General features: G+C 69.0%; 37 protein-coding genes, 1 tRNA gene and 2 rRNA genes. 24 read left to right on the forward strand and 16 right to left on the reverse strand.

Features of this window, described 5'->3' with window-relative positions:
- A partial coding sequence (locus DSY14_RS09585) for a hypothetical protein (RefSeq protein WP_211716146.1) occupies positions 1-724 on the forward strand: 724 nt, incomplete at its 5' end.
- 55 nt (positions 725-779) lie between these two features.
- Positions 780-1,481 (forward strand): hypothetical protein, encoded by a 702-nt coding sequence (locus DSY14_RS09590; protein WP_211716147.1) that lies wholly within the window; start codon positions 780-782, stop codon positions 1,479-1,481.
- A gap of 85 nt (positions 1,482-1,566) precedes the next feature.
- On the opposite strand, the gene DSY14_RS09595 is transcribed toward DSY14_RS09590, so the two are convergent.
- Positions 1,567-1,716: a hypothetical protein gene (locus tag DSY14_RS09595; RefSeq protein ID WP_249187608.1), complete on the reverse strand. Its 150-nt coding sequence runs from the start codon at positions 1,714-1,716 to the stop codon at positions 1,567-1,569.
- Here DSY14_RS09595 and DSY14_RS09600 point away from each other — a divergent pair.
- Positions 1,708-1,893, forward strand: a complete 186-nt coding sequence (locus DSY14_RS09600) for a hypothetical protein (protein WP_211716148.1) — start codon at positions 1,708-1,710, stop codon at positions 1,891-1,893. The two genes, DSY14_RS09595 and DSY14_RS09600, sit on opposite strands and share 9 nt — an antisense overlap.
- 7 nt (positions 1,894-1,900) lie before the next feature.
- On the opposite strand, the gene DSY14_RS09605 is transcribed toward DSY14_RS09600, so the two are convergent.
- The 4 genes from DSY14_RS09605 to DSY14_RS09620 all read right to left on the reverse strand — a co-directional run bounded on the left by DSY14_RS09605 (position 1,901) and on the right by DSY14_RS09620 (position 4,056).
- Complete coding sequence (locus DSY14_RS09605; protein ID WP_211716149.1) at positions 1,901-2,077, reverse strand: hypothetical protein; 177 nt, start codon at positions 2,075-2,077, stop codon at positions 1,901-1,903.
- A 171-nt stretch (positions 2,078-2,248) separates the two neighbouring features.
- Complete coding sequence (locus DSY14_RS09610; RefSeq protein ID WP_211716150.1) at positions 2,249-2,470, reverse strand: hypothetical protein; 222 nt, start codon at positions 2,468-2,470, stop codon at positions 2,249-2,251.
- Positions 2,471-2,988: 518 nt separating this feature from the next.
- Positions 2,989-3,062: transfer RNA gene (locus tag DSY14_RS09615), tRNA-Pro, on the reverse strand.
- A gap of 73 nt (positions 3,063-3,135) precedes the next feature.
- Positions 3,136-4,056 carry a metallophosphoesterase gene (locus DSY14_RS09620; protein ID WP_211716151.1) on the reverse strand — a complete coding sequence of 307 codons (921 nt, stop codon included), beginning with the start codon at positions 4,054-4,056 and terminating at the stop codon, positions 3,136-3,138.
- A gap of 98 nt (positions 4,057-4,154) precedes the next feature.
- On the opposite strand from DSY14_RS09620, the gene DSY14_RS09625 reads away from it, so the two are divergent.
- Positions 4,155-4,607, forward strand: coding sequence for a GatB/YqeY domain-containing protein (locus DSY14_RS09625; protein ID WP_211716152.1), 453 nt, complete (start codon positions 4,155-4,157; stop codon positions 4,605-4,607).
- 128 nt (positions 4,608-4,735) lie between these two features.
- Here the strand turns inward: DSY14_RS09625 and DSY14_RS09630 are convergent, their stop codons facing one another.
- On the reverse strand, positions 4,736-7,132 hold the full coding sequence (locus tag DSY14_RS09630; protein ID WP_211716174.1) for a penicillin-binding protein: 2,397 nt from the start codon (positions 7,130-7,132) through the stop codon (positions 4,736-4,738).
- A 439-nt stretch (positions 7,133-7,571) separates the two neighbouring features.
- Here DSY14_RS09630 and DSY14_RS09635 point away from each other — a divergent pair, with 439 nt between their 5' ends.
- Positions 7,572-7,883 carry a WhiB family transcriptional regulator gene (locus tag DSY14_RS09635; protein WP_211716153.1) on the forward strand — a complete coding sequence of 104 codons (312 nt, stop codon included), beginning with the start codon at positions 7,572-7,574 and terminating at the stop codon, positions 7,881-7,883.
- A gap of 40 nt (positions 7,884-7,923) precedes the next feature.
- Here the strand turns inward: DSY14_RS09635 and DSY14_RS09640 are convergent, their stop codons facing one another.
- Both DSY14_RS09640 and DSY14_RS09645 read right to left on the reverse strand, forming a co-directional pair.
- Entirely contained in the window at positions 7,924-9,240 is a 1,317-nt protein-coding gene (locus DSY14_RS09640) for an ArsA family ATPase (RefSeq protein WP_211716175.1), read from the reverse strand.
- 71 nt (positions 9,241-9,311) lie between these two features.
- A complete protein-coding gene (locus tag DSY14_RS09645; RefSeq protein WP_211716154.1) occupies positions 9,312-10,349 on the reverse strand; it encodes an ArsA-related P-loop ATPase in 1,038 nt (345 codons plus the stop codon).
- Positions 10,350-10,495: 146 nt separating this feature from the next.
- Between DSY14_RS09645 and DSY14_RS09650 the strand changes: the two genes are divergently transcribed.
- From DSY14_RS09650 to DSY14_RS09665, 4 genes are all read left to right on the forward strand, one after another.
- Positions 10,496-10,669, forward strand: coding sequence for a DUF4177 domain-containing protein (locus tag DSY14_RS09650; RefSeq protein WP_017606899.1), 174 nt, complete (start codon positions 10,496-10,498; stop codon positions 10,667-10,669).
- A complete protein-coding gene (locus DSY14_RS09655; protein ID WP_211716155.1) occupies positions 10,670-11,131 on the forward strand; it encodes a RidA family protein in 462 nt (153 codons plus the stop codon).
- Between the two features lie 76 nt (positions 11,132-11,207).
- The gene (locus DSY14_RS09660) at positions 11,208-12,047 is read left to right on the forward strand and encodes an NUDIX hydrolase (RefSeq protein ID WP_211716156.1); all 840 of its coding nucleotides are present in this window, start codon (positions 11,208-11,210) and stop codon (positions 12,045-12,047) included.
- Positions 12,048-12,193: 146 nt separating this feature from the next.
- The gene (locus DSY14_RS09665; RefSeq protein ID WP_211716157.1) at positions 12,194-13,000 is read left to right on the forward strand and encodes an MBL fold metallo-hydrolase; all 807 of its coding nucleotides are present in this window, start codon (positions 12,194-12,196) and stop codon (positions 12,998-13,000) included.
- 583 nt (positions 13,001-13,583) lie between these two features.
- Here DSY14_RS09665 and DSY14_RS09670 read toward each other — a convergent pair.
- Positions 13,584-14,258, reverse strand: a complete 675-nt coding sequence (locus tag DSY14_RS09670) for a Crp/Fnr family transcriptional regulator (protein ID WP_211716176.1) — start codon at positions 14,256-14,258, stop codon at positions 13,584-13,586.
- Between the two features lie 287 nt (positions 14,259-14,545).
- Between DSY14_RS09670 and nth the strand changes: the two genes are divergently transcribed.
- The 3 genes from nth to DSY14_RS09685 all read left to right on the forward strand — a co-directional run bounded on the left by nth (position 14,546) and on the right by DSY14_RS09685 (position 17,654).
- The gene (gene nth, locus DSY14_RS09675) at positions 14,546-15,289 is read left to right on the forward strand and encodes an endonuclease III (protein ID WP_211716158.1); all 744 of its coding nucleotides are present in this window, start codon (positions 14,546-14,548) and stop codon (positions 15,287-15,289) included.
- 506 nt (positions 15,290-15,795) lie between these two features.
- Positions 15,796-16,449, forward strand: a complete 654-nt coding sequence (locus DSY14_RS09680; RefSeq protein ID WP_211716159.1) for a CoA pyrophosphatase — start codon at positions 15,796-15,798, stop codon at positions 16,447-16,449.
- 26 nt (positions 16,450-16,475) lie between these two features.
- On the forward strand, positions 16,476-17,654 hold the full coding sequence (locus DSY14_RS09685; RefSeq protein ID WP_211716160.1) for a MarP family serine protease: 1,179 nt from the start codon (positions 16,476-16,478) through the stop codon (positions 17,652-17,654).
- Positions 17,655-17,819: 165 nt separating this feature from the next.
- Here DSY14_RS09685 and DSY14_RS09690 read toward each other — a convergent pair whose 3' ends face one another.
- Together DSY14_RS09690 and DSY14_RS09695 are read right to left on the reverse strand one after the other, a co-directional pair.
- On the reverse strand, positions 17,820-18,374 hold the full coding sequence (locus DSY14_RS09690; protein ID WP_211716161.1) for an ATP-binding protein: 555 nt from the start codon (positions 18,372-18,374) through the stop codon (positions 17,820-17,822).
- A gap of 13 nt (positions 18,375-18,387) precedes the next feature.
- The gene (locus DSY14_RS09695) at positions 18,388-18,735 is read right to left on the reverse strand and encodes an STAS domain-containing protein (protein WP_087102608.1); all 348 of its coding nucleotides are present in this window, start codon (positions 18,733-18,735) and stop codon (positions 18,388-18,390) included.
- A gap of 234 nt (positions 18,736-18,969) precedes the next feature.
- On the opposite strand from DSY14_RS09695, the gene DSY14_RS09700 reads away from it, so the two are divergent.
- From DSY14_RS09700 to DSY14_RS09715, 4 genes are all read left to right on the forward strand, one after another.
- Positions 18,970-21,282, forward strand: coding sequence for a DEAD/DEAH box helicase (locus DSY14_RS09700; protein ID WP_211716162.1), 2,313 nt, complete (start codon positions 18,970-18,972; stop codon positions 21,280-21,282).
- 302 nt (positions 21,283-21,584) lie between these two features.
- The gene (locus DSY14_RS09705; protein ID WP_211716163.1) at positions 21,585-21,773 is read left to right on the forward strand and encodes a DUF4244 domain-containing protein; all 189 of its coding nucleotides are present in this window, start codon (positions 21,585-21,587) and stop codon (positions 21,771-21,773) included.
- The gene (locus DSY14_RS09710; protein WP_211716164.1) at positions 21,751-22,107 is read left to right on the forward strand and encodes a TadE/TadG family type IV pilus assembly protein; all 357 of its coding nucleotides are present in this window, start codon (positions 21,751-21,753) and stop codon (positions 22,105-22,107) included. The genes DSY14_RS09705 and DSY14_RS09710 overlap by 23 nt, the downstream gene beginning before the upstream one ends.
- Positions 22,104-22,463 (forward strand): Rv3654c family TadE-like protein, encoded by a 360-nt coding sequence (locus DSY14_RS09715; RefSeq protein WP_211716165.1) that lies wholly within the window; start codon positions 22,104-22,106, stop codon positions 22,461-22,463. Before DSY14_RS09710 ends, DSY14_RS09715 begins: the two co-directional genes overlap by 4 nt.
- 1,004 nt (positions 22,464-23,467) lie before the next feature.
- Here the strand turns inward: DSY14_RS09715 and DSY14_RS09720 are convergent.
- The 5 genes from DSY14_RS09720 to DSY14_RS09740 all read right to left on the reverse strand — a co-directional run bounded on the left by DSY14_RS09720 (position 23,468) and on the right by DSY14_RS09740 (position 29,566).
- On the reverse strand, positions 23,468-24,169 hold the full coding sequence (locus DSY14_RS09720; protein ID WP_211716166.1) for a type II secretion system F family protein: 702 nt from the start codon (positions 24,167-24,169) through the stop codon (positions 23,468-23,470).
- Between the two features lie 49 nt (positions 24,170-24,218).
- Positions 24,219-24,893, reverse strand: coding sequence for a type II secretion system F family protein (locus tag DSY14_RS09725; protein ID WP_211716167.1), 675 nt, complete (start codon positions 24,891-24,893; stop codon positions 24,219-24,221).
- Positions 24,881-26,215: a TadA family conjugal transfer-associated ATPase gene (locus DSY14_RS09730; RefSeq protein ID WP_249187606.1), complete on the reverse strand. Its 1,335-nt coding sequence runs from the start codon at positions 26,213-26,215 to the stop codon at positions 24,881-24,883. The genes DSY14_RS09725 and DSY14_RS09730 overlap by 13 nt, the downstream gene beginning before the upstream one ends.
- Positions 26,212-27,633, reverse strand: coding sequence for a septum site-determining protein Ssd (ssd, locus tag DSY14_RS09735; protein ID WP_249187607.1), 1,422 nt, complete (start codon positions 27,631-27,633; stop codon positions 26,212-26,214). Before ssd ends, DSY14_RS09730 begins: the two co-directional genes overlap by 4 nt.
- Positions 27,634-28,753: 1,120 nt before the next feature.
- Entirely contained in the window at positions 28,754-29,566 is an 813-nt protein-coding gene (locus DSY14_RS09740; RefSeq protein ID WP_211716168.1) for an oxidoreductase, read from the reverse strand.
- 205 nt (positions 29,567-29,771) lie between these two features.
- Between DSY14_RS09740 and acs the strand changes: the two genes are divergently transcribed.
- The 8 genes from acs to DSY14_RS09780 all read left to right on the forward strand — a co-directional run bounded on the left by acs (position 29,772) and on the right by DSY14_RS09780 (position 42,935).
- The gene (gene acs, locus DSY14_RS09745; protein WP_211716169.1) at positions 29,772-31,733 is read left to right on the forward strand and encodes an acetate--CoA ligase; all 1,962 of its coding nucleotides are present in this window, start codon (positions 29,772-29,774) and stop codon (positions 31,731-31,733) included.
- 203 nt (positions 31,734-31,936) lie between these two features.
- Entirely contained in the window at positions 31,937-32,422 is a 486-nt protein-coding gene (locus tag DSY14_RS09750) for a phage holin family protein (protein ID WP_211716170.1), read from the forward strand.
- Between the two features lie 10 nt (positions 32,423-32,432).
- Complete coding sequence (locus DSY14_RS09755) at positions 32,433-33,341, forward strand: alpha/beta fold hydrolase (RefSeq protein ID WP_211716171.1); 909 nt, start codon at positions 32,433-32,435, stop codon at positions 33,339-33,341.
- A gap of 7 nt (positions 33,342-33,348) precedes the next feature.
- Positions 33,349-33,852, forward strand: a complete 504-nt coding sequence (locus DSY14_RS09760; RefSeq protein ID WP_211716172.1) for a DUF309 domain-containing protein — start codon at positions 33,349-33,351, stop codon at positions 33,850-33,852.
- A 541-nt stretch (positions 33,853-34,393) separates the two neighbouring features.
- Positions 34,394-36,823: a sodium-translocating pyrophosphatase gene (locus tag DSY14_RS09765; protein ID WP_211716179.1), complete on the forward strand. Its 2,430-nt coding sequence runs from the start codon at positions 34,394-34,396 to the stop codon at positions 36,821-36,823.
- A 234-nt stretch (positions 36,824-37,057) separates the two neighbouring features.
- Positions 37,058-37,531, forward strand: coding sequence for a histidine phosphatase family protein (locus DSY14_RS09770; protein WP_211716173.1), 474 nt, complete (start codon positions 37,058-37,060; stop codon positions 37,529-37,531).
- A gap of 422 nt (positions 37,532-37,953) precedes the next feature.
- A 16S ribosomal RNA gene (locus DSY14_RS09775) occupies positions 37,954-39,486 on the forward strand.
- A gap of 354 nt (positions 39,487-39,840) precedes the next feature.
- Positions 39,841-42,935 (forward strand): 23S ribosomal RNA (locus DSY14_RS09780).
- The 16S and 23S rRNA genes sit together here, the layout of an rRNA operon.
- Positions 42,936-42,992: the final 57 nt, after the last annotated feature.

Consider the following 42,992-nt stretch of genomic DNA (forward strand, 5'->3'; position numbering starts at 1 on the left):
GTCACCGCCCCCGCCTCCACCACCCCACGGTCCTCCGCCCTCCGGGTACCCGGCTCAGCCTCCCGCGCCCCGACGCGGGCCCCGGACGGCACTCACCGTCGCGATCACCGCGACCGCCACCCTGGCGGTCGCCGGGATCCTGACCTGGACCGTGTTCCAGGCCTTCGGGTCCTCCGCCGGTGTGACCCCGGCACGGGGGCTTCCCACGGACGATCCGTGCGCCTCCCTCGGGGAGAGCACCCTCGCCGAGATGGACGCCGAGGTCACCTCGTGGAACTCGGGCACCTACGCCGTGGGATGCACCTGGATGACGGGCCTGGCGGGTGGTGACGAGGTGTACCTGCACCTCACCCATTCCGTGGCGCAATCCGCGGCCGATGTCACCGTGATGGAGGAGTTCGGCGAGGAGGACGTGCCGCGCGACGCCGACGAACTCTACGAGGCCGCCGTCACGCGCGCCTCCGAGAGCCTCATCGAGGTGTCGGACGAGGGCTACGTCGACGCCGACCGGCGATCCCTCACCTACGGGGACGAGAGCACGATCGTCCTCCTCAACGTCGACTATGGGTACAGCGACGACCTGAACCAACGGGTGTCCCTCATCGTGCGCGAGGGCGACCTGGTGAGCGTGCTCTCCTACAACCTGAGTTCGATGAGCCCCGAACTCGACCTCGCCGAGGCCGAGGAACTGATCGCCACGGCGGCCGACGATGTCTTCGGCTGAGCGACCGTCCTTCTCCCCGAGGCCCGAGGATCACATCCAGAACAGGAGACCCGCCGTGTACAACGGCCCCCCGCAGCACCCCGCGCCCCCGGCCGGACCGGCGGCCTCCACGCCGCGTCGTTCGACCGGGCGGACGATCGCGATCACCGTCGCGGCGACGCTCGGCGCCTACGCGCTGGTGATCGGGGGTGTGAGCGCGGTCATGCTGGGAACCGGTGCCGACACCGCGAGCGCGGGTCCGGAGTTCGAGGGTCTGCCCACCCAGCCGTGCGCGGCTGCGGGCGGCTCCCGGCTCGGTTCCCTCTCGGCGCACATGCCACAGGCGAACCACACGGAGACCTACGCCACCTGCCAGTGGATCGCCGAGTACGGGGACGGGACCGACGGCACCCTCACCGTCCGCTTCCAGATCCCGACCGACACCGACAACGAACCCCTCCGCACCGAGGACGACGCACGGGAGCAGTACGAGACGGAGTCGGAGAGGTTGCGCAAGGGTGAGGACAGTGCCCACTGGCCCATGGAGATCCTCGACATCCGCGACCTCGACCTCGGCGACGAGTCGATCGTGTCCCATTTCCGCGAGGGCGCCGATGATCCGGCCGGCCGCGCCACGGTCCTGGTGCGCTCCGGTGCTCTCCTGGTCTCGGTCGAGGCGCGCGAGTCCTGGCACGAGCCCACGGGCGACCCCGATTTCACCGGAGACGAGGAGACCCTCATCGGCCTCGCCGAGGACGCGCTCAGCCTCGTGGAGTGATCAGCGGCCCGTCCCGCCCCGCCATCGCCCAACGCCGGTTCCGTCGGAACCGGCGTTGCGCCCTTTCGGGAGCTGGAGGCGCAGTTCAGAGCCGGTCCCGGCTCTGTCGGTCCCCGAGGGCCCGGAGCCGGTCGACGGTCAGCCAGGGGCGGGCCACGTGGATCATGCGGTGGCGGTTCGCGCACAGGAGCGCGAGGTCCTCCAAACGCGTCCGACTCTCCCCGACGTGGTGCAGAGGGACGACGTGATGTACCTCGACGTAGCCGCCCCCGCGGTCGTCGACGTCGGCCCGGAGACCTCATTCTCCCCGGTGCCGGCCGTGCTCGTCTCCGCGGACGTCATCGTGCAGACGCCGCGACGCTACGGCTCGGAGCACGTCTTCTCCAGATCCGAAAGTTCCTGCGCACGATAATTGCGCATCACCAGCCCGAAGAACACCACGGGAAGACGACGAACGGGACGCCCACGCCGAAGTACCAGGGCCGATCCGAGGCCATGAGAGCCCAGATCTTGCCCGCCGTGACCAGCGTCCCGAAGACGATGCCCGTGATCACGTCACGGCGCGAAAGCGTCGGTCGGTCGTTGTTCCTGTCCATGATCCCCATCCCTCAGTGCGGAAGGAGGTGAGCGAACGCCGACCACGACGGGTGGGACGACCCTGGCGGAGCGGCCCGCCCAGCCAGAGGCCCGGCAGATGGTCGCTGAGTTCCGTGGGTGCGGCCGGGACACGTTGTCTTGGCCACCGACATCGCCACCGTGGCCGAGGGCTACGGCTCTTCTGGGGCGGCGGGCACGTGCCGGCGTTGGCGGTAGAGAGCGTGTGCGAGCCAGAAGAGGTATCCCCCATTGGCGAGGAAGACCGCGCTGCTCACAATGATCGACATCAGGTGGTCCGCGTGAATCGCCGGCCTCAGGAAGATCAGCATCGAAACCATGAAACACACTGGCGCGATCAGGTGAACCCAGCGCACTGCTTTCCGGCTCTTCATCAGGACTCTTCCTGGCTGTTGTCGGTGGTGGTCTGACGACCCCATCCACGGGCAAGAGCAAGCGGGCTGGACTGCTCTCTCGAACCCGGGCCCGAGCAGGAGCCGAACAAGTCGCGGCCGACTACGGCGAGTGCACGAGGCCTGTCTCTCTACGGCGTACCGATATCGAGAGCGGCCAAACGCGGATGATCGAGTTCCCCTGCGGCTCCAGCCGCGCATCACGCCGGTCGGTCTGCGTAAACAGGAAACGGCTTCTGCGCAGAACTCAATGCGAAGAGGGCCGGCACCTGAACACCGAACCCGATCCCACGGTTCCCGGGCCGCCTGGGCGTGGTCGTTGGGCCAATGGATGTCGCACGGCTGCGGGCGCCGGATGATGAGGTACAGGTGACGCACGAAGGCTCGGCAGTGGCGTTCGGACCCCGGCCATGCGCGCTCGACACGCGTCGCGGCTGTGCCGGCCCCGGGCCGGGAAAACGAAGAACGGGTGCCCACCTGTGTGGACACCCGTTCCTTTGTCGGGGTGGCGGGATTTGAACCCACGACCTCTTCGTCCCGAACGAAGCGCGCTGCCAAGCTGCGCTACACCCCGAAGCAACGTCCCCAAGTCTAGCGGACTCGGGGAGTGCTCGCGACGCGGTTCACGCCACACTTCGACGCGTGGGTCAGGCCCCCGCGACCAGGTCCAGGAGAGAGGCCTCGGGGCGGCAGCAGAAGCGCACCGGGGCGTACGGGGACGTGCCCAGGCCACCGGAGACGTGCAGCCACGCCCGCCCGTAGTCGTTCAGTCCCCAGGCGCGCTTGCGGTCGATCCCGCAGTTGGTCACCAGGGTCCCGTAGTACGGCAGGCACAGCTGACCGCCGTGGGTGTGACCGGCCAGCAGGAGCTGATAGCCGTCGGCCTCGAACCGGTCCAGGTTGGCGGGCTCCGGCGAGTGCAGCACCCCCACGCGCAGGGCGGCGCCGGGGTCGGCCGGGCCGGCGATGGCGTCGTACCGGTCCAGCTTGATGTGCGAGTCGTGCACCCCCGCCAGGGCCACGTCCTGCACCCCGACCTTCAACGAACCCTTGTGGTTGTTCAGGTCCAACCACCCCGACGACGACATCGCCGCGCCCAGTTCGCGCCAGGGCAGGTCCGGCACCCGTCGCTTGTTGTAGTCGGTCTTGCTGGTCCGCCACAGGTACCGCGCCGGGTTCTTCAGCTGCGGCGAGAACAGGTCGTTGGAGCCGTACACGAAGGCACCCGGGCGGTCCAGGAGCGGCCCGAGCGCGTCGATGAAGGGTTCCACCGCCTCCGGGTGCGCCAGGGAGTCCCCGGTGTTGATCACCAGATCGGGCTCGTACCTCTCCAGCCCGCGGATCCAGTCGATGAGCATCTTCCGTCCGGGCGTCAGGTGCGCGTCGGACAGGTGCAGGACGCGCATCCGGGGGCTGCCGGGCGGCAACAGGGGGAGTTCGTACCGGCGCAACCGGAACCAGTTGCGTTCGATGACCGAGGCGTACCCCAGCCCGGCCACACCGACCGCGCCCGTGATCGCGGCCGCGCGCCCGATGCGGCGCAGGATTCGTCTGTCGTCGGCGCCCATCCGGCCCTCCTTCTTCGTTGGTCGATCGTCTCAGATCCTGAACCGCTCCGTGCGCAAACCGTTGGTCCGCGTGGGAGGGACGGCCATAGGATCAGGTCATGTCCGAACTCAAAGACCGCCTCAAGTCCGACCTCACCACCGCCATGAAGGCGCGTGACAAGGTGCGCACCGCCACCCTCCGCATGGTGCTCGCCGCCATCGCCACCGAGGAGTCCGCCGGTTCCGCCCAGCGTTCCCTGAGCGACGACGAGGTCACCACGCTCTTGATCCGGGAGACCAAGAAGCGGCGCGAGGCCGCCGAGGCCTTCGACACGGGCGGACGTACCGACGACGCCGCCAACGAGCGCGCCGAGAGCGAGGTCATCGCGGACTACCTGCCCCAGCCTTTCACCGATGAGGAGCTGTCCCGACTGGTCGCCGACGCGATCGCCGAGACGGGCGCCTCCGGGATGAAGGAGATGGGCAAGGTCATGAAGGTGGTCAACCCCCGGATCGCGGGTCGCGCCGAGGGTTCCCGCGTGGCCGCCGAGGTCAAGAGCCAGCTGGCCTAGCCGGACGGCACGGCCCAGAGCCGCCGGAAGCGGCGAAGGGGCGGGGTGATGCGATCACCCCGCCCCTTCCCTGCGGTCGCGCGCCCCCTGCGGGCCGCGCGACCCCTGCGGGCCGCGCGACCCCGCCGTCAGTTCCGGCCGTCGCGGCCGTTCAGCGGCCCCGCGGGCAGGACCGGGTGCCAGTCCACCCCGCCCGGACCACCGTCGGCGCTCTCGCGACCGGAGCCGTCACTGAGGAACACGTTCACCGTGGCCCCCTCGGGCAACCGGCTGCCGGGGTCCGGGTTGACCGCGGCCACCGAACCCTCGGACTCGGAGGACCGCAGTGCCGTACCGGACACGTTCACCGAGTAACCGGCGCCTTCCAGAGCCGACACCGCGTCCGCCTCCGACATACCGACCACGTTCGGCACACCGCCGTCGTCGCTGGCCGGGCTGGCCTCTTCGTCCCCGTCGTCGTCATTGCGCGGGGCACGCGGCTCGGAGGTGGAGCCGAAGCGGCCCGGCGCGGACGCCAGCTGCTCGGTGTCCACGCCCGCGTGGGCGCCGCGCATGGTCTCCTGCCAGATCGGTCCGGGGATCGTCGCCCCGTACACGACCGGGAAGTACCGGTCCCCGATGGTGACGTTGCGCAGCGGGTGCTGCTGCGGTCCGCGCGGGTCGCCGACGAACACGGCACTGGACATCTGCGGGGTGAACCCGGCGAACCAGGCCGCGGCCGAACCGTCCGTGGTACCGGTCTTGCCGGCGGCCGGTCGGCCGATGCTCAGGCTCGCGGCGGTGCCGCCGTTGAACGTCTGCGACAGCAGGTAGCTGGTGCCGTCCGCGACGTCCTCGTCGATCGCCCGGTCGCACTCGGGCTCGATGTCGATCGTGGTGCCGGACTGGCGGTCCTCGATCTGGGTGATCGCCTGCGGCTCGCAGTACATGCCGCCGGAGGCGAAGGTGGCGTAGGCGTTGGCCACCCGCAGCGGGGAGACCTCCTCGCTGCCCAGGGTGAAGCTGCTGTTGGCGAGCGAGTTGGCGTTCTCCGTGAACAGGGTGCCGTCGGCCCGCTTGAGCCCGAGCTTCTCGGCCATCTCCATCGTGTCGCACAGACCCGCGCGTGCCTGGAGCTGCGCGAAGTAGGTGTTGGAGGAGGCCTTGGTGCCGGAGATCATGTTGTGGTTGCCGGCGTTGCTGTCACCGGCGTTGCTGAGCGACCAGTTCTCCAGACGCCCACCGTTGCACGCGGTCTGACCGCTCACCGTGGTGGAGCTCGGTGAGTTGAACGAGGTGCTGAACGGCATGCCCTCGTCCAGGGCCGTGGCCAGGGTGATCGCCTTGAAGGTCGAACCCGCCTGGAAACCGCTGCTGCCGCCCCGGTCGGAGTCGGTGGTGAAGTTGATGGACGTCTCGCCGAGCCGGCTCTCGTCAGGACCGTAGTTACGGCTCTGCATCATGCCGAGGATGTGGCCGGTGCCCGGTTCGATGACGGCCTGGGCCGCCACCTTCCGCGAGTCGTTCTCCCGCGGCACCCACTTGTCCACGGCGTCCTGACCGGCCTCCTGCGTCTGCGGGTCCAGGGTCGTGTGGATCTCCAGACCGGCGGTGCGCAGCCAGCGGGCACGCTCGGTCTCGTTGGGCCCGAACCGCTCGTCCTGCTCGATCTCCTGCACCACGTAGTCACAGAAGAACGGTTGGTCGCTGGGCACACACCCGTTGGGCGGCGTGGCCAGGTCGAGGTCGAGCTCGTACTCCTTGGCCTCGGCGGCCTCCGCCTCGGTGATCGCGTCGGTGGCGACCATGCGGTCGAGGACGACGTTGCGTCGCTCCTCGGTCTGCTCGGGGAAGAAGCGCGGGTTGTACAGGTAGGGGTAGCGGACCAGACCGGCGATGGTGGCGGCCTGGTGCAGCTCCAGCTCGTCCGCGGACACCTGGAAGAAGTGCTGGGCGGCGGACTCGACACCGTAGGCGCCGTCACTGAAGTAGGCGATGTTGAGGTAGCCCTCGAGGATCTCGTCCTTGCTCATCCGCTGTTCCAGGGCCACGGCGTAGCGCAGCTCCCGGATCTTGCGGGAGATCGTCTCCTCGCGGGCGTGGTCCAGCTCGTCCTGGGAGGTGGCCGCCTCGATCTGTACGTTCTTGACGTACTGCTGGGTGATGGAGGAGGCGCCTTCGGTGTTGCCGCCCATCGTGCGGATGGCGGCGCGCAGCGTGCCCGACACGTCCAGGCCGCCGTGGTCGTAGAAGCGGGAGTCCTCTATCGCCAGGATCGCGTCGACCATGAGCGGTGAGATGTCGTCGATGTCGACGAGCTCACGGTTCTGGTCGAAGATCTCGGCGATCACGCCGCCTTCGCTGTCGTAGATCGTCGAGCGTTGAGGGGGCGGTGGGGTCTCCAGTTGACTGGGCATCTCGAGGAAGCCGTTGGCCACGTTCCTGGCGGTGATCCCCATACCACCGACCGCCGGAAGCGCCAACGCCGCCACGAGGAGGCCGGCGATCACGCCGACGACCATGAGTTGGCTGATTCTTTGAAGCAATGTCCCCTGACCCACCCCATCAGACTAAGTGACCGCGAACGCGTAAAAGCGGTGCGTTCGGTGACAGACGCCGCCTATTCACGCGGAATCGACCGTGCCGACGCACGAGTCGTGCCCCACGACCATCTTTCCACGGTTAACGCCGAACGGTCTCTCTGCGGTTCCGCCGACGGACACCTCACCGCTGGTCGCGGGAGTGTGGTCGGGCGGTCACGCAATGGCCCGCTCGGGCCATATCCATGAGACGGAAAGTGGGTCGACTGGGTTCTGTTGGTGAAGCGGTCCGAACCGTACTTTCGACTTGTGGGGGTGTGGTGACACCGCGCGTGTCCCCCACCCCGCCCGGTGACGGGAGGCCACCGTGCTCCCCTCCACTCAACCAGAGCACATCGACCACCCGTGACCGCGAGACCCATCACACGTCTGGGAAGTGGGCCACATGTGGACCGATCAATGGACGACGCAGGCTCTGTGCCGACGAATCGACCCTGACACGTTGTTCGTTCCGGGCGCGGCGCAGAACCGGGTCAAGGCCATCTGCCAGGGATGTCCCGTCCGCACCGAGTGCCTGGCCGACGCGCTCGACAACCGCGTCGAGTTCGGCGTCTGGGGCGGCATGACCGAACGCGAACGCCGATCACTGTTGCGCAAACATCCGGGGGTGACCGACTGGAGGACGCTCCTGGAGGACGCCCGCCGCGAGGGGGAGGCCGATCCGGCCCGCTACGCGCGGGACAAGCAGACCGCCTGAGTTCCGCCCCCGGGCGGGTCCCTCCTCCCGCCGACCACCCCTACCGTTCCTCGCCCGCCAACGCCGAGCCGATCTCGCGCAGACCCGCCAGGTCGTGCACGTCCTCCGCACGGGCGGCCACCTCCGTCACCCGGACCTTCGGGTGCGCGGACGACATCCGATCGCACAACAGACGTTCCCTCTCGCGCGTCCGCACACGTTCGGCGTGCAGGCGCAGAGCCGCCACGGCCAGGGGGTGCGAGTCCGCCAGGGACACGGCCGCCGCCGTCGCCCGCTCGGCGTCCAACTCCGCCCCCGGACCCGTCGGCAACGGATGCGTGCGGTTCACCACCAGTCCGGCGAGCGGCATCGAGTCCCGGTCCAACCGCTCCACGAAGAACGCGGCCTCCCGCATGGCGTCCGTGTCGGGCACCGCCACCACCACGAAAGCGGTGCCCGGAGCGCGCAGGAGCCGGTAGGTGCGTTCGGCCCGTTCCTGGAACCCGCCGAACACCGTGTCGAAGGCGGCGACGAAGGACCGCAGATCGTTCAGGAACTGTGTCCCCACGATCTTGCCGACCACGGAACCCACCACGTTCATGCCGGCTCCCAACAACCGGAACGCTCCGGAACCCGCAGGACTGAGGAAACGGATGAGCTTGCCGTCGAGGAAACGGCCGAGCCGCTTGGGCGCGTCCAGGAAGTCCAGGGCGGATCGGCTCGGCGGGGTGTCCACCACGATGAGGTCCCAGTCGCCGGACTCGCGCAACTGCCCCAGCTTCTCCATCGCCATGTACTCCTGCGTGCCCGAGAAGCTCGTGGAGAGGGTCTGGTAGAAGGGGTTGGCCAGGATCTGGCGGGCCCGTTCCGGGTCGGCGTGTCGCCGCACGACCTCGTCGAAGGTCCGCTTCATGTCGAGCATCATCGCGTGCAGGCTGCCCGCGCGGTCGTCGCCACCGTGGGCACCGTCACCGGGGACCCCGTCGGGATCGTCCGTGTCGCCGCCCGAGCCGCCGACCGTGGCCGCGTCCTCGCCGGGACCGACCCGCGCGTCCTCGCCGTCCGGGTCCTCGGCATCCCGGTCACCGGGACCCCGTCCCTCGACATCCGGACGCCCCGAGTCCGGGTCCCCGCCGTCCCCGCCGGCCAGGGCGGGCCGTGGCAGCGGGACCGGGCGCGGGGTGTTGTCCAACTCCACCAGCCCGAGGGACTGGGCCAGACGTCGCGCCGGATCCACGGTGATCACCACCGCGCGTCGGCCCCGTTCCGCGGCGCGCAGCCCCAGCGCGGCGGCCGTGGTGGTCTTGCCGACCCCACCTGCCCCACAGCACACGACGATCCGCGTCTTCGGGTCGTCCAGGAGCGCGTCCACGTCCATCCGTCGCGGTGCGGCGGTGTGCGTCCGGCGCGCCCCCGACGTGTCCGCTCGGTCCGTCCCCGCCTCGCCGTTCACCGACGCACCCCCTGTTCGGCCAGCCGGTCGGCCAGCACGGTCAACGCCGACCGGTCCATTCGGCCCTCTGCCCGGGGCAGCTCCACCAGGGGATTCCCCAGGTCCGCCAATCCCGTGCGCACCCGTTCCTCCAACCGGTGGCGCAACGCGTAGGCGCGCACCTCACCGGCGAGGTCGGCGGACAGGCGTTCCGGATCGGCCAGCCCCGCGGACTTCAGTCCGTCGGCGAGCGCCACCTCGTCCAGGTCTCCGGCGACCGCCTCCGCGACGTCGGCCTCGTCGAGCAGGGGCGGACCGACCATGTTCACCAGGACGGCGCCGGTCCGCAGCCCCAACGCCTCGATCTCGGCGATGCCGTCGCGGGTCTCCTGCGCGGGCATCTCTTCGAGCAGTGTCACGAAGTGCACGCGGGTCAGCTCGGAGCGGATGACCGACATGACCCGGTCCGCGTGCGAGCGGATCGGACCCGTCCGGGCCAGGCCCGCGACCTCGGAGTTGACGTTGAGGAACCGGCCGATACGGCCGGTGGGCGGTGCGTCCATGACCACCGCGTCGTAGTGGTGCGGGCCGTCCGTGGCGCGCGGCCCGCCTTCGCGGCGTCGGACCGCCTCGGTGGCCTTGCCGGTCAGCAGCACGTCCCGCAGTCCCGGGGCGATGGTGGTCGCGAAGTCCACGGCGCCCATTTTGGTGAGGGCCTGCCCGGCCCGCCGCATCCCGTAGAACAGCTCCAGGTACTCCAGCAGTGCCGCCTCGGCGTCGGCCGCCAACACCGACACCGACCCCCCGCCCGGGACGGACAGCATCCGACGTTCCTCGTACGGCAAGGGCCCGCTGCCGAGCAGAGACGCCACCCCCTGCCGGCCCTCCACCTCCAACAGCAGTACCCGTCCGCCGTCCGCCGCCAGGGCCAGCGCCAACGCTGTGGCCGCGGTCGTCTTCCCGGTGCCGCCCTTGCCCGTCACGATGTGCAGTCGGGCTCCGGCGAACGCTTCTCCTGGGCCGCCGCCACGCGGGCCGTGCTCACGCTCGTTCACCCCACGGAGTCTATGTGCGGCCCACCGACGTGGTCGGGTGCAGGGTGGGCCCTTCACCTGGCCTGCGGGGTGGGCACGGGTGAGTAAGGTGGCGGCGTTGAAGGGCGGTTCTTCGAGCCGCCGGTGATCGAGAGGGGTAGAGCCGGATGACCAAGTGGGAGTACCAGAGCGTCGCGTTGCTGTCGCACGCCACCAAGCAGATCCTCGACGGGTGGGGCGAGGACGGCTGGGAGCTCGTCAGCGTCGTCCCCGCGCCGCTTCCCGAGGGTGCCGACCCGCGTAACCAGCAGTACGTGGCCTACATGAAGCGGGCCAAGTAGATGGCCACCCCCGAGGAGCGCCTCGCCGAGCTGGGGCTCACCCTGCCCGAGGTGGTGCCCCCCGTCGCCACGTACCGCCCCGCCGTCCGCAGCGGTGACCACGTGTACGTCTCCGGTCAGCTGCCCTTCGTGGAGGGCAGGCTGCCGACCACGGGCAAGGTGGGCGCCGAGGTCGACGCGCAGACCGCCCAGGACCTGGCCGCCGTGTGCGCGCTCAACGCCATCGCCGCGGTGTACGCCGAGATCGGCGACCTGTCCAAGGTCGTGCGGATCGTCAAGGTCGGCGGGTTCGTCGCCTCCATCCCCGACTTCACCGGCCAGCCCGGGGTGATCAACGGTGCCAGCGAACTCCTCGGCAAGGTGTTCGGCGAGGCCGGGGTGCACGCCCGCGCCGCCGTGGGGGTGGCGGCCCTGCCGCTGGACGCCCCGGTCGAGGTTGACATGATCGTCGAGGTCCGCTGAGCGACCCGGGGACGTTTCCGGCTCCGGTACGAGCGTGGGCCGTGGCGCGGCTTTCGCGAACGACAGGAGTGCCCCGATGACCGAGAACGACGTCGTGGCCCAGGCCCGACCCGCCGCCACCGTGATGCTGTTGCGTCCGGTTGTGGACACCGCGGGCGCTCCGGAGGGGCGGCCCATGGAGGTCCTGCTCATGCGCAGGGTCCCCTCCATGGGCTTCGCCCCGGGCGCCTACGTCTTCCCCGGTGGGTTGGTCGACGAGCGCGACGCCGACGGTGACCTGCCCTGGACCGGCCCGAGCCCCCGCGACTGGGCGGGGATCCTCGGCGTCGACGTGCCGATGGCCCGCGCCCTGGTGTGCGCCGCGGTCCGGGAGACCTTCGAGGAGACCGGAGTGCTCCTGGCCGGTGAGCCGGGGCACGCCGGTGACACCGGCCTCACGCTGGACACCTCTGGCGAGGACTGGGAGCGGGATCGACTCGACCTCATCGACCATGCGTGTTCGTTCACCGAGGTCCTGTCCCGGCGGGGTCTGGTGCTGCGGTCGGAATGGTTGCGCGCCTGGTCGCGGTGGGTCACCCCCACGCGGCAGCCGCGCCGTTACGACACCTGGTTCTTCACCGCCGAACTGCCTCCCGGGCAGTCGCCCCGGGACGTCGGTGGCGAGGCCGACCACAGCCGGTGGGTCGACCCCGGAGTGGTCGCCCCCGAGTGGGAGGCGGGGCGGATGCCGATGCTCCCGCCCACCGTCATCGCTTGCGCGGAGCTGGCCGACCGTCGCACTCTCGAAGGTGTACGCGATGCCAGACGGGATATCGTTCCCATCGAACCGGACGTTCGAAAGATCGATGGTCGGCTCCGTGTCGTCGCCCCTGACGGCAGGGACTTCCCACTTCCCCACACCGACCCGACGCCCTGAGAACGACGTCGTGGGATCTTCGGATCATGACGAACACGGTGGGACCGTTCGACGGTACGGGTCGCCCCCAGGCGGATAGGTAACCCACCATGTCCCCTCGGCCATCCTTCAGATCAGTCCGGTTCCGGCGAGCGAAGCGAGGTGTGATGAGGATCGACGGTTCCGGGACGCTGCGCGCGGGATGCGTGCTGTGCCCCAACCCAGGCCCGATGACCTTGGAGGGGACCAACACCTGGATCCTGCGGGAACCGGGTGCGCGCGGGGTCGTGGTCGTCGACCCCGGCCCCCACGACGAGCGACACCTTGAGCGGGTGGCGCGCACCGTGCAGGAGCAGGGCGCACAGGTGCAGATGACACTGGTGACGCACCGGCACTTCGACCACACCGAGGGGTCCCGCTACTTCTCCGAGCTCACCGGAGCTCCGGTGCACGCGGTCGACCCGGAGATGCGGGTCGGCGGGGCCGGCCTGGAGGACGGTCAGGTGATCGACGCCGACGGTCTCCTGATCCGCGTCATCGCCACCCCCGGGCACACCGACGACTCGGTCTGCTTCCTGCTGGAGGCCGACAACGCGCTGCTCACCGGGGACACCATCCTGGGGCACGGCACCACGGTGATCGACGGAGACGACGGACTGGCCCCCTACATGGACTCGCTCTACCGTCTGCGCGCCCTGGTCGAGGAGTACCGGGTACGGACGCTCCTGCCGGGGCACGGTCCGATCCTCACCTCGCCGTCGGCGGCCCTGGACTCCTACATCGACCACCGGGAGTCACGCCTGGAGCAGATCCGCGGCGCGGTGGGGGCCGGCCTCACCACGGTGGAGGAGATCATCGATCGGGTCTACCCGGACATCGTCCTGAGCGTGCGCCCCGCCGCGGCCTCCTCGGTACGGGCACAGCTGCGGTACCTGGCGGTGCGGGGCGAACTTCCCCAGGGCATCGAGAGCTGAGTCGTGGTCGGGTCGGGGGCGTGCCCACGCCGCCCGGCCCGCCTTCGACCTCCGGCGTGTCCGACCGTCCACGGGAGGGACCGGCCGTCGGGCCGGTCGCCCGGAGCGCCGTGCCTTGTGCGGGGGCGCAGGGACCGCCCGCGACCTCCCTGCGCCGCGGGGGAGCCCCTGCGTTCCGCCGGGTGGGTGCCGCTCCACGGGTCCGTCCACAGCCCGAGCATCCGCCCTGGTGGCGCCTTCGCCGCTCGCGTAGCGTCGATCTCGGGGGGACCTCCCACCCCGGAGACCCCGTGCTGCCCGAAACCCGCCACACGGGTCTCACGCTCAACGGCCGCCTCCCCAATCCCACCCGGCCGAGCCCTCCGCACGGGCCTTCGTGTGTCCCCCGTGGCCTTGCACGGCCCCATCACGGCCGAGCCCTCGCCAGGACGGACCGAACAGCCCTCAGGGCCCCCGACCCCCGCACGCGGCGTCCGACGGCGTCCCACGGCGCTCCCACGGCGGCGCGAACACCTCCCACACAGCGCTGCGGCCGCCACCCCGGAGGGCGACGGCCGCACAGCATGCGCGTGATCTTGTTCGTCTAGCGGGCGCGGCGGCGCATCCGCTCGACGTCCAGCAGCACCACGGCCTTGGCCTCGATACGCAGCCAACCGCGCAGGGCGAACTCGGCGAGGGCCTTGTTGACCGTCTCACGGGAGGCGCCGACCAGCTGGGCGAGCTCCTCCTGGGTGAGGTCGTGGTGGACGTGCAGTCCGTCCTCGCCCTCCTTGCCGAACTTGTCGGCGAGTTCGAGCAGGGCCTTGGCGACGCGACCGGGCACGTCGGTGAAGACCAGGTCGGCCATCACGTCGTTGGTGCGGCGCAGCCGTGCGGCCAGCGACTTGAGCAGCTGCAGACCCACCTGCGGGCGGCTGGACAGGAACGGCCGCAGGTCGTCGTGGCCCAGACCCGCCAGCACGGAGTCGGTGACGGCCACGGCGCTCGCGGTGCGCGGGCGCGGGTCGAACAGGGACAGTTCACCGAACATCTCGCTGGGGCCGAGCACGCCCAGCAGATTCTCGCGGCCGTCGACGGCCGTGCGGGTCAGCTTCACCTTCCCGCTGAGGATGACGTACAGGCGGTCGCCCTCGTCACCCTCGTTGAACAGGGTCTGACCGCGGCCGAGACGCACCTCGTTCACCGAGGAGCGGAGCGCGGCCGTGTCCTCCTCGTCCAGCGCCTCGAACAGAGGAGCCTTCCGGAGCACCTCGTTGATCTCGTCCACACGTCCTCCTAAAACCTGACCGTCAACAGTGTGACGTATATCGCAACCGGGTGTGAAACCAGGTCGTTACCTCGGCTTGTCCGCCGGGAGACGACGCGCCCACAACAGCCGACGTCAGCCCATACGATCTTAGTCGCCGTCCGCCCGTACCAAGGCGATCCGCGCCGTACGACCGGGACATTGGTCGCATAATCCCTGCTATGGGCCGCATCGTCGGTGCGTCATCGGACCCGGTGATCCCGGGCCTACCCCCGCGGGAGGACGCCTACCCTGTGACGATGCCTCGTGACACCCCAGACGCGCCCGCGCAGGAGCCCACGCCCACCGGCGAGAGCCGGACGGCGCTGGTCCGCCGCGCCCGGAAGATGTACCGGGAGCTCTCCGAGCTCTATCCGGACGCCCACGCCGAACTGAACTTCACCACGCCGCTGGAGCTCCTGGTCGCGACGATCCTGTCGGCGCAGTGCACCGACAAGCGGGTCAACCAGGTCACTCCGGCGCTCTTCGCGCGCTACCCGGACGCCGAGGCCTACGCGTCGGCCGTGCGCGAGGAGTTGGAGGAGATGATCCGTCCGACGGGGTTCTTCCGCGCCAAGACCAACAGCCTGATCGGGCTCGGCCAGGCCTTGTGCGAACGACACGGAGGCGAGGTTCCTGGAAACCTCGCCGACCTGGTCAAACTACCCGGTGTGGGACGAAAAACCGCAAACGTACTGCTCGGTAACGCCTTCGATGTGCCGGGGATCACGGTCGATACCCATTTCGGGCGACTCGTCCGGCGGTTCGGGTGGACCACGGAAGAGGACCCGGTCAAGGTCGAGCACGCCGTCGGCGCGCTCTTCCCCCGCAAGGACTGGACGATGCTGTCCCACCGTGTGGTCTGGCACGGCCGTCGCGTCTGCCACGCGCGCCGGCCCGCCTGTGGAGCCTGTGCCGTGGCGCGATGGTGCCCGTCCTTCGGTGAGGGCCCCACGGACCCCGAGACCGCCGAGAAACTGCTCCGCATGCGCTCGTTCGCCTGAGCGCGACCGCTCTGTGCGGCCGTCGCGGCCCGCACCGTCCGGCCGACCGTCGGCCCCGGCCGGACGGATCGTCGCGGAACGCCCTCGTGCCGCAGGGGTCGTCGACGGCGGGCCTGAACGGGTCTCGTCCGACGAGGGCCGTCGATGGGGTCGCGCGCCCCGAGGCCCGATCGCCGAAGCCGCCGACGCCGTGACGGTGCCGGCCACGGGGCCGCCTCGCTGCGTTTGCGCGGCCCGGTGCAGGGGAAGTGGTCGGCGACGGTTTGTACTCTGATCACGTGAGTGTGCACACATCGGCTCCAGGGGAGGGCCCAGAGGCGGTTCGATCGTGTGCCCCGAGACCTCACGCACCGTGATGGGGTCCGGACGATCCCACCACCAGACGACCGGCCGGGACACCCGCGGGCGGCTACGGCCCCGGCGGATTCCCGCGACGCGCGAACCATGAGGCGTGCTCGCCCCGGCCACAGACGACGGCGCGACGACCCCCGGAACAGGTTCCACCCATGAACTCGACCCCGCTCTGGCTGTCCGCCCTCGCGGACGCCGCCCGGACCATGCCGGTGCCCGCACCGATGCGCCCGCCGGCACAGGGAGGTCGCGAGTCGGCCGTCCTCATCCTGTTCGGTGAGACCGACCGCGGACCCGACCTGCTGCTCATCCAGCGCAGGGACGGGCTCCGCCGGCACCCCGGCCAGCCCGCCTTCCCCGGGGGAAGGATCGAACCCACCGACCCCTCGCCCGAGGCCGCCGCCCTGCGCGAGGCGGAGGAGGAGACCGGGGCGGTCCCCGCGGGCATCGACATCGTGGGCCGACTGCCGGAGCTCTACCTGAGCTTCAGCGACTTCCGCGTCGCCCCCGTCCTCGGCTGGTGGCGCGAACCCTCCGAGGTGCGGGCCGCCGACACCGGCGAGGTGGCCGCGGTCTCCCGCGTGCCCATCGCCGACCTCGTCGACCCGGCCAACCGGGTCAAGGTGCGCTATGGCGACGGACCGATGTGGGGCCCGGGCTTCCGGGTCGACGACATGCTCGTGTGGGGCTTCACCGGAAAGATCATCGACAGCCTGCTCGCGCTCGGTGGATGGGAACTTCCGTGGCGTGAACGTGGTCTCACCGAGGAGTTCGAAGCCACCCCGCAGGGACTGCGCCCGGTCGGGTAACCGCTCACCTTTTTTGGAGGACAACCGTGCTCGACGCGGTTCTGGTCATCCTGTTGTTGCTGTTCGCCGTGACCGGCTACCGACAGGGGTTCATCGTCGGGGTGTTCAGCTTCGTCGGCTTCATCGGCGGAGGCGTCGTCGCGGCACTGACCGCCCCCGGGTACATCCAGCAGTGGATCGTCGATCCGGGACGTCAGGCCCTGCTCGCGATCGCGGTGGTGTTCCTGTCCGCGGCGCTCGGCCAGTTCATCGCCTCGTACCTGGGCACCCTGGTGCGCAACAAGGTCACCTGGGACTCGGCGCGCGTCGTGGACGCGCTCGGCGGTGCCGTCATCAGTGGTGTCTCCGTGCTGCTCGTGGCCTGGTTCATCGGGAGCACGGTCGCCAACTCGGCGCTGCCGTACGTCTCCCAGCAGGTCAAGGACTCGCGCATCCTCCAGTCGGTGGACGGGGTCATGCCCGACGCCGCGCACCAGGGGTTCTCCACCTTCCGCCGTGTGGTGGACCAGAGCGCGTTCCCCCAGGTCTTCAGTGGCCTGGGTACGGGTGAACTCGCCGAGGTCGAGCCCCCGGACCCGGACGTGCTCACCACCCCCGAACTCATCGAGTCGAGCCGCAGCGTGGTCAAGGTCCTGGGCACCGCCCCGTCCTGCCAGCGTCGGGTCGAGGGCACCGGGTTCGCCTACGGCGAGGACCGCATCATGACCAACGCGCACGTGGTCGCCGGTGTCACCGACGACCTGCGCGTGGTCACCAGGGACGGACACCAGTTGGCCGCCACCCTGGTGCTGTTCGACGCCCAGCAGGACCTGGCGGTGCTCCAGGTGTCCGACCTCGACCTCGACCCGCTGGCGTTCAACGTCGACGCCGAGCAGGGCGACGACGCGGTCGTGGCGGGCTTCCCGCGCAACAGCGGCTTCACGGCCGTGCCCGCGCGGATCCGGGCCAAGCAGACCGCGCAGGGATCGGACTTCTACCACTCCCAGCAGGTGAGCCGGGAGATCTACCAGGTCCGCGCGGTGGTGCGCCCCGGCAACTCCGGTGGTCCGCTGCTCGCGCCCGATGGAACGGTCTACGGGGTCGTGTTCGCGGCCGCCACCAACGAGGACGAGACCGGATACGTCCTCACCGCCGACGAGGTCGCCGAGAACGCCGAGGAGGGACTGACCGCCACCGACGAGGTCTCCTCCCAGACCTGCGACTGAGCCGGCCCCAGCGCGCCCTACAGCGCCGTTCCGGGCCCCTCCCGAGGCGCGCCGGCGGCGCGGGACGGGGACAGCACGAAAGGGGGCGCCCTCCCGGTGGCGAGGGCGCCCCCTCGTCGTGTCACATCGGCGGTCCGTACTCGGGGCCGGGGCCGCCGAACGTCGTCAGTTCGAGCTCGGTTCCTGGGGCTGGTCGGTGCTGAGCGGCCAGCTCATCCGCACGACCGTCCCCGTGTCCTGGGGATCGATGCTCACCTCGTCCGCGAGGCCGGTGATGACCGCCAGGCCGAGGCCGGGCGAGAAACCGGAGATCCCCCCTGGAGGGGTGTCGTCACCGTCGAGGAAGAGTCCGTCGAGCAACGGCTCGACGTGGTTGACGGTCTCCTCCGAGTCCTTGGAGGGGGCTCGATCGGAGACCACGACCTCGAACCGTCGTGTGGTGCTCCCGTTGGCCCGCAGGGCCGGATTCGAGGTGTCGTCATGGGGGTCCGATACCGGACCGGGTCCGCTACCGTCGATCAGCTGGAGCAGGATCGGCTGCGTCGGGCAGTGCAGCTTGTGGGCCGCCACCGCCCGGGAGCAGGCCTCACCGACCGCCAGCCTGATCTCGTCGATCGCGGAGGCGGCGATACCCGCCCGCCGCGCGACGGTCGCGGCCATGAGCCGAGCCGTACGCACGTGAGCGGGGAGCGCGCTGATCGTGAGCGTGATGGTCGCCATCGCTCGCTCTGGGCTACTTCGAGGAGCGCTTGTCGATGGCTTCCTGCACCGTGTCGTGGATGCCGAACACCTTGGTCAGACCCGTGATGCGGAAGATCTTCAGGATCCGCTCCTGGGTGCACACCAAGTCCAGCGTTCCGTCGTGAGCACGGACGCGCTTCAACCCGCCCACGAGCACACCGAGACCCGTCGAGTCCAGGAACTCCACCTTCTCCATGTTGACCACGAGGTAGAAGTTGCCCTTGTTCACCAGGTCGATCAGAAGCTCGCGGAGCCGGGGCGCGGTATAGACATCGATCTCACCCTCAACGACGACGATCTCGGTGTCGCCTTCGGTGTAATGATCAAGCTTCAAGTCCACAAGTCCTCCAGCGCCGAACCGCGAATTTTCGCGAATGGTCTCTGCCGGGCGTTACCCCACCAGCACGCATTCAACCACGAGTGTCGTGAGTGTCTGCCCGCCGTGAGGACGGGAAAACGGCGACCCCGCGCAACTGTTCCCTCGGATGTCACACTGAAACCGGGTTCCTCGGTGCCCGAGCCGCGTTCCGAGGGCCGTGTACTCGGTGAACGTGTCCAGTGAGGAGGGGTCTCCATGAGGAGATCGGAGCCCGAGCTCCCCGGTGTGTGGCGTGACGACACCCGGTACCCGCAGGTCACCCACATCGAGCACGTGACCCGGAACGCCGGAGTGAGCGGGGACTGGCCGAAGTGGACAGCCCCCCACCTGGTCGAACGGTTGACCGAACGCGGGATCACGGGCCCGTGGTCCCACCAGGCGGCCGCCGCCGACCTCGCACGTTCGGGCCACGATGTGATCATAGCCACGGGCACCGCCTCGGGAAAGTCGCTCGCCTTCCTTATGCCCGCAGTGGACGCGGTTGACGCGGGCGGAACGGTGCTCTACCTCTCCCCGACGAAAGCGCTCGCCCAAGATCAACTCAGGTGGATTACGGACCTGGGACTTTCGGGCATGCGGGCGGCCGTCTATGACGGCGACACCTCCCCGGAGGAACGCACCTGGGTGCGCGAGCACGCCAACTACGTCCTCACCAATCCGGACATGCTGCACCACGGAATGCTCCCCAGACACGGCGCGTGGGCGCGTTTCCTGCGCCGACTGCGCTACGTGGTGATCGACGAGGCGCACCGGTACCGCGGGGTGTTCGGGTCGCACGTCGCCCAGATCCTGCGGCGTCTGCGCCGGGTGTGCGACCGTTACCGGTCGGAGCCGGTGTTCGTGCTGGCCTCGGCCACCTCGGGGTCCCCCGCTGAGAGCGCCACCCGGCTGACCGGGGTGCCGGTGACCGCGGTCAGCGAGGACGGTTCGCCGCGCCCGGGTCTGTCCGTCGCCCTGGTGGAGCCGGAACTGACCGACCTGACCGGTGAACACGGAGCGCCGATCCGTCGCACCGCTCCGTCCCAGGCCGCCGAGATGCTGGTCGACCTGGTGCGGGACCGGATCCGCACCCTGGTGTTCGTGCGCTCGCGCCAGGGCGCGGAGGTGGTCGCGCTGACGGCCCAGCGCCTGCTCACCGAGCAGGGCGAACACGATCTGGCCGAACGGGTGGCCGCCTACCGGGGCGGCTACCTGGCCAGTGAGCGGCGGGACCTGGAGGAGGCGCTCCGTTCGGGGGAGCTGTTGGGCCTGGCCAGCACGAACGCCCTCGAACTGGGGGTGGACATCAGCGGCCTGGACGCCGTGCTGATCGCCGGCTGGCCGGGGACCCTGGCCTCCCTGTGGCAGCAGGCGGGCCGCGCGGGACGCCGCGGCAACGACGCGCTGGCCGTGTTCATCGCCCGAGACGATCCGCTGGACACCTACCTGGCCCACCACCCCGAGGCGATTTTCGGACGCTCGGTGGAGGCCACCGTCCTGGATCCGGAAAACCCGCACATCCTCGGTCCTCATCTGTGCGCGGCGGCGCAAGAGCTCCCGATCACCCGTGCCGACTTCGACCTGTTCGGAGCGAGCACCGAAGAACGATTGGCCGCCCTCGTGGACCGGGGTCTTGTGCGGAAACGCCCTCGGGGCTGGTTCTGGACCAGCAATGAAAGAGCCAGTGACCTCGCCGATATTCGTGGTGCCGGTGGGCCTCCGGTGCAGATCGTCGACACCGGCAGCGGGCAACTGCTCGGCGAGATCGATGAGGCCGCGGCCCACGGCACCGTCCACCCGGGCGCCGTCTACCTGCACCAGGGCGTCACCCACCTCGTCGACGACCTCGACCTCGACGAGGGGGTCGCCCTGGTGCACACGGCCGAGCCTCCCTACAGCACCTGGGCCCGCGACACCACGGACATCAGCGTCCGCTCGGTCCTACGGCAGGAGACGTGGCCCAACGGCGCCACCGTGCACTTCGGCGAGGTCGAGGTGGTCCGGCAGGTGGTGGGGTTCCTCAAACGCGACGTGCGCACCGGCTCCGTGCTCGGCGAGCAGTCCCTGGACATGCCCGAACGTACGCTGCAGACCCGCGCGGTGTGGTGGACCCTGACCGAGGAGGGCGAGAACCGGTTGCGCGCGGCGGACGTGGGCCTGCTCGGCGCCGCCCACGCGGCCGAACACGCCTCCATCGGCCTGCTGCCCCTGTTGGCGACCTGTGATCGCTGGGACATCGGTGGGGTTTCCACCTCCCTGCACCCCGACACCGGGCGCCTGACGGTGTTCGTCTACGACGGGTACGAGGGCGGTGCCGGGTTCGCCGAACGCGGCTACGCCGCCGCCCGCGAGTGGCTCGCGGCCACCCGGGCGGTCATCGCCGACTGCGAGTGCGACCAGGGATGTCCGTCCTGTATCCAGTCGCCCAAGTGCGGGACGGGCAATGAGCCGCTGAGCAAGTCCGGGGCGCTCCGGCTCCTGGACGAGGTCCTGGCGACGGGTTCCGAGGAACCCCACGCGAAGGACTGACCGGCGGGGCGGGGGCCCGTCCGTCCGACGGTGCGTCCGTGGCAGCCGGCGTTCCGAGGCCGGGGCGTGCCCGGATCTTCGAACAGGGGATCGGTGGATCCTCGCTGTGGGGGAGACGGACCCTCGGGACTCGGGGGCGGAAGTGGCCGGAGCGCAGGTGTGCCGGCGGGGTCGTGCCCGGGCCGCTGCGCCCGCGCGTGGAGTTGTCCACAGGCCCGCGAACGCCGCTTCCCTCGCCGCCCGCCAACGCCCAACCTGGAAGTGGGGCGGAACCCCGCCCGCCCCGTCACCAGGGAGGTCCCGTGTTCCCCTACCCGTGCCCGACCGTCCCCGCGACCCCGGACGACCGCGGCCTGACCACCGCCGAATACGCCATCTGCACTCTCGCCGTCGTGGCGTTCGCCGGGCTCCTCTACATCATCCTCACCGGCGACGCCGTCCAGTCCGCCCTGACCTCGACCATCGTCGATGCGCTCGGTTCCGACCGCTGACCGCGGCTCCACCACGATGGAGACGGCGATGGTGCTCCCCGCACTGCTGCTCGTACTCGGCATCGCCCTCGGGGCGATCGGCGCGGCCACGGCCCAACTCTCCTGCGCCGACGCCGCGCGGATCGGCGCCAGGGCGCTCGCACGAGGAGAGCCTCCCGAACGAGCCCGCGCGCTCGCCCTGGACGCCGCCCCGGCCGGTGCCCACATCGAACTGACCACCGACGACGCCATGGCCCGCGTCACCGTGCGGGCCAGGGTTCGGCTCGGGCCCGCCCTGACCCCACCCGTGGGGATCGACGGCGAGGCCGCAGTCCCCTGGGAACCGGGCCTGTGAGGTCCGGTGACGCGGGTTCCGGTACCGCGGGGAGTGTCTCCGTGTTCCTGGTGTTGATGTTCCTCACCTACGCCGGGTTGACCGGCGCGGCGCTCGTCCTGGAGCGGGAGCGCGCGGGAACCGCAGCCGACCTCGCCGCACTCGCCGCGGCGGACCGCGCCCACGAAGGTGAGGAACCGGCCTGCGTGGTCGCCGCCGAGACGGCCCGGGCCAACGGTGCCGAGCTGGACGGCTGCACCCTCGACGTGCACACCGTCTCCGTGACGGCCGCCCTTCCCTCGGCCCTCCTTCCCTTGACGTTTCGGGTCCGTGCCAGAGCCGGGCCCGTTCACGATCCCAACCAGGAGGTGGACTGACCGTCCACGCCCACACCCTCGTGCGGTGCGCCGGGGTGCGCTGCGTCCCCACGACACCCGTCGAGGGCTCGGTTCCCTGCCCTGCGTCTCGATCGGCGTCGACCGGGCGCGACCGCGGACACCTCTGGAGGGGCCGGGGCCGGGACCCACGTCCCATGAGCGCGGTCCGGCCCGGGGTGGCCTCGTCCTCACCGGTCGATTCCGCCCCGGGAGAGGCCGGACGACGTGCACCGGGGCGGGAGGGAGCCACCGGGTGGGCCGGTCCGGGCCAGGGCCGGTCGCGAGGGGACCCCGGCACAGGAACGGGTGCCGGGGCCCTCGTTCGTCGGAACGGGGGAGTGTCCACGTGGAGTCGGGATCAGTACGGTCGGCCCACCGCTGCGGGCGTGGGCGGGACGAGAGAGGAAACGTCCTGGTCACGACTTCGTCGCCCCCTGATGCGGCGGCCTTCGCCGTGTGATCATGAAGCGGGGCGCCCGGACGTGCCGGCACACGGTTCCGGGTGCCCCGCTCTGTGGTGCCGACCCGCTCCCCGAGACGTGGGGACGAACCGGTACAGGGGGTCGACCAGGTGCAGGGGCACGACCCGAGGCGCGGGTACGCGTCGTTCATCGGCGCAGGCAGGGTCGGGGCCCGAGCGCGACCCGGCCATGGTCACGACCGGCACCGTCTCCGAGCTGTGCGGGCGCCTCGACACACGTGTCCCGCGTCGCCCGGCGGCGGGATCGCGCGCCTCGTGGCACCTCTCCCGACCGCCGACGAGTACCCGTCCACACCGGAAGGTCGAACGCCACCCCGATACGCCGGGGTCTCGGCGACGCCGGTGTGTTGGGGGACTCCGCCCCGATCCCGACGGTGGAAGACCACCGCCCCAGCGACGCCCGGTGCCGGCACGCCGTTCGTGCCGGCCGCACCTCGGCCCCGGAGGCCGCGGACTCTGAAGGTCGCAGCCCCGGCAGGTCATGGCCACGTGGGGAGCCCGCGCCCGAGCTTCGCCCTCCTGACTAGGGGGCCAACGCCGACCCCAGCAACTCCGCGGCCATCGGCACCAGTCCGATGAGGACGAAGGCGGGGAGGAAACACAACCCCAGCGGAGCCACCACCAGTACCCCCAGACGTTCGACGCGCGCCGTGGCCCGGGCCCGCAGCGACCGGCGCAGATCCGACACGTGCCGGTCGAGCAGGTCGGCGACCGGAGCACCGGTGTCCGCGGCCCGCGCCAGGTCCCGACCGACCGCCACCAAGGGCTCGGGCAGGGCCGAGCGACGCCAGGCCGCGGTCGGTTCCGCGCCCAGCCGAAGCCGTTCGGCCACGGCGGCCAGTTCGGTCCCCAACGGGCCGCGTGCGGCGTCCGACACCGCCACCAGACAGGCCGGCGGAGTCGCCCCGGACCGGATCCCGGAGGCGATCAGGCCGATGAGGACCGGCAGGTCGCCGGTGATCGGGAGCCTGCCGGGTGCCGTGCGTGCCCGGGCCCCGCGCCACCACAGCCAGACCGCCCCGCCGAGCACGACGCCCCCGGCGACCGCCCCCAGGAGCGCCGTCACCGCGACCACCGCCACGGCCGAGGCCACCGAACGGGCCACGGGTCCCGCCGGTGCGATGCGCCTCGGCGTCGCCGGCCGCGGCGCGGGCCGCAGCCCGGACCCGAGCAGGACCCACACCGCGGTCGCCGCACACACCATCGTCATCGTCGCGAAGACCATCCTTCCCCTCCTCTCTGCGGCCACCGCGACCGTTCCGACCGCGGACCGTTCACTCGTGTTCCACGGCCCCCCGGACCAGGCGCAGGGTCCACCAGGCGCCGGCGACGTCCAACAGCAGGCCACCGCCCAGACACAGCAGGCCCAACGGCGTGGTGAGAAGGAACTGCCAGGGGGACCCGCCGAGCCCCGCCGACATCGCCAGCCCCACCAGGGGGAGCCCGCTGAGCATCAGCGCCGTGGTGCGGGGACCCGCCGTCCGTGCGGCGGCCTCCGCTCGCAGTTCCTCCTGCTCGGTGAGGTTGGCCGCGAGGTCGTCGACCACCGTGGCCATCCCGGCCCCGGTCTCCGACGCCACCTCCCAGCACACCGCGAGGTACGCCAGCGCCCACAGACCCTCCTGCCTCCGGGCCGTGGCCCGCAGTGACTCGGCGTCCGTGGGCTCTCCGACGTGTGGTCCGGCCTCGGCCGCGGCCACGCGGAGAGCGAGTTCGGGCGGCTGGCCGGCGCGCAGCTCGGCGGACATGACCCGGCAGAGCGTGATGACCGCCCGCCGACGTTCGGCGTCCTCCCGTCGGGCCGCCAAGGGTGACCGGAACCGTGGTGCCGACCAACGCCGCCGCGGCCGGGGCAGGAGCGCCGCCAACCGGTAGCGTCCGGTCCGTGGCGGCGACCACAGCAGTGCCGCCGTCAACGCGCACACCACCAGGAACGTCACCGTCGCCACCCCGGGCCCAACCGCTCGACCAACTCCGCAGCCCCCGGATGATCGATCCGCCGACCCTCGGCGGTGAACGTCACCGCGGGCCGGGCCCACACCAAACCGGAGGCCTCACGGTGCAGGGTCCGCACCTCGTCCAGCCGTCGTCCCCCGTGGTCCCGGACCAGGTGCAGGACGACCACACCGGTGGCGGCGAGTTGGCTGTGCACCGCGCCCCGGTCCATCCCCGCGGCGCACCCCATCGCCTCCACGCGCGCGGGGACCTCCCCGGCGCCGTTGGCGTGCAGCGTGCCGGCACCACCCTCGTGGCCCGTGTTGAGAGCGCCGAGCAGGGACACGATCTCCGGCCCACGAGCCTCACCGACCACGAGGCGGTCCGGGCGCATGCGCAGTCCCTGCCGGACCAGGGTCTCCAGGGTCACCTCGCCGCTGCCCTCGATGTTGGCCGGGCGGGTCTGCAACCGCACGACATGGGGATGGTCCGGACGCAGTTCCGGAGAGTCCTCCGCCAGCACGATGCGCTCGTTCGGTGGCACGAGCGACAGCAGAGACGACAACAGCGTGGTCTTGCCCGTACCGGTGCCACCGCTGACCAGGAAGGGCACACGACGGCCGATGAGAGCGCGCACCAGCTCGGCTCCGGACGGGGTGAGCGTGCCGCACTCGATCAGCCGGGGTAGGCCGAAGACACGGCTCGGTGGCATCCGCAGTGACACGCAGGCGCCCTCGACCGCGATCGGTGGCAGAACGGCGTGCAGGCGCGCTCCGTCGGGCAGCCGGGCGTCGACGTAGGGCGAGGCGGCGTCCAGCCGCCGACCGGCCCGGAACGCCAGCCTCTGGGCCAACCGGCGCACGTCGTCACCCGACCCGAAGCGCACGTGCTCGACCCGCCGCAGCCCCTCGCCGGTGTCCACCCACACCTGGTCGGGGCCGTTGACCAGGATGTCGGTGACGCCGGTGGTCATCAAGTCCTCCAGCGGACCCGCCCCGTGCAGGTCGGCGCCCAGCGTCCGGGTGAGGTCCAACATGTCGGTGCCGCCCAGGAGCGTGCCCTCGGCACGCAGGGCCGTCGCCACGGTGGCCGGGGTGATCGGGGAGCCGTCGGCCACGAACCGATCGCGGACACGCTCCAACAGGGCGCGGCGCTGCTCCGGCGAGACCGGCTCGGCCACCGACCCCTCCGGGGGCGGGCCCGTCCCGCGCGTCTCGCCCCGCGGCGGACCGGACCCGCGCGCCTCACCGTGCGCGGGACCCGTGGTGGGGGTCGAGTAGCCGTCGCCCTCGGCCGGAGAGGGGGAGCCCTGCCACAGCCGCTCGATCCGCCTCATCCCGCCTCCCGTGGAGTGGAGAACGCCCGCACCACCCGGTCCGCGTACCCGGCCATCGGGGATCGGGGGTGGCGAGCGGGTGCCTCCCCCGAGGACAGCGCCCTGGACAGGCCGGGTTCCGGCGGCAGCTCGGCGTCGAGCTCCACACCGAGGCTTCCCGTCACCACCGAGGGGGACAGGCCACCGCGAGATCCGCGCACCACCAGCCGGAGCCGGTCCGACTCACGCCGCAGGGCGCCGACCATGCGGGCGGCCGAGACCACCGCGTGCACGTCGGCCGGCACGACCAACAGCACCAGGTCGGAGTGGTTGAGGAAGACCCGGGTGGCGGGATCGAAGGACCGGGGCAGGTCGATCACCACCAGCTCGGAGCCGCGTCGGGCCGAGGTCAACACCGACCGGGCCGCGCCCACCGGCAGGGCGTCCCCCTGCCCGTCGGTCCCGCGCGTCCAGGTCAGCACGTCCACCAGGCCCACGCGGGGTAGCCCCTCCCGGAGCGCACGCCACGGCGTGCGGGAACGCTGGTTCACGAGGTCGTGCCAACCCGTGCGCGGGCTTCGGGGCGTGTGGTCACAACCCAGATAGACGTCGGGTCCGCACCCCAGGGGGTCGGCGTCGATGAGGGCGGTGGAACGTCCGGCGCGCTCGCCGGCCAGCGCAAGGGCTACTGCGAGCAGACTGGTCCCGGCTCCACCACGTCCGCCCATGATCGACACGGTGGGCGCGGGCCGACGCTCGCCGACCGAGGCGAACAGTTCGACGAGCAGCCCCTCGTCCCGGGGGAGCAGGTAGACCATCGGCTCGCGCGCACGGGCACGGCCCACGCCCGCCACGGAATCGGTGCGGACGATTCCCGTTCCGGTGTCCGTGGATCCGTCGACCGGTGGGCCGAGCCCGGCCGCGTCCGTGCCGACGGCCCGCGTGTCGACGGACCCCCTGACGGGGGCCATCGCATCCGGGCTCGCCGTGGCGGTTCGTGGGTCTTCGGTGTCCACGGACGTGGCGGAGCGGGGCCGACCGCCACGGAAACGGGGCTCGCGCGACCCACCGGTCGGTGACCCTCCGTCCCCGGACCGGCCCTCGACGAAGCGGGTGTCACGCGCCCGCCCCTCGTGGGATCGGCCGCCGCGCGATCCGTCCGCGCGCGCTCCGGCCTCGTGCGTTCGCCTGTCGGGGGAGCGATCGGCGATCACCAGCGGAGGATGCGCGGGAGGGCCCGCGTCACCGAAGACCTCGCGCAGGGTGTGCCGCAGATCCCCGCCGACCACCAACAGGGGTGTCCGGGGTCCGTCGTTGAGGGCCCGTTCGGGGTCCGAGGCGACGGTGACCTCGGTGACGGCCGCGGTGGCCAGCCGGAGGAGGTCGTCGAGGAGGGCGGGGTCGTCGGTGACGAGGAGGGGGCGCTGCGGAACGTCCATCGGACCTCCGGTGAGGGCGGGAACCTGCCCTCTCGACCTTGGTCGACGACGGATCGCGAAAGAAGGGGGATGCGCGGATCTGTGGATAACCCCGCGGACCGTCGAGGGACACTCGACCGGCCGCGCCGACTCACCCCGACGCCCGGAGAACCGCGCCGACCACTGCTGGTCGGGGCGCTTCCCCCTCGGTCGAACCCACGGAAGCCTCGGGAGGGATCGGGAGGGAAGAGTGCGGGTCGATCGACCCGGGTGGACAGGGCCGCCGCGGGCTCAGCCCGTACTCCTGCGGGATCCGCCGCGATGGCCGCGAACACGCCGGCGACCGCGGTGGCCTCACCCGACGGCGGGACACACGTACGGGGGCGTGGCGTGTGTCCCTGCCCGTCAGGCGAGGTGGAGCGGAGACGACGGGCCCGGCCCCAGAGGGGGATCTGGGGCGGCCCGGGTCCGGCCCTGGGGGGACGGGTCGGCTGTTCCGCTCTCCTGGGAGAGGTCGGCGGGAGTGGTCATCGAACCCCCGCGACCTCGGAGGTGGTCCGAGGAAGCACGGTGTCGCGAAGAACGGTCGTCCGAACCGGCTGAGCAACCGGTCCGTATTACGACGGTAACTCGAATAGGCCGCACCGTCTCGATTTTCACCGAGGACGCCGTACTTCGTCTGACTTCCGGGAGAGACGTTACCACGAGAGTTGCGTATGGGTTCGGGAATCCAACAGAAAAATTTCGGTCAAGCATCTATTCGACGTACGGACGACCGGCGTACAAAGAAAGCAGTTGGTGGCGCGCGAGTCACCCCGACCCAGGAGCGGGAACCCACGCCTCGCTGGGCCCCATAGGGCCTGTCCAGGCCTGGTGGAACGGGGTTCCACCAGGTCGGACCAGATATTAGTGACGCTTGCTAACCCGCGTCCCCAGGGCCGGAAACGGCGCCCCGGGTCAAGGCCCGAGGCGCCGTTCGACGTGCGCGTGCAGAGGCACGTAGCAAACCCGAAACATTGTCCAACGTTCAAGCGTGATCGAACCGGTATCGAATGGCTGGGCTACTTGCCGGTAAATGGCGGGTTTTAGCAACTTGGCGGCTTTCCCGCGCAACGTCCGTCCCGGATCTCGCCGAGGTCGGTCACCCTCGTTTGAGGGCCTCACAGGTCGCCAGTGAGTCCTGGGCGCCGGTGAACACCGCACGACAGCAGTACACGACCCAGGCGGCGACGCCTTCGGGGGTGCCCTCCATGTATCCGCGCAGCGCCGGACCGTACTCGTCCCTCAGCGTCCGGTGGCCGAGCTCGGACGCGACCAACGACTTCGGGTCCAGGCCGCGCTCGATCAGCGTCAGCCGCTCCGCGGCGCGCGCCACCAGGCCGTCTCCCCAGCCGAACGGGCGGATCGCCATCAGTTCCCCGTGCACCAGCGACGAGGTCACGAGCGCGGGGACCGTGGTGCGGGCCTCCAGCAGCCGGTACAACCCCTCCAAGCGAGCGGAGGCGACCACGGCGCTCGGCGCGGGTCCCAGCTCCAACGGGTCCTCGACCCGTTCGCCCTCCAGGCGGGGGCGGCCCAGCGCCTCCTCGGCGACCGCGTCGGCGGCGGCCAGCGTGTGCAGTCGCGCCAGCGTCTGCCGGGGGGCCTTCGGCCAGGTGTCCACCATGCCGCCCAACTCGGCGCCGACACGCAGGGCCCCCTTGATCCGGGTGTCGTAGACGTGCCCCTCGCGGATCTCGTCCATCGAGACCTCGGCACCCTCCAACGCGGCCGACGCGCACGCGCCGCGCAGGGAGGACTCCAGGGACACGTCGTTGCTGCGCCGACGCAGGATCCGGTGATCCCGCAGCCGGTCCACCAAGGTGCGGGTCTCATCGACCGCGTCGCTCACCCCCGGCAGCGCGGCGATCCGGGACAGTGGGTCGGGCAGGGAGGCAGAACTCGATTCGCTCACGTCGACCAACACTACGCGCCGGTAACTCCGGCCGCCCACAGACCCGGCCCGGCCTGCCGGGACCGTTCATCGCGGACCGGCGACCGCTCGTCGACCGTTCGTCGCGCACCCGGCCCTCACCGCCGCTGGACCACGGCCCGGCTGTTCACGAGTCCTGAACCCCATGATTAATTGGGTGTTAACCGCCAACGTAAGGAGAATCACAGTGGCCGACAGCACTCCCCCGAGCCAGGAGACACTGTCCAACCTTCTCCACGAGACACGTAGCTTTCCGCCGCCCGCGGACCTCGCAGCGAACGCCAACGTCAAGGCCGACGCCTACGACGCCGCGGACGCCGACCGGCTCGCGTTCTGGGAGGAGCAGGCCCGGAGGCTCGAGTGGGACCGGCCGTGGGACTCCGTCCTGGACTGGAACCCGCCCTACGCGCAGTGGTTCGTCGGTGGCAGGCTCAACGCCTCCGTCAACTGCGTGGACCGCCACGTCGAGGCGGGTCTGGGCGATCGCGCCGCGATCCAGTGGGAGGGCGAGCCCGGCGACAGCCGCACCCTCACCTACGGCGACCTCAAGGACCAGGTCTCCCAGGCGGCCAACGCCCTGACCGAACTCGGTGTGGGCAAGGGCGACCGCGTCGCCATCTACATGCCGATGATCCCGGAGACCGTCGTCGCCATGCTGGCCTGCGCCCGTATCGGCGCCGTGCACATGGTCGTCTTCGGCGGGTTCTCCGTGGACGCCCTGGGCCAGCGCCTCGACGACAGCCAGGCCAAGCTCGTCATCACCGCCGACGGCGGCTACCGGCGCGGCAAGCCCAGCGCCCTCAAGCCCGCCGTCGACGGCGCCGTCGCGGACCGTCCCGCGGTCGAGAACGTCCTCGTCGTCCGCCGTACCGGCCAGGACGTCGAATGGACCGAGCGTGACGTCTGGTGGCACGACATCGTCGGTGGCGCGAGCACCGAGCACACCCCCGAGGCGCACGACGCCGAGGACCCGCTGTACATCATGTACACCAGCGGGACCACGGCCAAGCCCAAGGGCATCCTGCACACCACCGGCGGTTACCTCACCCAGGCCTCCTACACGCACTGGGCGGTCTTCGACCTCAAGCCGGAGACCGACGTCTACTGGTGCGCCGCCGACATCGGCTGGGTCACCGGCCACTCCTACATCGTCTACGGGCCGCTCTCCAACGCGGCGACCGTCGTCATGTACGAGGGGACCCCGGACACCCCGCACAAGGGCCGGTTCTGGGAGATCATCGAGAAGTACAAGGTGACCATCGCCTACATGGCGCCCACGGCGATCCGCACCTTCATGAAGTGGGGCGACGAGATCCCCGCCGAGTACGACCTGTCCAGCCTGCGCGTCATCGGCTCGGTCGGTGAACCGATCAACCCCGAGGCCTACGTCTGGTACCGGGAGAACATCGGCGGTGGGAAGACCCCGGTCGTGGACACCTGGTGGCAGACCGAGACCGGCGCCATCATGGTCAGCCCCCTGCCCGGTGTCACGTCCGGCAAGCCCGGCGCGGCGATGCGCCCCGTGCCCGGCATCGTCGCCGACGTCGTGGACGAACAGGGCGAGTCCGTGCCCAACGGCGAGGGCGGCTTCATCGTCGTCCGTGAGCCGTGGCCCGCCATGCTCCGCGGTATCTGGGGCGACGACCAGCGCTACCGGGACACCTACTGGTCGCGTTTCGAGGGGCTGTACTTCCCCGGGGACGGTGCCAAGAAGGACGAGGACGGCGACCTGTGGCTGCTCGGCCGCGTGGACGACGTCATGCTCGTCTCGGGCCACAACATCTCCACCACCGAGGTGGAGTCCGCGCTCGTGTCCCACCCCAAGGTCGCCGAGGCAGCGGTGGTCGGCGCCACCGACAAGGTGACCGGTCAGGCCATCGTCGGCTTCGTCATCCTGCGGGGTGGCCTGGAGTCGGTCCCCGACGCGTTGGTCCAGGAACTGCGCGACCACGTGGGCGGGTCGCTCGGACCGATCGCCAAGCCCGCGCGCCTTCTCGCGGTGCCGGAACTGCCCAAGACCCGATCCGGCAAGATCATGCGGCGTCTGCTGCGCGACATCGCCGAGAACCGGGACATCGGGGACACCTCCACGCTGACCGACTCGTCGATCATGGACGTGATCGCCAAGCAGCTGCCCTCGGCCCGGTAGAACGATCCGACACGCGGTCGGACGACCGGCGGATCCACGACGCCCCATCCCCGTTCCCGGGGGTGGGGCGTCCGTGATCGCCCACCCGCGGGCGGAAGCGAAGCCCGTCGTTGTGCGTGCCGTGAGAGACATCAGTGGTACGGCATGTGCGAGGATGCGGAGGATCATCCACGTGTTCGGACCGAGGGAAAGGAACCCCCACGATGGTGGACAAGCCGGGTACCGGCCGACCTGGCGATGCCGGCGACCCCGAACGTTCCATCGGTGAACTGGTCACCGACGCCACCGACAACCTCTCCCACCTGGTCAAGCTGGAGATCAGGCTGGCCAAGCTCGAAGCCAAGGCGGACGCCGCCCGGATCGGCAAGAGCATCGGTGAGTTCGGCGCCGCGGGTGTCGTCCTGCACCTCGTCGCGATCCTCTTCTCCGTCACGGCCGGGTTCTTCCTCGCCGAGGTGTTCGGCTGGCAGTACTGGACCTCGTTCCTCACCGTCACCGGCTTCTACCTCCTCATCGCCCTGATCTTCGTGCTGGTCGCCGTCATCAACCTGCGCCGCCGCCAGGGCCTGGCCCGCACCGCGGTCACCACGTCACGCCTCCTGGGCATCCTGCGCGGCGAGATCCGTCCGCCCAAGGGCGTCGTCGACACTCCCGCCGGCAGCGAGTCCCCCGCCGCCACGAACAGTTAGTCGTCCGCGGGTGCTGGACGACGCGGTCGCCTACGTGGACGGCCCCTGGACACACCGCACGGTCGGCGCCGCCGGAGCCCGGTTCCACGTGGCCGAGCTCGGCGAGGGCCCGCTCGTTCTCCTCCTGCACGGCTTTCCGCAGTTCTGGTGGGCCTGGCGCGACCAGTTGGTCGACCTCGCCGCCGCCGGACACCGGGCCGTCGCGGTGGACCTCAGGGGTTACGGGGCCAGCGACAAGACACCCCGCGGCTACGACCTCGTGGGCTTGGCCCAGGACATGGCCGGTCTGGTCCGCGCCCTCGGCTCCGCCGACGCCATCGTGGTCGGACACGGAGTGGGCGGGTTGGTCGGCTGGACCATGACCGCATACCACCCCGGAGTCGTCCGCGCCCTGGCGGTACTCTCCGCACCCCATCCCCGCCGTGCCGCGCGCGCCCTGTTGACCCCCGGAGCGGGTGCCGGACACATGCTGCGCGCCCAGGTGCCGATCCTTCCCGAACACCGCCTGCTCGCGGACGGCTGCGTACGCGTCGGGGCGTTGCTCGACGCCTGGTCGGGCCCCGGTTGGCCGGACCGCGAGACCGAGGAACGCTACCGGCTCGCCTTCTCGATCCCGAAGGTCTCGCACTGTTCGCTGGAATCCCACCGCTGGATCTTCCGTTCCCTGTGGCGGCCGGACGGGATCCGCTACGCCCACCGCATGCGCCACCCGGTCCGGGTCCCCGTCCTCCAACTGCACGGTTCCCTGGACCCGGTCTGCCCGCCCGAGGTCGCCCGGACCTCCGGACGGTCGGTCGCGGGACCCTATCGGTGGGAGACGATCGAGGGCGCCGGACACTTCCCCCACGAGGAGCGGCCGCGTCGCGTGAGCGAGGCTCTCGTAGGGTGGGTGCGGGAGTCGGACGGTGAACGGTGGTGAGGCGACGATGACGACACGAACCGAGGGCGGACGGGATCGCAACGAGACCGGCCAGGCACAGAACCAGCGACCCCGCGACCGTTACGGGCGCCCGATGCCCCACGGAAGCCGTGGTGAGGTCGAGCGCGTCCCCGACGACGCCGAGTTCACGGTGGAGGAGGGCCTGACCGAGGCCCAACGGCTCCTGGACCAGGGGTACGCCTTCACCGCCCATGAGGTGCTCGAAGCCGTCTGGAAGGCGTCCCCGGAATCCGAGCGCGAGCTGTGGCGCGGTCTGGCGCAGACCGCGGTCGGGGTCACCCACGCCCAGCGCGGCAACCGCGTGGGCGCGGCCCGACTCCTGCGGCGGGGCGCCGGCCGGGTGGAGGTGTTCGGGCCGGAGGCCCCGCACGGTGTGGACGTGGCGGGGATCGCCGCGTTCGCGCGGGGGTTGGCCGACGACCTCGACTCCGGTCGCGCGACGTCCGGTGAGGGCATCGATCCCTCGGGCATGCGGCTCCGCACGGCCTAGTTCCGTCTCGACCGAAACCCCGTGCCCCCGTTGGGGGAGCGGGTTCGTTTGTGACTCCTGAGACTGCTGTGTCCCCTGTTTCTTAAGTGACGTGTTCCAAGTTCATGCTTCTATGCGCACTTAATCGTTTACATGGCGTTAACGTACCATGCAAAGTTATTTGAGTTAAAAAAGACCGCGAAATCCATTAATCCGTATTTTCAGATCACCATGGGGTCACATCTTCGAGCGCACTTGGGAAAATGGCGAACGGGGCCCTCTCATTTATTCTTCCGCGTGCGTACAATCCCCGGATCACCGCTCGCGGGGACGTCACGCGGGCGGCGTGCACCACACGGAAAGGTGGCACCGCTTCGACCCCGACGCGCGTACCTTCGCCCCAGCTCAACAGCATTGTGGGCGGTGAAACGCATCCGGCGGTGCGCGGCACCGGAGCCCCAAGGGCCGCTGTTCCGCACACCTTCGAGGACGGGGCCGAAAAGGATGCTCCCGTCTCAAGGAGGACGGATTGTCTGGGCTCAACCTGGCCACGGAAAGTGGCATGGCCCTCGCACTGGAAGGCAGGGACCTCACCCTCGTCATCCTCGTCATGGTGGTCGCGCTCCTCGCGCTCGCCGTCGCGGGGATGCTCGTACGTGAGGTGCTCGCCGCCGGTCAGGGCACCGAGCGAATGCGCAACATCGCGGCCGCGGTGCAGGACGGCGCCGGAGCGTACCTGAAACGACAGTTCCGCACTCTCGCGGTCTTCGTCGTCGTCATCCCGCTCCTACTGCTCCTACTGCACGCGGACACATGGGCCATCGCCATCGGCCGCTCCCTCTTCTTCGCTCTCGGCGCTCTGCTCTCCGCGGCCACCGGCTTCATCGGGATGTGGCTCGCGGTCCGCGGCAACGTCCGTGTGGCGGCCGCGGCCCGCGGAGGCGGAGAGAACGACGGTCGCGTCGCGATGCGCATCGCTTTCCGCACGGGCGGTGTCGCCGGCATGATCACGGTCGGCCTCGGCCTGCTCGGTGCCGCGCTCGTCGTCCTCATCTACCGGGAGAACGCGCCCATCGTCCTGGAGGGCTTCGGCTTCGGCGCGGCCCTCCTCGCGATGTTCATGCGTGTGGGCGGCGGCATCTTCACCAAGGCCGCCGACGTGGGCGCCGACCTCGTCGGCAAGGTCGAACAGGGTATCCCCGAGGACGACCCCCGCAACGCCGCCACCATCGCCGACAACGTCGGTGACAACGTGGGCGACTGCGCGGGCATGGCCGCCGACCTCTTCGAGTCCTACGCGGTGGTCCTCGTGGCCTCGCTCATCCTCGGTCGGGTCGCCTTCGGTACCGAGGGCCTGGTCTTCCCGTTGTTGGTCCCGATGATCGGCGTCATCACCGCCATCATCGGCATCTTCATCGTCGCCCCCCGGGCGAAGGACCGGAGCGCGATGACCGCGATCAACCGCGGTTTCTTCATCTCCGCGGCCATCTCCGCTCTCCTGGTCACCGCGACGGCCTTCTGGTACCTGCCCAGCAGCTTCGACCAGCTGCAGGGGGTCAGCGACTCCGTCCTCGACGAGATCGCCGCCGCCGGAACGAATCCGGACCCGAGGTTCATCGCGATCGCCGCGGTGCTCATCGGTCTGGTGCTCGCCGCCACCATCCAGCTCCTCACCGGCTACTTCACCGAGACCGACAAGCGTCCGGTCAAGGACATCGGACAGAGCTCCGAGACCGGTGCCGCCACCGTCATCCTGTCCGGCATCTCCGTCGGCCTGGAGTCCGCGGTCTACTCCGCCCTGCTCATCGCGGGCGCCGTCTACGCGGCGTTCCTGCTCGGCGGAGGCTCCATCACACTCAGCCTGTTCGCCGTCGCCCTGGCCGGGACCGGGCTGCTCACCACCGTCGGCATCATCGTCGCGATGGACACCTTCGGCCCCGTCTCCGACAACGCCCAGGGCATCGCCGAGATGTCCGGCGACGTCGAGGGCAAGGGCGCCGACATCCTCACGGGCCTCGACGCCGTCGGCAACACCACCAAGGCGATCACCAAGGGCATCGCGATCGCCACCGCGGTCCTCGCTGCCACGGCGCTGTTCGGCGCGTTCCGCACGTCGGTCCAGGAACGGCTCGGCGACGGTGAGATCTTCTCGCTGTCCCTGGACAACCCGGACGTCCTCGTCGGCGTGATCATCGGCGCGTCCGTCGTGTTCTTCTTCTCCGGGCTGGCCATCATGGCGGTCGGCCGGGCCGCCCAGCGGGTGGTCCTGGAGGTCCGCAACCAGTTCCGCACCCGTCCCGGCATCATGGACGGCAGCGAGCAGCCCGAGTACGCGCGGGTCGTCGACATCTGCACCAAGGACTCGCTGCGGGAGCTGGTCACCCCTGGTCTCCTCGCGGTCCTCACACCCATCGCCGTCGGGTTCGCCCTCGGATACGCGCCGCTCGGCGCCTTCCTCGGCGGTGCGATCGCGGCCGGTGTGCTCATGGCGGTGTTCCTGTCCAACGCCGGTGGTGCCTGGGACAACGCCAAGAAGCTCGTGGAGGACGGCCACCACGGCGGCAAGGGATCGGCCTCCCACGAGGCCACCGTCATCGGCGACACCGTCGGCGACCCCTTCAAGGACACCGCGGGCCCCGCCATCAACCCGCTGCTCAAGGTCATGAACCTGGTCGCGCTCATCGTCGCGCCCACGGTCGTGATGTACGCGGACAACGTCGTGCTGCGTGTGGGCGTGACCGTGGTCGCGGTCGGCCTGTTGGTCGGCGCGGTGCTCTGGTCGAAGAACCGGGGCTCCGGTACCGAGACCGACCTCGCCGAGATCGATGGCCGATCCACGCCCAAGGGCGCACCCGAGGCCGGCGGGGACACCGGCGTCACCGAGGGCGCAGGGTCCACGGCCGGCGACGAGACCGTCGACACCGGCGAGGGTGACGCCACAGAGGAAGGACGCAAGGAGGAGGCCCGGGCAGGGGACACCCGAAAGGGCTGACGATTCAGATCCCGAGTGAACAGGGGATCTCCCCTCGATAACTCATACGCGAGCGGCCGTCCGGGACCCCCGGGCGGCCGCTCCGCGTCCGCGCCTACCCTGGTGGAACGGACGTCGGTGCGAAGAACAGGGGAGTGGTGTCGGGGTGTCCGGTGCAAAGGGTCTGATCGTCATCCTGGGGGCCATGCTGGGCTTCATGGGGCTGATGGCCGTCGTCGCCACGGTGGTGTCGCCATGAATCGCACGCTTCTCCTCATGCGCCACGCGAAGGCCGAGGACGGGTTCGGGATGGCCGACGTCGATCGTCCACTGAGCGACAAGGGGCACCGGCAGGCCGAGCGGGTCGGTCGACTCCTGAGTGAGGAGGGGTACGCGCCGGACCACGTCATCTGTTCGTCGGCCGAACGCACGCGCCGGACCCTGGAAGGCGTGCTCACGGCGATGGACCTGAACCCGGGGGTGGACCACACCGAGGCGGCCTACCTGGCGGGTCCGGACAGCCTCCTGGATTTGATCACCTACGTGGACCCCGGAGTGAGGACCCTCCTGGTGGTCGGTCACAACCCGACCATCGCCCAGGTGGCGGCCTCCTTCGTCGGCGACCAGGCCCTGGCGGCCTTCAGCCCGGCCACGGTCGCGGCCGTCGACCTGGAGGTGGAGTGGCTCTACACGGCGCCAGGGATGGGCTCCGGACGCGTCCTCAACTGATGTGACGCGCGACACGTGGGTCTGTGGTTGCTTCACCCCACCTCGAGGGGTAATGTTCTCCGAGTCGCCTCCGAACGGTCCAAGACCGCCAGGGGGGCTAGATCCTCTCGATCGAAACGAGCACGGTATCTCCGTGAGCGTGATCAGATCTTCGAGTCAGACACTTTCTCTTCTTCAACCGAAATGGTTCGGGCACTCCCCGAGACATGTAGGATGACGAGAGTCGCTTCGAAAAAAGCCCCGCGGAAACGCGCAGGCCGTAACGGAGCACACGGGGTCCTTTACCCCGATCGGGAATACCGAAACCGCCAATTCGACGTGTAGGGTTCCTTTGATTGGTCACGAGAGTGATCGGTCAGGATTTCTTCTAGGTTTGCCCGCCCAGGCACGATCTTCGGGTCGCCGGGTCGGGCTGAGTGACCTTTATGGAGAGTTTGATCCTGGCTCAGGACGAACGCTGGCGGCGTGCTTAACACATGCAAGTCGAGCGGTAAGGCCCTTCGGGGTACACGAGCGGCGAACGGGTGAGTAACACGTGAGCAACCTGCCCCCGACTCCGGGATAAGCGGTGGAAACGCCGTCTAATACCGGATACGACCCTCCGCCTCATGGTGGTGGGTGGAAAGTTTTGTCGGTCGGGGATGGGCTCGCGGCCTATCAGCTTGTTGGTGGGGTAAAGGCCTACCAAGGCGATTACGGGTAGCCGGCCTGAGAGGGCGACCGGCCACACTGGGACTGAGACACGGCCCAGACTCCTGCGGGAGGCAGCAGTGGGGAATATTGCACAATGGGCGAAAGCCTGATGCAGCGACGCCGCGTGGGGGATGACGGCCTTCGGGTTGTAAACCTCTTTTACCACTCACGCAGGCTCCGGGTTCTCCCGGGGTTGACGGTAGGTGGGGAATAAGGACCGGCTAACTACGTGCCAGCAGCCGCGGTAATACGTAGGGTCCGAGCGTTGTCCGGAATTATTGGGCGTAAAGAGCTCGTAGGCGGCGTGTCGCGTCTGCTGTGAAAGACCGGGGCTTAACCCCGGTTCTGCAGTGGATACGGGCATGCTAGAGGTAGGTAGGGGAGACTGGAATTCCTGGTGTAGCGGTGAAATGCGCAGATATCAGGAGGAACACCGGTGGCGAAGGCGGGTCTCTGGGCCTTACCTGACGCTGAGGAGCGAAAGCATGGGGAGCGAACAGGATTAGATACCCTGGTAGTCCATGCCGTAAACGTTGGGCGCTAGGTGTGGGGACTTTCCACGGTTTCCGCGCCGTAGCTAACGCATTAAGCGCCCCGCCTGGGGAGTACGGCCGCAAGGCTAAAACTCAAAGGAATTGACGGGGGCCCGCACAAGCGGCGGAGCATGTTGCTTAATTCGACGCAACGCGAAGAACCTTACCAAGGTTTGACATCACCCGTGGACCTGTAGAGATACAGGGTCATTTAGTTGGTGGGTGACAGGTGGTGCATGGCTGTCGTCAGCTCGTGTCGTGAGATGTTGGGTTAAGTCCCGCAACGAGCGCAACCCTTGTTCCATGTTGCCAGCACGTAATGGTGGGGACTCATGGGAGACTGCCGGGGTCAACTCGGAGGAAGGTGGGGACGACGTCAAGTCATCATGCCCCTTATGTCTTGGGCTGCAAACATGCTACAATGGCCGGTACAATGGGCGTGCGATACCGTAAGGTGGAGCGAATCCCTTAAAGCCGGTCTCAGTTCGGATTGGGGTCTGCAACTCGACCCCATGAAGGTGGAGTCGCTAGTAATCGCGGATCAGCAACGCCGCGGTGAATACGTTCCCGGGCCTTGTACACACCGCCCGTCACGTCATGAAAGTCGGCAACACCCGAAACTTGTGGCCTAACCCTTCGGGGAGGGAATGAGTGAAGGTGGGGCTGGCGATTGGGACGAAGTCGTAACAAGGTAGCCGTACCGGAAGGTGCGGCTGGATCACCTCCTTTCTAAGGAGTCTTTCACAGGTCGGCTTTTCTTCTACTGCCGGCCGGACTCGAAAGTGGACCTTCGGCCCCGTTTCTCGGGGTGCGAGGGAGTGGCTTGAAGTGAATCGGACCTGGCCCCTGGCGACTAGAAGCGTCGGGGGGCGCGCTGTTGGGTGTCTGAGGAAGCAATCTCGGTCATCGACCTCTCCGTGAGTGGGGGGTGGGTGGTCTGGTTGGTTCCCATCGCCACCCCCGGGAACTCCCGTGGCCGTGGATCCTCGTGTTCGAGGGTGCGCGGTCGTGGTGTGAGGTAGTGGGGTTCGTGGTCGGTGTTTGATTTGTGAATAGTGTGCGCGAGCATCTAATTATCTGTAGTGGCCAAGTGATAGTGGCACACGGTGGATGCCTTGGCATCAGGCGCCGATGAAGGACGTGGGAGGCCACGATAGGCCGCGGGGAGCTGTCAACCGAGCTTTGATCCGCGGGTGTCCGAATGGGGAAACCTAGCCCGAGTTGTGTCGGGTTGCCGCCATCTGAATGTATAGGGTGGTCGGTGGTGACGCGGGGAAGTGAAACATCTCAGTACCCGTAGGAAGAGTAAACAACAGTGATTCTCCTAGTAGTGGTGAGCGAACGGGGAAGAGGCTAAACCGTGCGCGTGTGATAGACGGCAGTCGTTGCGTGTGCGGGGTTGTGGGGTGCATCTGTTCGGGTCTGCCGACCCGGAGCGCTGAGGGTTCTTCTAGCTGAATCCGTTGGGAAACGGTACCGGAGTGGGTGAGAGTCCCGTAGGTGAAGGAAGAGTCTAGGTGTTGATGTTCTCCCGAGTAGCGCGGAGCCCGAGAAATTCCGTGTGAATCTGGCAGGACCACCTGCTAAGCCAAAATACGTCCTGATGACCGATAGTGCACTAGTACCGTGAGGGAAAGGTGAAAAGTGCCCCGGTGAGGGGTCGTGAAATAGTACCTGAAACCGTGTGCTGTCAAGCCGTCAGAGCTGAAGCTTGTCTTTGGTGATGGCGTGCCTTTTGAAGAATGAGCCTGCGAGTCATGGTGTGTGGCGAGGTTAACCCGGGTGGGGTAGCCGTAGGGAAACCGAGTCTGAATAGGGCGTTGGAGTCGCATGCTGTGGACCCGAAGCGGAGTGATCTACCCATGTCCAGGGTGAAGCGGGGGTAAGACCTCGTGGAGGCCCGAACCCACCAGAGTTGAAAATCTGGGGGATGAGGTGTGGGTAGGGGTGAAAGGCCAATCAAACTCCGTGATAGCTGGTTCTCCCCGAAATGCATTTAGGTGCAGCGTCACGTGTTTCTTGCTGGAGGTAGAGCTACTGTTTGGCTGATGGGCCCGACAAGGTTACTGACGTCAGACAAACTCCGAATGCCGGTGAAGTGAAGCGTGGCAGTGAGACTGCGGGGGATAAGCTTCGTAGTCGAGAGGGAAACAGCCCAGATCATCAGCTAAGGCCCCTAAGCGTGTGCTAAGTGGGAAAGGTTGTGGAGTTGCCCAGACAACCAGGAGGTTGGCTTAGAAGCAGCCATCCTTTAAAGAGTGCGTAATAGCTCACTGGTCAAGTGGTTCTGCGCCGATAATGTAGCGGGGCTTAAGTACACCGCCGAAGCTGTGAAGCCTGAGATTTTGTCTCGGGTTGGTAGGGGAGCGTCGTGCATCCGGTGAAGCCTCCGAGTGATCGAGGGGTGGAGGGTGTGCGAGTGAGAATGCAGGCATGAGTAGCGAAAGCAACGTGAGAAACGTTGCCGCCGATTGACTAAGGGTTCCTGGGGCAGGTTAATCCGCCCAGGGTGAGTCTGGACCTAAGGCGAGGCCGACAGGCGTAGTCGATGGATAACGGGTTGATATTCCCGTACCCGTGCACGAGCGTCCAGTACCGAGGCTTTTGATGCTAACCACGCTGGTTCTTGGTGGTTCCTTCGGGATCCGCCTCTGGATCGGTCTGGGACCCGATTTTGTAGTAGGTAAGTGATGGGGTGACGCAGGAGGGTAGCTCTACCCGGCGGTGGTTGTCCGGGGGTAAGCGTGTAGGCCGGGGGGTAGGTAAATCCGCCTTCCGTTGAGGCTGAGACGTGATGCCGAGCCGTTTTTGGCGAAGTGAGTGATCCCATGCTGTCGAGAAAAGCCTCTAGCGAGTTCGTGTGTGGCCAGTACCCTAAACCGACGCAGGTGGTCAGGTAGAGAATACCGAGGCGTTCGGGTGAACCATGGTTAAGGAACTCGGCAAATTGTCCCCGTAACTTTGGGAGAAGGGGAGCCCTGTCCGGTGAAGGATCTTGCATCCGGAGCTGGGTGGGGTCGCAGATAGCGGGGGGAAGCGACTGTTTATTAAAAACACAGGTCCGTGCGAAGTCGTAAGACGCTGTATACGGACTGACGCCTGCCCGGTGCTGGAACGTTAAGAGGACCGGTTAGTGAGGGTTCGCCCTCGCGAAGCTGGGAATCTAAGCGCCAGTAAACGGCGGTGGTAACTATAACCATCCTAAGGTAGCGAAATTCCTTGTCGGGTAAGTTCCGACCTGCACGAATGGCGTAACGACTTCCCCACTGTCTCAACCATGGGCCCGGTGAAATTGCACTACGAGTAAAGATGCTCGTTTCGCGCAGCAGGACGGAAAGACCCCGGGACCTTCACTATAGCTTGACATTGGTGTTTGGGATGGTTTGTGTAGGATAGGTGGGAGCCGGTGAAGTCGTCACGCTAGTGGCGGTGGAGGCGTTGGTGAAATACCACTCTGACTGTTTCGGGCATCTAACTTTGGACCGTGATCCGGTTCGGGGACAGTGTCTGGTGGGTAGTTTAACTGGGGCGGTTGCCTCCCAAAGAGTAACGGAGGCGCCCAAAGGTTCCCTCAGCCTGGTTGGTAATCAGGTGTTGAGTGTAAGTGCACAAGGGAGCTTGACTGTGAGACGGACGTGTCGAGCAGGAGCGAAAGCTGGGACTAGTGATCCGGCACCGGCGTGTGGAAGCGGTGTCGCTCAACGGCTAAAAGGTACCCCGGGGATAACAGGCTGATCTTCCCCAAGAGTCCATATCGACGGGATGGTTTGGCACCTCGATGTCGGCTCGTCGCATCCTGGGGCTGGAGTTGGTCCCAAGGGTTGGGCTGTTCGCCCATTAAAGCGGCACGCGAGCTGGGTTTAGAACGTCGTGAGACAGTTCGGTCCCTATCCGCTGTGCGCGTTGGAGACTTGAGAAGGGCTGTCCCTAGTACGAGAGGACCGGGACGGACGAACCTCTGGTGTGCCAGTTGTCCTGCCAAGGGCATGGCTGGTTGGCTACGTTCGGGAGAGATAACCGCTGAAAGCATCTAAGCGGGAAGCTTGCTTCGAGATGAGGTCTCCTGCCTCCTTTGAGAGGGTAAGGCTCCCTGTAGACGACGGGGTTGATAGGCCGGGTGTGGAAGCCCTGTGAGGGGTGGAGCTGACCGGTACTAATAGGCCGAGGGCTTGTCCGCTGCAGATAATTGGTTGCTCGCGCATGTTGTTCACGAAGCTTTCCCGCCCGTGGCTCCC

The sequence above is a fragment of the Nocardiopsis sp. MG754419 genome (assembly GCF_018207095.1).
GTDB lineage: Bacteria > Actinomycetota > Actinomycetes > Streptosporangiales > Streptosporangiaceae > Nocardiopsis.

Bases quoted from the DNA above. Each gene is read 5' to 3' on its own strand.
- DSY14_RS09605 (WP_211716149.1), bottom strand. From the start codon at position 2,077: ATGGACAGGAACAACGACCGACCGACGCTTTCGCGCCGTGACGTGATC.
- DSY14_RS09610 (WP_211716150.1), bottom strand. From the start codon at position 2,470: ATGAAGAGCCGGAAAGCAGTGCGCTGGGTTCACCTGATCGCGCCAGTG.
- DSY14_RS09620 (WP_211716151.1), bottom strand. From the start codon at position 4,056: ATGGGCGCCGACGACAGACGAATCCTGCGCCGCATCGGGCGCGCGGCC.
- DSY14_RS09625 (WP_211716152.1), top strand. From the start codon at position 4,155: ATGTCCGAACTCAAAGACCGCCTCAAGTCCGACCTCACCACCGCCATG.
- DSY14_RS09635 (WP_211716153.1), top strand. From the start codon at position 7,572: ATGTGGACCGATCAATGGACGACGCAGGCTCTGTGCCGACGAATCGAC.
- DSY14_RS09640 (WP_211716175.1), bottom strand. From the start codon at position 9,240: ATGGACGTGGACGCGCTCCTGGACGACCCGAAGACGCGGATCGTCGTG.
- DSY14_RS09650 (WP_017606899.1), top strand. From the start codon at position 10,496: ATGACCAAGTGGGAGTACCAGAGCGTCGCGTTGCTGTCGCACGCCACC.
- DSY14_RS09655 (WP_211716155.1), top strand. From the start codon at position 10,670: ATGGCCACCCCCGAGGAGCGCCTCGCCGAGCTGGGGCTCACCCTGCCC.
- DSY14_RS09660 (WP_211716156.1), top strand. From the start codon at position 11,208: ATGACCGAGAACGACGTCGTGGCCCAGGCCCGACCCGCCGCCACCGTG.
- DSY14_RS09665 (WP_211716157.1), top strand. From the start codon at position 12,194: ATGAGGATCGACGGTTCCGGGACGCTGCGCGCGGGATGCGTGCTGTGC.
- nth (WP_211716158.1), top strand. From the start codon at position 14,546: ATGCCTCGTGACACCCCAGACGCGCCCGCGCAGGAGCCCACGCCCACC.
- DSY14_RS09680 (WP_211716159.1), top strand. From the start codon at position 15,796: ATGAACTCGACCCCGCTCTGGCTGTCCGCCCTCGCGGACGCCGCCCGG.
- DSY14_RS09690 (WP_211716161.1), bottom strand. From the start codon at position 18,374: ATGGCGACCATCACGCTCACGATCAGCGCGCTCCCCGCTCACGTGCGT.
- DSY14_RS09700 (WP_211716162.1), top strand. From the start codon at position 18,970: ATGAGGAGATCGGAGCCCGAGCTCCCCGGTGTGTGGCGTGACGACACC.
- DSY14_RS09710 (WP_211716164.1), top strand. From the start codon at position 21,751: ATGCGCTCGGTTCCGACCGCTGACCGCGGCTCCACCACGATGGAGACG.
- DSY14_RS09720 (WP_211716166.1), bottom strand. From the start codon at position 24,169: ATGGTCTTCGCGACGATGACGATGGTGTGTGCGGCGACCGCGGTGTGG.
- DSY14_RS09730 (WP_249187606.1), bottom strand. From the start codon at position 26,215: ATGAGGCGGATCGAGCGGCTGTGGCAGGGCTCCCCCTCTCCGGCCGAG.
- ssd (WP_249187607.1), bottom strand. From the start codon at position 27,633: ATGGACGTTCCGCAGCGCCCCCTCCTCGTCACCGACGACCCCGCCCTC.
- DSY14_RS09750 (WP_211716170.1), top strand. From the start codon at position 31,937: ATGGTGGACAAGCCGGGTACCGGCCGACCTGGCGATGCCGGCGACCCC.
- DSY14_RS09760 (WP_211716172.1), top strand. From the start codon at position 33,349: ATGACGACACGAACCGAGGGCGGACGGGATCGCAACGAGACCGGCCAG.
- DSY14_RS09765 (WP_211716179.1), top strand. From the start codon at position 34,394: ATGGCCCTCGCACTGGAAGGCAGGGACCTCACCCTCGTCATCCTCGTC.
- DSY14_RS09770 (WP_211716173.1), top strand. From the start codon at position 37,058: ATGAATCGCACGCTTCTCCTCATGCGCCACGCGAAGGCCGAGGACGGG.